This is a genomic window from Clostridium sp. LIBA-8841, assembly GCF_057782475.1.
On sequence record NZ_CM173488.1, the window covers coordinates 1,290,415 to 1,348,085 of the forward strand.

Genomic DNA, 57,671 nt, shown 5'->3' on the forward strand with positions numbered 1-57,671 from the left:
GTTACAGAAAGTAAGAAAAAATATTTAATTTGATATTTTTGATTAGCCTGCCGATTGAATTCAAAATTATTATATATTCAAGTATTATAAAGTATTAATGCTCATTTAACTTAATAGATTAGAAAATTTAGGAGGAGAATTAATATGAAATATGTAGCAATTAAAGATATTTTTGAAAAGGAAAACGAAAATAATTTTGAGGAATTTAAAAATTTTATAAAGGAATTTGGATTAGATGACGATTTTTTTGATATAACATCTAAACATACTGAAGAAAGATTAAAAGCTTTAATATCAGCAGAAATTGATGGGAAAAGAGAATTAGCAGGAAAGCTATTACTTATTTTAGAAGAAGCAAAAAATAAAAGAGAAGCTACTGGAGAAGTTTATTCAAATAAAACAATAGTTAGTGATGCGCAATTAGAAAAGTTATATGATAAATTAAGTAAGTTTGTTCAAAACTATGAAAGACACGATAAAGAATTTCAACATGAAAAACAAATAATAGAAAAATGGTTAAGAGAAATAGAAAATGAGATAAAATAGAAATATACATAGTTTATATATTTAATAATGGGACTATATCAAAACTTAATAATAAAACTTACAAAAATATTCTGAGAATTACTAGATTTTGCTAAGAATTTATAGTCATTATTCTGAAAATTATCTAGATATTTTCTTCGTAATATTTGTAAGTTTTATTAAAAAGTTACTTTGATATAGTCCCTTTTAAATTTTTACTAATGAATTTACTAAGTCTTTTCAGAGAATATTGATTTTTAGATTCACATTATTTAACGTGGGTCGGACTTTAATATTGCATATTGTGATACAGTACAAAAATCTCCTTTATGATTTATCATATTTATCACCTCTCATAACCCATAATTTAAATCTATTATATACCCGTAATGATAAATTGCAATAATTTCCATGGTGATTTAAAAGTTTTATAACTTTTAGATTTAATATATGGATTTTTAAGTAAATAGAATTTATTTATTGTTCTTAGTGAATGAATATACATATTTTAAACATAATTAAGGTTTAAGCTATAGTAGTAGAATATTGTACTTAAGATAAAAGTCATATATAATAATGTAAACGTAATTAATTTGGAAAAATAAAAGCAATATGAGAAAAAAGAGAAGGGATGATTTGAATGGATAATTTTACTTTTTATAATCCTACTAAAATCAACTTTGGTAGAGGTGTTGAATCTTCTGTTGGAGAAGAAATTAAGAATTTAGGTGCAAGCAAGGTACTTTTCCATTATGGTGGAGGAAGCATTATAAAAAATGGTCTATATGATAAAATTTTAGATTCTTTAAATAAAGCAGGACTACATGTAATAGAACTTGGAGGGGTTAAACCTAATCCTAGATTAAGCTTAGTTAAAAAAGGAATAGAACTTTGTAAAAATAGCAAGGTTGATTTTATACTTGCAGTTGGTGGAGGAAGTGTTATAGACTCAGCTAAAGCTATAGCTTTTGGAGTTTTTTATGAAGGAGATGTATGGGATTTCTTCACTAAGAATTTAAATATAGAAAAGGCATTACCAATAGGCACAGTACTTACAATTCCAGCGGCTGGAAGTGAATCAAGTTCAGGAACTGTTATAACTAATGAAGATGGATGGTATAAAAAATCAACAGGATCACCACTTTTATATCCTAAATTTTCAATGTTAAACCCAGAATTGTGTGTTACTTTACCAGAGTATCAAATAGCTGCAGGAAGTGCAGATATTCTAGCTCATTTAATGGAAAGATATTTTACAAACACAAAAAATGTAGAACTTACAGATAGACTAATTGAAGGAACAATGAAAACTGTTATAAATAATGTTCCTAAGGTATTAAAAAATAAAGAAGATTATGATAGCTTTGCAGAAGTTATGTGGTCTGGAACAATAGCTCATAATAATATTCTAAGTACAGGAAGAGAAACAGACTGGGCATCACATAAAATAGAACATGAGTTAAGTGGAATATATGATGTAACTCATGGTGCAGGTTTAGCAGTTATATTCCCAGCTTGGATGAAATTTGTTTATAAGCATGATTTAGATAGATTCAATCAATTTGCTACTAGGGTTTTTGATGTTCAAGTTGAAGGTAAAACTAAAGATGAAATTGCTTTAGAAGGAATTAAAAAACTTGAGGAATTCTTTAAATCAATAAATCTTCCAACAACTTTAAAAGAGTTAGAAATAGGAGAAGATAGATTAGAAGAAATGGCTAAAAAATGTACAGATAATGATGCGTATACTGTTGGTAATTTTGTCAAATTAAATACAGCTGATGTTTTTGAAATCTACAAATTAGCATTATAGTACATGAATTTAGATTCTTTATAATTTAGATAAAATGATAACTAGAAAAACTATAAAAATAAATAGATTCAATAAAGAAAATATTTATGCTTAGATTTTAAGGGATACAAGTTATTAATACTTTGTATCCTTTTATTTAGTTAAGTTATTGTAAATGTTTAAATTTTTTGCTAGTATCAGTTTGAGGAGAGGAGGAGTTAAGTATAATAAAAATTAAAATTGTACTTAGCGTAGTATGATGTTAAATAGGGAGTTAGCTCAAAATATAGTTAATAAAATGATGGAGGTTATTCCTTACAATGTAAACATAATGAACAATAAAGGGATAATAATAGGAAGTGGTGATTCAAGTAGAATTGGAACTTTACATAATGGAGCTCTAGAAGCATTAGAGGTAAAGAAAGTAATAGAAATATCTAAGGATGAAGATAAGGTCAAGTCTGGAGTAAATTCACCAATATTCTTTAGAGACAAGGCTATAGGGGTTATTGGTATAACTGGAAATCCTAAAAAGGTTAGGCAATTCACACAACTGGTAACGGTTACTGCTGAACTTTTAATAAATCAAGAGTATACCTTAAATAAACATATAATAAAGGAAAGACTAAAGGAAGAATTCCTTTATGAATGGTTATATTTAAAAGAATCTTATGATTTAGAATTTATACAAAGAGGTGCTAATGTAGGTATTAATATTTCCTTAGATAGAATAATTTTAGTTTTAGAGTTTGAAAAAGATGAATTCAAAGAAAATGTAAAAATGGTAAAGAGATTTATAAAAGAAGATGAGTACTATATAAATTTAACTTCAAACAGAATAGTTATGATTTTATTAGATAATAATTTATTATATAAGCGCTTAAAGGAATTAAAAGAAATGATTATGAATATGAACTCTAGAATAGGACTAAGTGCAAGACATAAAATTATTTCTAAATCAATGAATGAAGCTGTTGAAGCAGTTGATATAGGAAAAAAATTATATAAAGGTGAATTCTTTTATGAGTATTCAAAGGTAAAGGTTTTTAGTTTTTTAGAGAATTTTCTTAATGAAGAAGAATGGAAGATTATAAGAAACAGGATATTAAAAGAAAATATGGGAGAAGAACTATTAGAAACCTTTACAGCTTATATGAAGCATAGTGGAGAGAGAAAAAAGACGGCAGAGTCACTACATATACATAGAAATACATTGAATTATAGGCTGGAGAAAATTGAGGAAATAACAGGATTAAGCTTTGATAATTATTTGGATTTATTTCAATTTATGATTACATACATAGTAAATGAATTAAAGTAAAAGTATAGGTTTTCTTTGTGCATATGCATAAAGAAAACCTTTTTAATTAGGAAAATTTAATAATGATTTTAAAAATGAAAACTTATACAATGAAATTCGTCAACAAATTTAAGAATAAGTTAGGTCTTAGATTTATTAAGAAAAGGAGGATTTTATTGTGGACGTAACAGTTACAGCTTTAGGCGCAGTGATTGCATTAGTTGTTGCAATTACTCTTATTATAAAAAAGGTTCATCCAGCATACGGACTTATATTAGGAGCTTTAATAGGTGGACTTATTGGTGGAGCAGGACTAACAGGAACAGTTAATTTAATGATGGATGGCGCAAAAAATATGATGCCTGCTATCTTAAGAATACTTACAGCAGGGGTACTAGCAGGGGTTTTAATTGAATCCGGTGCCGCAGCAAAGATTGCAGAGACAATAGTTGAGAAAATAGGAGAATCAAGAGCTCTTATAGCTTTAGCCATAGCTACGATGGTATTAACAATGGTTGGAGTTTTTGTAGACGTTTCAGTAATAACAGTATCTCCAATAGCTTTAGCAATAGCTCACAAATCAGGTTTAAGTAAATCAGCTATATTATTAGCAATGGTTGGTGGAGGTAAGGCAGGAAATATTATGTCTCCAAACCCAAATACAATTGCAGCTGCTGATAACTTAGGAGTTTCATTAACAAATGTTATGATAGCAGGTATTATACCGGCTATATTTGGTGTTATAGTTACATGCATATTAGCAAGTAGAATAAAGAAAAAAGGTTCTTTTGTTAACTTAGAGGAACGTGTGAAAGAAGCGGCAGATATGCCAGGATTCTTACCAGCTATGGTTGGACCGTTAGTGGCAATAATATTATTAATGTTAAGGCCATTAGCAGGAATAGCTATAGACCCATTAATAGCCTTACCAGTAGGTGGTCTATGTGGAATAATAGCTATGGGAAAAGTTAAATATATTAACCAATACGCTACTTATGGACTAGCTAAGATGAGTGGTGTTGCAATCCTTTTAATAGGAACTGGAACTTTAGCAGGAATAATTGCTAACTCAGGATTAAAGGATGTTATCATAAACGGAATAAATACTTTAGGTTTACCAAGCTTTATGTTAGCTCCTGTTTCAGGAATACTTATGTCAGCGGCAACAGCTTCTACTACATCAGGAACAGCGGTGGCTACATCAGTATTTGGACCAACAATCGTTCAACTTGGAGTTGCACCACTTGCTACAGCCGCTATGATACATGCTGGGGCTACAGTTTTAGACCATTTACCACACGGTAGTTTCTTCCACTCAACTGGTGGTAGCGTAGCAATGGATATGAAAGAAAGACTTAAGCTTATACCATATGAGTCTTTAGTTGGATTAACAATGACAGTTGTATCTACTATAATATTTGGAATAATATTAAAATAGTTTTTTAGAAAAGTATAGTTTGGTGTTTATTAAAATGCCTAATTATACTTTTCACATATAAAATATAAAAATTCTATATTATATTTTAAAGTTTAGACTTTGATTTAGGTAAGTCAAACTTATTTAAAAAGGAGTAAGAATTTATTAAGGAATGTAATTAAAAATAGTAAAAGAATTAAATTAAAATATTTTTAGTAAGCATAATGAATTTTAAAATAAAAATTAAGAGAAAGTATCTTACAGGAGGAAACATAGATGAAATTTGTATTAGCGCCAGATTCATTTAAAGAAAGTATGACTTCAATGGAAGCTTGTAATGCCATGGAAAGAGGAATTAAAAAGGTTTTTAAAGATGCAGAATGTATAAAGGTTCCTATGGCTGACGGAGGAGAAGGAACAGTTGAGGCTTTAGTTCATGCAACAGGTGGAAAAATTGAGACTTTAAAGGTTACAGGTCCATTAGGAACAGAAGTAGAAGCTTTCTATGGAGTATTAGGTAATGGGAAGACTGCTGTCATAGAAATGGCAAGTGCTTCAGGAATTCAACTTGTTAAAAGAGAAGAGAGAAATCCTTTAATAACAACAACTTTTGGAACTGGAGAAGTGATAAAAGCAGCTTTAGATGAGGGAATAAAGCACTTAGTTATAGGAATAGGTGGAAGTGCCACTAATGATGGGGGAGTAGGAATGCTTCAAGCCTTAGGTGGAAAAATTTTAGATAAAGAAGGAAATCAAATAGCTTTTGGTGGAGGAGCACTAAAGGATATAGAAAGTATAGATTTAACTTCTTTAGATGAGAGGTTAAAGGGTGTATCTATAGAAGTTGCTTGTGATGTAACTAACCCATTAGTAGGAGAAAAAGGAGCATCAGCAGTATTCGGACCACAAAAAGGAGCGACTCCAGAGGTAGTTAAAGAGTTAGATAATAACTTAACTCATTATGCTTCTATAATAAGTAGAGATTTAGGAAAAGAGGTTTCAAATATAGAAGGATCAGGAGCCGCTGGTGGTCTTGGAGCAGCTTTATTATTACTAGGTGGAGAACTTAAAAGAGGTATAGAACTTGTGATAAAACATACAGAGCTAGCTGAGAAAGTAAAAGGAGCAGACTTTGTATTTACAGGTGAAGGAAGTATAGATGATCAAACTATATATGGAAAAACTCCAATGGGAGTAGCCACTGTAGCTAAGGAAGGTGGAGTTTCCACAATAGCTTTTGCAGGTAAAGTAGGAGATGGAATAGAAGGTCTTTATGAAATAGGAATAAAGAGCATATTTAGTATAATGACTGGAGTTTCAACTTTAGATGAAGCTTTACAAAATGGAACTAGGAATTTAGAGATAACAACTGAAAATGTAATTAGACTTTTAAAATAAAAAATAATATGAATTAATTTATAATGAGTGAAAATAAAAAGTATCTAATTTTTATTTTCACTCTTTTTTATGAATTATTTTTCAATAAAATTAATCTATTTCAGATTTTAATATTCGTTATTATTTTAATATGTAGGAAAAAGAAATGTATTAGAACAATAAACAAGTTAAACAATAGGAATGGAAAATTGTATAATAGTTATTTATTATAAATTAGGATAACGAATGAATATGTGGTATAACTATAGAAGATCATAAGTTTTAAAACAAAGGAGATAAACATAATATATGAAATTTAATGAATTTAATTTAAGTGATGATATTATTAAGGCCCTTAATAATTTAGGATATAAGAACCCTTCAGAGGTTCAGGAAGCTTCAATTCCAAAGCTTTTAGAGGGAAGAGATATAATAGTTAAATCTCAAACTGGTAGTGGTAAGACTGCAAGTTTTGGAATACCTATTTGTGAAAAAATAAATATTGAAGAAAAAAATGTTCAATGTTTGGTTTTAACACCAACTAGAGAACTTGCAATTCAGGTTAAAGATGAGTTAGCTAATATAGGAAGATTAAAAAAGGTAAGATGTGCGGCCATATTTGGTAAACAACCTTTTAATGAGCAAGTTAGAGAACTTAAACAAAGAGTACATATAGTAGTAGGAACACCAGGAAGAGTATTTGACCATATGGAAAGAGGAACTTTAGATTTAAGTGAAGTTAACTATGTGGTAATAGATGAAGCGGATAAGATGCTTTCTATGGGATTTATTGATCAGATAAAAGACATATTAGGAGGATTAAGATTAAATAAGACAACAGCCTTATTTTCAGCAACTTTTTCTAAGGAAATAGAAGAAGTGTGTGAGGAGTATATGAGAAATTCTGTTCTTTTAGAAGTTAAATCAAAGGTATTTAATAGAGATAGAATAGAAGAAAGTGTAATTGAAATAGAAGAGAAAAATAAAGAAAAAGCTTTATGGAAGACTCTTTATGCTAATCATCCAGAAAGTGCTATAGTTTTCTGTAACACAAGAAACAAGGTTAAAGCCGTTTACAAAATGCTTAAGGATGAAGGAATAACTTGTAATGAACTTCATGGAGACATGGATCAAAAGAAGCGTATTGAGGTTATGGAGAACTTTAGAGATAAGCACTTCAAGGTTTTAGTTTGTACAGACATAGCTGCTAGAGGAATTCATGTAGATAGTATAGAGCTTGTTATAAACTATGAAGTGCCAATGGAAATGGAAAGTTACGTTCATAGAATCGGAAGAACAGGTAGAGCAGGAAGAGAAGGAAAGGCTGTTACTTTTGTAAATAACTATGAAAAAAAATACTTAGAAAATATAGAAGAGTATATTGGGTATGAAATAAAAAAAGGAACTATGCCTACTGATGAAGAGGTTAAGGCTGGAAGAAATATATTTAAAGAAAGCCAAAGGATTCAATTAAAAGAGAGTAAAAAGCCTAAAAAAGAGATTCATAGTGATATAGTTAAAATACATGTTAATGGTGGAAAGAAAAAGAAAATAAGAGCTTTTGATATTGTTGGATGCTTTAGTAATCTTCCAGGATTAACTGGAGATGATATAGGAATAATAGATGTTCAAGATGGATTTTCCTATGTTGATATATTAAATGGAAAAGGAGAAAAAGTCCTAAAAAACTTTAAGGAAGTTACTATAAAAGGTAAAAAAGTTAAGATTCAAAAGGCTAGAAAATAAATTATTTATGTTAAATTATATTTAATAGAGTGATTAATTAGGTGTAATATGGTAAAATTAAGGTAAGATATACAAATAATATCTTACCTTTTTAATTTAAAAAAAGCTAAAGAATTTTATGGAGAGGTGGTCTATATGAAGAAAAAAGTTACTATCTCTATTACGTCTCTAGTTGTAGTTTTTTTAGTCTCTATAGCATATTTAGGATTATATGAAAATGATTTTATTGGAGAAAATAAATCATTAAATAAAGAAGTTATTACTCTTATAGAAAATGAAGAGGATAAAAAGTTAGATTTAACTTCTTTAAATAAAACAACAGCTTTTGAGTGGGATGAAGTTTACTTAATATCTCCATATGAAGATGTAAACGAATTTTTTACAAATGTAGATACTTATGCTCCAGAAAAAACATACAATTCAGAAATAACAGAAGTCTATATGTTAGCTTTTGTTAAGCATTCTGACAAGGGTGGTAAAAATAAGCTTATAGAATACACTTATATACCATCTAGTTATATTGATGTAGAAAAACTAAAAGATATGAAAGTTATAGAAGGAAATTACCATTATGTTAATGGGGATTTAGTTTAGATTTTAAGGAACTGTATCAAAACTTTAAATAATAAAACTTATAAATTCTTAGTGAAATTTAGCAATTCTCGGAATATGTTTATAAGTTTTATTAAGTTATTTTGATACAGTTCCTTAGTTTTATATTAACAATATTTTTCAAATATTCATATATTATTAAATTTAAAGGAGTATTATAAGTTAATGTAGAGTGCTATAATTTACATTGAAATTTTATAAGAAAGCATTTTTTAGTAAGGGGGGTTAATTATGCTTATAACAAGGGACAAAAAATTTTATAGGTTACTTTTTAGTATTGCCTTGCCAATAGCAGTACAAAACTTAATAACTTTTATGGTAAGCATGGTAGATACTTTAATGGTTGGAGCTTTGGGGGAAATTCAACTATCAGCAGTTTCTATAGCGAATAATTTATTTTTTGTACTTACGATTTTAATGTTTGGACTAGCTGGTGGATCTAATATTATGATTTCGCAGTATTGGGGAAAAGGAAACATTAAAACAATTCATAAAATTTTAGCTATAATGTATAGATTTTGTATAGCCTTAACGGGAATTTTTATATTTATAGCAGCATTTTTACCAAAACATTTTATGGGGATTTTTACAACAGATATGGCTGTTATAGATTTAGGAGCTAGCTACTTAAGAATAGTATGCATAGGATATTTATTCTATTCCATAACAAACTGTACAATAATGATGCTTCGTTCAGTAAAAACTGTAAGGATATCAATGATAGTTTACAGTGCTTCTTTAGTGGTAAATGCAATATTAAACTGGGTTCTTATATTTGGAAAATTAGGAGTACCAGAGCTTGGGATAAATGGAGCAGCAATTGCCACAGTATGTGCTAGAATAACTGAATTTTCAATAGTTCTAGTATTTATGTTTTTATATGAAAGAAAGATTGGGCTTAAGTTAGAGCATTTATTAAAGCTTGATAAAAATATTTTAAAAGACTATGTTGGATTATGTACTCCTGTGTTATGTAATGAGTTGCTTTGGGCAATTGGAGCTTCTATGATATCAGTTGTAGTTGGAAGAATGGGAACTGAGGTTGTTGCTGCCAATAGTATAAATGGAGTGGCTCACCAATTTGTAACAGTTTTTATTTTTGGTATGTCTAATGCTACAGCAGTAATAATAGGAAATACCATAGGTGAAGGTAAAAAGGAAAAAGCAAGAGAGTATGCCCATAGTGTTGGAATTTTCAGTGTTATTATGGGAATCATAGCAGGACTTATGATTTTATTTATAAAACCAGCTATTGTTAATTTCTATAATGTATCTGATAGCACAAAATTAATATCCATGGAAATAATGACTGTAACTTCTGGAATAATAGTATTTCAATCCCTTGCAAGCAACTTTATGATGGGTGTACTTCGAGGTGGTGGAGATGCGAAGTTTGTTTTAATAAATGATCTTATTTTTATGTGGCTTGTTGCTATTCCAGGAGGATTCTTTGCAGCCTTTGTTTTAGAACTTCCAGTTGCCTTGGTATTCTTAGTTATAAAATGTGATGAAATATTAAAGTCACTTGTCAGTGTATATAGAGTAATTAGTGGAAAATGGGTAAATGATGTAACAAAGGATTATGAATTTGAAGAAGCTCCATGTTAAGTTTAAAATCTTAAGTTTTATTTTATATTAATATTGATTTTCAGCTAAATCTTCAATCATAATTTAATTTTAAGTGAAAATAAAATTTTGAAGTTTGAATTTTGAAATTAAAAATTATCCATTTGAGAGGATGAAAAAAATTCTTTATAGAATAATATTAATTGTTTCAGAGTAATAGCTTAAAAGAGTTATAGAAATAGTTAGCAGTGTTGGAAAGTTGTTTTTAGGATAGATGAGCTGTTAAAGTTAAATACTAAATAAGAACTAAATTTGAAAGGAGTGTTTACTTTGGCTCATAAGAATAATAAAAATAGCAAAGCTAATAAGAAGTCTGGTCAAAAGACTAAAAAAGAAGTAGAAAAAATGAAACATGAAACTGCTGATGAAGTAGGATATTCAAAAGAATCAAGAAAATTAGGTAAAAATGATACTAGAGACAATCCTTATAAGGGATTTTAATAAATTAAAAAGTAAATATAATTAATTACATTTCAAATACACACCTTTTTAGGTGTGTATTTTTTGTAAAAAAACATAAATTTTTGGGGTAAAAAGAATTAATTTCAAAACATTTACATATATATATTATGTAGACAATAATTTTAATACTTTTTAGTTTAGGGGGAAGAGATTTTGTTTAGCAAAAAATTCAAAAAACAAATGGCATATGCTTTAACTAGTACTTTTTTATTAGGGTTAGTTAATCCTAGTTCAGTAAAAGTTTTTGCATCTACTGGAATTGAGATTACAGAAGGGGTTACGGTTACTGCTAAGGGGAATACAGAAGGGAACACAGCAGACTTAGTCATTGATGGAGATGTATCAACATATTGGGAGTCTTCAAATGACTATAGATGGATAGAAATTGATTTGGGAGAGATATATGAATTATCTAAAATAGAAATATTTAATAATGTAGGTGCTTCCTATAAATATAATATATATGCTTCAGAGGATGGAGAAACATTCAATAAAATAGCATATAAAAATGATGAGAAAGTAGCTGATAATAATGGAGATACACATAACATCGATAATATTAGAGCTGGAAAATTAAGAATCGATGTTGTTCAAAATAGTAATAATGACAAGGTTAATATAGCTGAAATTAAGGTTTTTGGAAAGAAAACAGGAGAAAGTTTATCAGAATTAGCTCCAATCACTACATCTAATTTTAGTGAAACAAAATGGGCTACAGAGTATGAAAAATTTGAAAGTGATAAAGGATATGCAGAGGAAAAAACAATAAATGAGATTAAGAGTTTAGTCAGTAGAGTAATTGGAGCTGAGTATGTTGATAACTTTACCTTTGAACTTAGAGAAGAGATTAATGGTAATGATGTTTTTGAAGTTTCAGATTCACAGGATGGAAAGATTTTAATAAAAGGAAATAATGGAGTTTCATTAGCATCAGGGTTTAATTATTACTTAAAAAATTATTGTAATGTTAGTTATAATCCAATAATGGAGTCTAATTTAAAAATGCCTGAAACAATGCCAAGTGTTGGAGAAAAGGTAGTTATAGATACTCCATATGAACATAGATATGCATTAAATTTCTGTACCTATTCTTATACAATGGCTTTCTGGGATTGGGAGCAATATGAAGAGTTCTTAGACTGGTGTGCAATGAATGGAGTAAATTTAGTCTTAGATATAATTGGACAAGAAGAGGTTTTAAGAAGAACTTTAAATGAGTTTGGATATAGTGATGAAGAGGTTAAAGAATTTATTTCAGGACCTGCATATTTTGCTTGGTTCTATATGCAAAATATGACTGGATTTGGAGGACCACTTCCTAATGATTGGTTTGAGCAAAGAGCAGAACTTGGAAGAAAGCTTCATGATAGAATGCAATCCTATGGAATAAGTCCAGTCTTACAAGGATATTCAGGTATGGTTCCAAGAGATTTTAGGGAGAAAAATCCAGAAGCACAAACTATTTCTCAAGGAGGATGGTGTGGTTTCGATAGACCAGACATGCTTAAAACATATGTGAATGAAGGAGAAAGAGATTATTTTCAAGAAGTTGCAGATGTTTTCTATAAAAAGCAAAAAGAAGTATTTGGAGATGTAACTGACTTCTATGGAGTAGATCCATTCCATGAAGGAGGAAATACTGGAGGATTAGATAACGGAAGAATATATCAAATAATTCAAGATAAGATGATAGAACATGATAATGAAGCAGTTTGGGTTATTCAAAACTGGCAAGGAAATCCTAGTAATAATAAATTAGAAGGATTAACTAAGAAGGACCAAGTTATAGTTTTAGATCTTTTCTCAGAGGTAAGTCCAGACTGGAAGAGATTAGAGGATAGAGACTTACCTTGGGTTTGGAATATGCTTCACAACTTTGGTGGAAGAATGGGAATGGATGCAGCGCCAGAAAAACTTGCTACAGAGATTCCTAATGCCTTAGCAAATTCAGAAAATATGATTGGTATAGGTATTACACCAGAGGCTATAAATACTAATCCTTTAGCATATGAACTTTTATTTGATATGGCTTGGACAAGAGACCAAATAAATTTCAGAACATGGACTCAGGACTACATTGAAAGAAGATATGGTAAGGTAAATGAAGAAATTATAGAGGCTTGGAATATTATATTAGATACAGCTTATAAGAAGAGAAATGATTATTATCAAGGTGCGGCTGAGTCTATTATAAATGCAAGACCAGGATTTGGAATACAAAGTGCTTCAACTTGGGGACATTCAAAAATAGTTTATGATAAGAGTGAGTTTGAAAAAGCTATTGAAATTTTTGCAAATAACTATGATGAATTTAAAGAAAGTGATGCTTTCCTTTATGATTTTGCAGATATTTTAAAACAATTATTAGCTAACTCTGCTCAAGAATATTATGCTGTTATGTGTGATGCTTACAATAATGGCGATTCAGATAAGTTTAGATTTGTTTCAGGAAAATTCTTAGAGCTTGTAGAGCTTCAAGAGAGAGTATTATCAAGTAGACCTGAATTTTTGATAGGAAATTGGATTGAAGATGCTAGAACAATGCTTAAGGATGCTGATGATTGGACTAAAGACTTATTTGAGTTTAATGCTAGAGCCTTGGTAACAACTTGGGGATCAAGAAATAATGCTAATAGTGGTGGACTTAAAGACTATTCTAATAGACAATGGTCAGGATTAACAGAGGATTATTACTATGCTAGATGGGAAAAATGGATAAATGGATTACAAACAGAATTAGATGGTGGAGCTAAGGCACCTAATATAGATTGGTTCAAGATGGAGTATGATTGGGTAAATAAGAAAAGTGATACAGATAAACTTTATCCAACAGAGGCTTCTAATGAAAATTTAGGTGAACTTGCTAAGATAGCTATGGAAGGCTATTCAGTAACTAATATGGATAAAATATTAGGTGAAGGTGAAGTTGAGAAAAGAGTTAATATTGCTTTAGGAAAGCCTGTAAGCAGTGAAACTCATGGATCTAATGAAGCTAGTCCTCTAAGTAATATTACAGATGGAAACACAGGAAGCATGTGGGTTGCTGATAGAGAGGGATACCCTGCAAGTGTAATTGTAGACTTAGAAGGAGTTAAAACTGTAGATGGAATAGAATTTGCTTTTAGAAATCAAGCTGGAGATAGAGCTGTTGCATACAAAGTAGAAATCATGGATGAAAATGGACAATGGGTAACAGTATCAGATAAATCAGAGGATTATTCTAATAAAGGTGTTATTGAGGAAGTTGATTTTAAAGGTAAAGCACAAAAAGTTAGAGTTACATTGACAGATGTAGATTTAAGTTTAAGTCCATCATATACAATACCAGAATTAGCAGAAATAATGGTATATGAAGGAAAAGAGTCAGTAGATGAATATACTAACGTTGCTTTAGGTAAGCCAGTTGCTGGATCAGAATCAGAGAGTGGAAAACCACTATCTAATATTACAGATGGCAATCTAAATTCTCTTTGGGTAAGTAATGGAGGACAAACTCCAGCAACTGCTTCTATAGATTTACAAGGAACAGAAAATGTTGATTTCTTAGAACTTTACTTTGAAAAAGCAGGACTTAGATTCCAGTTTAAAGTTGAAGTAGAGGATGCAAGTGGAAATAGAGAGAAAGTATTAGATATGACTTCAAATAAAGGAGACAATGAAAAGTCTTATAAAATACCTGTAGGAAAAGATATAAATAAAATACATGTTACTATGACTGGAAAAGCAGCAGGTGGTGAATACCCAGGGGCTTGGGCAGCTATAGCAGAAGTAAAAGCTATGTCTAAGGAAAAGCCTGTTCAATATGTAAATATAGCAGAAAATAAATCAGTAAGTGGTTCTCCTTCTCAAGGAGGAAATCCTCTATCAAATATTACAGATGGTAATTTAAGTTCACTTTGGATAAGTGCTAATGGAGCAGTTCCAGCAAATGCTACAATTGATTTAGAAGAAAATAATTTTGTTGATTTCTTAGAACTTCATTTTGAAAAAGCAGGCTTTAGATTCCAGTTTAAAGTTGAAGTAGAGGATGAAAGCGGAAATAGAGAGACTGTATTAGATATGACTTCAAATACAGAAGATAATGAAAAATCATATAAAATACCTGTAGGAAAAGAAATAAGGAAGATACATGCTACTATTACAGGAAAAGCACCAGGTGGATCATATCCAGCAGCATGGGCGGCCATTGCAGAGATTAAGGCTATGGCTAAGGAAGTCGTAAATAAAGGAGAACAAGCTTCAATAGCATTACCACAAGGAAATATGAAAGCAACAGCAACTTCAGAGCATCCTAATGTAGGAAATGAAGGGTTAGCAAGCTTTGCTATTGATGGAAAAGAAAATACTATGTGGCATACAAAATATTCTCCTGTAGAAGCATTACCACAAAGTATAACTTTAGAGCTTGGAGGAAGTTATGAAATTAATAAGTTTACTTATCTTCCGAGAAGTGGCAATAAAAATGGAAATATAACTAAGTATGAGTTTCATGTAAGTAATGATGGCAATGAATTTAGAAAAGTTTCAGAGGGAACTTGGGATGAGAGTGGAAGCTTAAAAACATTAAAATTTGATAGTACAAAGGCAACTCATGTTAAACTTGTAGCTTTAGAAGGCGTTGGTGGCTTCGCTTCAGCAGCTGAATTAAATGTATTTGCCATACCAGAAAATTTAGCTATGAAAGAAGAAACTAAGGTTGAGGCAACATCGAATAATTCTGAAATAAATAATTTAAGAGATGGAGATGAAAATACTCTTTGGATTCCAGAACAAGGAGAAGAAAAGGCTGTAACCTTTGATTTAAGTAAAGAAAAGGATATATCAGCAATAGAGATATTAAGTAAAGGAAGCTCTTCATTAAAGTATTCTATAGAATCTTCTAATGATGGAACAGAGTGGACAAACTTAGTAGATGAGAATGATAATGAAGAAAACAAAGCTGTATATTCTAATATACTAAAATCAGGTCAAATAGGAAGATTTGTAAGAGTTAATTTTAGTAATGAGGATGTTAAGATTGGAGAAATTAGAATTTACAAAGGGGATTCTACTTCAAGTCTTGCTTCTTATATAAGAGTTATTGAGGATATATATAATAGTGCAGTAGTTGGAGATATGGCAGGAAACTATACTGCTGAGGCTAAAGAAGCACTTGGAAATGCTATAGAGCAAGCTAAAGAAGCTTTAGGAAATGATATAAACTCAAAAGAAGCTAAGGAAGTTATAAATAATTTAAAGACAGCTTTAAATGAGTTCTATAAAGGATTTGTTCAAATAAATAGAACTAAACTTGCAACTTTAATAAGTGATGTTGATGTTTTACTAAATGAAATATTACCAGAGATTATGAATAGTATGAATTACAATGAAAAAGCTATAGTTAATATGGAAGTTCAAAAGCTTAGAAATGAAAATGATGAGGCTAAAGAAGTTTACAATAAGAAACAAGTTTCACAAAGTGAAATAGACATGGCTTATGAAGAATTAAAGAATGCTTTAGATTCATACTATGATGCTGTAAGTGCTGAAACTGCATATAAATCAATGTTACTTTTAGCTAAGGAAAAAGCAGAAAATGCAGTTGTTGGAAATGGAAATGGTCAGTATTATCAGGAAGATTTAGATGCTTTAAATGAAGCTATAAGAATAGCAGAAGAAGGATTTGAAAGTTCTACAACTTCAGAAGAGGTTAGAAATATAACGAATTCTTTAAAAGAGGCTTTAGATACTTTCATAGAATCAGTAAACGTAGTTGAAAAAGGTCAATTGGAGAAGATAATAACTTCAATAGAAAGTAAGTTAGAAAATGCAGAAGGAGTATATATTCCTAGTGCTATAGAAGAATTAAGAGGTGCTTTAGAAAAGGCTAAAGAAGTATTGAATGATGAAGAGGTAGGTCAAGAAGCTGTAAATAATGCTATTTCTGATTTAACTGAGGCAGAAGCTAAATTTGAAATTTCAAAGGTTCCTAATAAAGAGGAATTAATAGGAGAAATAGAAAAAGCTTATGGAGTTTTAGAGAAGCTTAAAGAATTCAATAATCTTGAAGATATAAAAATAAGGCTAGAAGATGCTATTTTAGAGGCTGAAAAGGTTAATAATGATGAAAACTCATTAACAGAAGATGTAAATAAAGTTTTAGATGAATTAAAAGCTGTAATAGAAGAGGCTTTAAAAGCTATGGATTCTACAGAGATTATAGTAAGTCCAGTTAGAGATTTTGAAGCAACTGATATTTCAAAGAAAAATATTACTGTTCAGTGGAGTGCACCTGAAAATTCATTTGGATTAGAAGGATATGTACTTTACAAAGATGGTAAAGAGGTAGCTGAAATAGGAAAAGATGAAACTTCTTACATCTTTACAGGATTGAATAGACACACTATATACAACTTTAAGATTGCAGCTAAATATAGTAATGGAGAACTTTCTTCAAAAGAATCTATTACCTTAAGAACTGAAAGATAAAAGTTTAATCATTTTAATAATAGGCTATGTTTTAGATGAATGTTGACTTTTAACTAGCTCTTCAGACGTAGCTAAAAGTCAATCCTAGTTAAAAAATAGCCTAATAATAAATAAAAATAAATATAATTAGAATTAATAAAATACACACCTTTTTGGTGTGTATTTTTTATGAAAAAAAGAATGAAAAATATTGAATTTAGTAATAATCTAGTAGAATTTTACATAAAATATATTATGTAAATATTTTTTCAATATTTAAATTTTCTTTTGAAATTAAAATATTAAAAAGGTATATTTAATAGTCAATAAGAGAAGCTGTTATGTTGTTATGAAAAATAATTCAATTATTATAGAGGCTTCTTTGGGAATGGTAGGAGAAGAGTATGAAAAAAATAATACTTATTTTAATAGGAATATTTTTAATTAGCTTTATTTTTTATGGAATTTGGAGAAATAAAGATAATGAATTTAATCTACCAAGTTTGAAAATAACTTATGATAATGAAAAAATTGAATTTGAAGCTAATGGATACAATTGGAATAAAAATGGGAAAGCAGTTATAGCTGATCCACAAAGCACTGAGAATATTGCAAAGAAAATGGAGGGTAGTGATGTGCCAGCAGGAGCCAGCTTAAACTTAAAATTTTCAAAGGAACCTAAGAGTATTAAGGTGGTAGAGGAAGATTCATTAAAGAATATAGGATATACCGTAACTAATAATACTATAATTACTCCAACTGAATTAGGAGAACATATCTTAGTTATTACAGGAGAATGGGAAGATGGGTATGTGACCTATGTAACAAAGATAGAGTCTGTAAAAAAGGAAGAATATAATAAAAAACACAAAATAAAATTTTAGGGGAATATCATAATAGACTTCATAATAAATAAAAGAACTGATAGGGTATTATGGAAAAAGTATCATAACTATTCATAAGAAATAAGGGGGAAACAAATATGAATTATCTAGGATACATTATAATTTTATTAAGTCCGATTTTAGGAGCATTTTTTTCAGAAATATATGTTTTTTTAACATCATGGATTATACCGGGGGATATAAATCCATTTGTCACTTCAACTAGTGTAGTATTTGCAATTTTAGGTTTGATAATAGTTTTAAATGATGATAAAGAGCATTCAGAAGGTTAAAGTATAGACTACATAAAAAAGTAACTTAAAATAAAACTTATAAATAGTATGAAGAGAATATCTAGTAATTATCGGAATATTTTTATAAGTTTTATTATTTGTCTGTGTTTTAAACTAATGTTGATTTTTAGATAGAACTGTAAGACCATCTTAATGAGCAGTTAGTATTGCATCATATATGTAAGAATAATAGCGTTAAGAAGCTTTTTCTGTTTGAGCGGAGCGAGTTTAAAAGCTTTAGCTATTATTCTGGAATAGGTGATAGCAATACTTTGCGAAATTAAGTTAGGTCTGAAGGACTAGCTAAAAATCAACTTTTAGCTAAAACATAGCCTATTATTTAAGCTTTATTATATTAAATATAGTTTCTAACTTTAACTATTTCATTATTCTTTTTATATATTCTAGGAACTCTGTGACTTATCATACAAAGTATTTCATAGTTTATTGTTCCCATGATTTCTGCCATATCATTAGCATCAAATTTCAAGCCATTTTCTTCTCCTAAAAGAATTACCTCATCACCAATTTTAACATCATCTATATGAGTTACATCAATCATGCATTGGTCCATACAAATTCTTCCTATAACATTGGCAAATTGGCCATTTATTATAACTTTTGCTTTTCCGCTAAGTAATCTTGAATATCCATCAGCATAGCCTATTGGAAGTGTAGCAATTTTACTTTTCTCTTTAGTTTTATATGTTCTTCCGTAACTTACATACATATTTTCATCTAACTCTTTAACAAAAGCAACAGCTGTTTTTAAAGTAAGAGCTGGCTTAAGTTTTAAGTTTTCTTTTTTTACTTCCTCAGATGGATAATATCCATAAGAAATAATTCCACATCTAACGCCATCTAAATAAGTTTCCGGTAAATCTATTATGGCACCACTATTAGAAGCATGCTTTAAAGGAATGTATATTCCTTTTTCTTCTAAAGCTTTATTGAAAGTATTTAATTTTGAAAATTGCTCATAAGTATAAGTTTTATCTTCCTCATCAGATGTTGAGAAGTGAGTAAATAATCCTACAACCTCAATTCCTGGTAAAGAACAAATTTCTAAAACATTATTTAATCCTTCTTCGTTTGGAAGAAAGCCTATTCTGCCCATTCCAGTATCTATTGCAATGTGTATTTTAGCTTTTTTTCCAAGTTTTAAAGCAAATTCTGATAGTTCTTTAGCGTATTCCACATCATAAACTGTTTGCTCAATTTCATTATTAATTAAGTTTTCAGCGAAACTTATAGGAGTATATCCTAAAATCATTATTGGAGCAGTTATACCAGAAGCTCTAAGCTCATCAGCCTCTGTTATTATTGCAACAGCTAGTTTAGAAGCTCCATTTTTTAAAAGAGTTGAAGCTATATCTAAAGCTCCATGACCATAAGCATTAGCCTTAACCACGGCTATTATTTCTTTGTTACCGACTAAATTTTTTATTTCTTTCATATTGCTTGCTATTGCATCTAAATCTATTTCAGCCCATACAGGTCTAACACATATATCCATTTTAAAACACCTCAAATAATCTACAACTTTTGTAATTTTATCTAAAAATTTAACAGTTTTATTTAAATGTAACACTAGTTTAAAACATAGCTAAATAATTAGATAATTTTTGAGTATAGTGGATTAGAACCACAACTCAATAAAATACAGTCCTATAATACTATTATAAGATATTGTAACATAAAATGAAGAACCACCCTAATTGTAATTTTTAGAGGTGGTGGTTTCACTTAGTATAAACTTTAGAAGATAGAATTATAGATTAATTATTAATCTATAAGTAAATTCGCATAATGAAAAACTCTAATTAGCTCATTAATAGGTTTCCCAATTCTAGCTCAATAATCAAACTACTTTGAAGCATAGTCTAAGAATATAAAGTGTATTTTAAACTAAAAAATCAAGTTAATATAGAATATTTTCACTATAAAGTAGATAACAATGCATATATAATTAAACGGAATTTAGAAATCATAAAGGGAGAAATAAGATGAAAAAGAAAAGAGATTTAAATGGAATAATATTAATAGCAACTGTGTTTATTGGTTTCTTAGTATTTGGATTATCAGAGAATATAAAAGGACCAGCCATTCCTAGAATTCAAGATAATTTTTCTTTAAATGAAGCACAATTGGGAATGCTTTTAGCCTTAAATTCTATAGGGTATTTGATTGCTTGTACTTATACTCCATTCTTATCAAAGAAGATAGGACTTAAGAATACTACTATATTATGTTTTTTAATAATGGCTTTTTCAGGAATTTTAATAGGTATGGCTCCAAATTATATATTTTTTTCAGGTTCATATTTCATTATGTATCTTGGAAATGGAATGCTTGAGATTGCTTTAGGGGTAATTGCGGCTATAGCTTTTACTAAGAATACAGGAACTATGATGAACTTATCACACTTTTTTTATGGATTAAGCTCTATGATAGCTCCATTAATTGCTACAAAACTTATGAGCTCAAATTTAGGTGGACAAGCTTTGGGATGGAGAGGAATGTATTTAATTGTATTATTACTTTCCTTAATTCCAATAATACCTACTTTAATGGGTAAATTTCCAAAGTCAAAAAATGAGGAATCTGTTGGTATAAAAGAATCTTTTAAAGAAATGATAAAGGATAAAAAGATATTACTAATAACATTTATATTATCCTTTGGTGTTACCTGTGAAATGACTGTAGGAGGATGGTTAGTTAATTACTTAGAAAAAGCTCAAGGTTTTTCAGGAGAAGATGCTTCTAAAGTTCTTATGGGATTTTTCTTCTTTTTTATGTTAGCTAGACTTGTTTTAGGACCTATTATAGACAAATTAGGGTTTGTTAAGTCACTTTTAATAGTTTCAACTTTTGCTGGAATTTCAATTATAATAGGGATACTTTTAGGAAAGGGAGCAACATTACTTTTAATGTTATCAGGAATTGGAATAGCACCTATATATCCAACAGTTATGGCTATAATAGCTAAAGAGTTTAGAGAAAAAATAGAGATAGCTATGTCTTTTGTTTTAACATTTATGGGAATTGCCATAGTAATAGGGAACTTATTAGTAGGTGTAGTTGTGGATCTATGCAAAATGATCTTTTCTAATATTTATGGAATTGAGTTAGGCATTAAACTGGCATATAGTGGAGGATTCATATTCATTGGAGGGTGTAGCTTAATTTGTGCACTGGGAAGTTTAAGACTTTTAAAAGTCTTAAGAAGTGAAGAGGAAGAATTTTTAGTGGAGATGGAATAGGCTTTGCGAAACTTAAACTATGAATAAGTTTAAAAAAATAAATATTAAAGCTCTTAATATTTATGATTAGTTTAGAAGTATAATTTAATTAAAGTGGGTTTCTCATATAATATTATAAAGAGATTTGAAATAAGATTACTTTAAAATGTGGTTAATTTAAATATTTAATATTTGTACAAGTAAGTAGGAGAGTGAATTTTATGCTAGATAAGAGTGTTGAGTTTTTCAGAATGGTGTTAAAAAGAGAAAAGGGAACAAAGCTAAAGAGTGCATCATTACCAGAAGGATTTAAGTTTGTTAAGTTTAAAAAAGGTGATGAAAAAGCATGGGCTGAAATAGAAACATCTGTTTTAGAATTTGAGAATGTTAATGTCGCTAAAGAGTATTTTGAAAACAAATATATACCATATTCAAGTGAAATAGAGAGAAGAATATTATTTATAGAAAATGAAAATGGAGAAAAGATTGCTACATTTACAGCTTGGTGGAGATATACAGGGGAAAGAAGACATCCATTTATGGAGTGGGTTGCTGTTAAACCTGATTATCAAGGAAAAGGGTTAGGAAAAGCTCTTATTTCTGAAGGTGTAAAACTAATGGTAGCTATTGAGGGAGATTGTGATATGTATATCCCAACTCAGACTTGGAGTCACAAGGCTATTAAATTATATAGATGGGCTGGATTTGCTTTCGAGACAGAAGAAAAATTCCCAGGAGGAATTGAAAACAGAACCTTAGAAGGTATTGAGGTAATAAAGGGTCTAATATAATAGTATAGATAGATTAAAAATAGAAACAGAATTTATTATTCTGTTTCTTTCATCAAAAAATTATTTTATTAATAGGTAAGTAAATTGTAAATTCAGTATGTTTACTATTACTATTTACAACAATCTTACCATCATATGATTCAACTAACTCTTTTACTATAGCTAGTCCAAAACCATTATTATTTTCTCTATTTTTTTTTGTAGTAAATCCATTATTAAATATTTTATCTAACATTTCACTTGGAATCTTAGGGCCGTTATTTTGTATTTTAAGCACAAAATAATTAAAGTTATAATAAGTATTGATTTTTATTAAACCATTACCATTTAATACTTCAACAGCATTTCTTAAGATATTAGAGACTATGCGTTGAAAATCTAATTCATTTACGTTAGTTTCTGAAATATTAGCATTTTCATCTATTAAAACAGTAATATCCTTTAAGTTAATCGTATTCACTATCATGGATATAATTGAAGTACTATCAGAAATAATAACATTATTAAGAATATTATCATTTCCATTAATTATGTTTTTTAATAATTCTCCTAGTTTCTCATGGTTCCCCATAAGGTGTAATCCATATAAATAAGAAATTTGAGAACCATAATCATGCTTTAATTTTTTTAATGAATTAATGTTTTCTTCTAAATTTGCATTTAATAGATCAATTTTTTTTGATTTTTTTTCTATACTAGAAAAATATATTATAATAAATATTATAAACAAGAATAATAAAATCAATAGTATTTCTTTGAATAATGGATTATCTTTTGCATTAATAATCGCATTAAATGAAACTATAAAGTCTAATACTATAGTACAAAGTATTAAATAGATGATTGAACTATTTCTAGATTTTATAGTTTTATAAATTAAGTATATAGATTTCTCTTTAGATAAAATTAAAAAAGAAAGAATATACTGTGGAAAATACATAATAAGTATGTAGAATATATTATTTTCTTTTACTACTAGAATGTTTTGGCAGAGAATATTATATATAAAAGATGAAATTATTAATGTTATTACAATAAAAGCATAAACTACACTGAACCCAATGCCAGCAGCTAATAAATCATTTTTATATATTAATCCTCCCATTATTAACATTACCAAATGCAAAATTAAAGTTGCAACACTAGAATTTCCTAAGGAAAAAGTTGTTATGGATATTATTATCCATAACAACAATATATAAAATAACATTTTAGACTTTGGTTTTTTACATTCTTTTTTACTGCATAAATTTATTGTGTTTATAAATATTACACATTGTAAAAAAGAGTTTATCATATCAGCTAAAGTTAAAGATATATGCATTTATCTAGACTTTTTCATTGACTCAGGCATTTCTTCTACTCCTATAGTCGCGAAAGAAGCAGTTCCTGCACTAATAGTGAATGTTGTTAATAATGCTAACATTGAAAATAATGTTTTTTTCATTTTAAAATTCCTCCCTTTTATATTTATTAAATAATAATATTGATTGTATTAATAAAGTCCAGGTTATTGTTTGAGAAATCCATGAAGTTTTAAAGAATATTAAGGCTACAAAAAAAAGTATAATTGAATTTGTAACACCTATTATTCTATTTCTTTTAATTAAATTTTCTTTAGTCAATGGAAATCTACTATCTATTACTGGAGCTTTATTATAAATACTAAAAATACTAAATAAGTTTAAGATGACAATACTAAAAAAATCTAATTTACTAAAAATAGTAAGTAGAATTATACTAGTTGTTATAATTAAAGTAGCTATAAAGCATTTAAGTTGAGTATCTTCATGATAACCACCAATAAATGGCTTTATAAAACACATACTTGTAATTACTATCAAACTTTCCTTAAAGTATCCTAGTATTCCAGCAATCAACAAAATTAAAACACATTTGATAAATTCAAAAGTTAATACAATGACAACATATTGAATTTGTTCTAATAGTTCTTTATCCAAATCAAGATCTTTGGATAAATATTCTACAGCAGATTTTAAAAATTTTCTCATAAAAAATCTCTCTTATATATTTTTTTGTTGTATAGAATTTAAGTAAATGTAATATGGTTACATTATAATAAAAAAACAAGGAATTTACATAGGTTAGTCCTTTTTTTAAAGATATATTTACATAATTTTCATTAATATTGTTATTTTAGGAAATATTTTGTGTGATTTTGACATTAAATATATATAATGGGAAATAAATGGTGTCAATATTAGATTAAAAATAATATTTTAAGGTGTTTTTTTGTTTTTATTAAAATATAAGAAATTTTATCTTAAATAATATACTCGTAAATGATAGTTAAGACAAAAGAAAAACATAAAATAAAGTATAATATATTAATTGAAAAATTGGTATTTTTAGGAGATTGTTTTTGTGTTATTATTATTGAAAGCCTAAAAATATTTTTTAGGAGTGATTTTTAAAGTTTTACTTATATTTTTATAAGATGCTTAAAAAGTATAAAATTTTTATAAATACGGGGGCTAGAAGTATGAAAGTGACTGAAAGATTAGAAGCTTTAAGAAAAGTTATGAAAGAAAAAGGAATTGATTATTATATAATTCCAAGTGGAGATGCTCACCAAAGTGAGTATGTGTGTGAGTACTATAGGGGCAGAGCATATATGTCAGGCTTTACTGGGTCAGCAGGAACATTATTAGTGGGGTTAGATAAAGCTGTTTTATGGACTGATGGTAGATATTTTATACAAGCTTTAGATGAGTTAAAAGGTTCTAGAATTGAAATGTTTAAAATGAGAATTCCAGGATGGCCAACTTTAGTAGAATGGCTTAAAGAAAACTCAAAAGAGGGAGAATGCATAGCCTTTGATGGTAAGGTATTCTCATTAGGAGATTATAAAGAGTTTAAAAAGTTAGAAGAAGAAAATAAGGTTAAAATAAAAATAGATGAAGATTTATTAAATGAAGTTTGGGAAGATAGACCAAGTCTTCCTAAAGAAAAGGCATTTTTACATGAGGTTAAGTATTGTGGAAAAAGTGCTAAAGAAAAATTAGTAGAAATTAGAGGGGAAATGAAGAAATTGGAAGCTAAAAATTACATTATAGCTTCTTTAGATGATATTGCTTGGCTTTATAATATTAGAGGAAATGATGTTAAGTGTAATCCAGTAGTCTTAAGTTATGCAATAGTTAAAGAAGATGAGGCTTATATTTATGTAGACAAGTCAAAGTTTACTTTTGAAATGGAAGCAGAACTCTTAACTGAAGGAATAACTTTAAAAGGGTATGATGAAATTGGAGATGATATTAGGGAGTTAAAAGGAAAGACTCTACTTGATCCAAATAAAATAAGTGCTTATTTATACGAATGTATTAAAGATAAAAATGACATAGTTGAAGTTAGTAATATAACAACTAGATTTAAGGCTGTAAAGAATGAAACTGAATTGGATAACTTAAAGACATGTCAAGTTAGAGATGGAGTAGCCATGGTTAGATTTATGAAATGGCTTAAAGATAATATTGGTAAAATAGAGATAAGTGAAATATCAGCTTCAGATAAATTAGAAGAGTTTAGAAGTTTAGGAGAATTGTTTAAAGGAATTAGCTTTGGAACTATAGCAGGTCATAAGGAACATGGTGCTATGATGCATTATTCAGCAACACCAGAAAGTGATTATACTTTAGAACCAAGAGGATTCTTTTTAATAGATTCAGGTGGACAATACTTAGATGGAACTACAGATATAACAAGAACTTTTGTCTTAGGGCCGTTAACAGAGGAAGAAAAGAAAGATTATACTCTAGTTTTAAAAGGACATATAGGACTTATGAGAGCTAAATTCCTAAAAGGGACTACTGGGTCAGCACTTGATATAAAAGCTAGAGAACCTTTATGGAATGAAGGAATTGATTATAAGTGTGGAACAGGACATGGCGTAGGATTCTTTCTAAATGTTCATGAAGGACCACAAAGTATAAGCCCAGTACCTAATAAAGTAGCTTTAGAGCCTGGAATGATTTTAACTAATGAACCAGGAGTTTATAGAGAAGGAAAGTATGGAATAAGAACAGAAAATACAATGGTAGTTGTTAAGGATACTTATTCAGAAGAGTTTGGAGAGTTTTATAAATTCGATACTATTTCACTTTGTCCAATAGATTTAGAAGGAATAAATGTTGATCTATTAAACAATGAAGAAAAGGTTTGGTTAAATGATTACCATAAGAGGGTTTATGAATCATTAGCATCTTACTTAAATAGTGAAGAAAAAGAATTCTTAAAGAAGGAAACTAGAGAAATACTATAGGAAATTATAATAGGACAAAATTAACGTTCCAGTGTATTTAATGATTATGGGAGTAGGAAGTTAATTTGTAATAGAGTTTAAAAAGAGAAAGTGAAAATATATTCACTTTCTTTTTTTTATATTTAATATGGAAAAGATTTGATAAATAATATGGTTTTCCAAAATTTACAGGTGTATAATTAATACAAAAGTGAATGAAGTACGGCAGCTTAATTAGTGCATATTTTTTATTAATATAATTGATTTAGAAAAAAGATGAATTTTTATTGTTAATAAATTAAGAAAGTGTAATCATTCCGTAAGAGCTAATATTTGACTTATGACTATAACAATATTTATATCACTTTTTGCAGTCTCACAAATAGGAGTTAAAGCATTTTTATATTTTATAATTCCTATGTGTATTATGTGTGGGAATATTATTAAGGCAAATGAAAAGTTAAAAGGGTTAAAATATAATTAGATAAAATAAAGAAGAAAATATTTATTAAAAATCTTATAAGTGAATATTGAAAAACATAGTAAAAATAAGGACAACTTATAATATATAAATTAATATATCGGGAAAGGATGAGAGTTATGGCAGATCAAAGATTAAATAAGCTAGCTAAATTGCTTGTAAATTATTCAACAGGGGTTAAGGAAGGAGACTTTGTTTTTGTATCTTGTAATGAGGTTGCAAATCCTTGGCTTACTGAAGTAGTGAAGGAAGCTACTAAGGCAGGAGCTCATGTTGAGTACATTTTAGAATCAGAAGAGGCTAAGGAAGCTAGGCTTAAATTTGCTTCAAAGGAGCAATTAATAGAAGGAAATTTAATTATGGAAACTATGCTTGAGAGAGCTGACGTTTGGCTAAGTGCTTGGGGAGCTAGAAATACTAGAGCTTTTAGCAATATAGATTCAGAAAAAATAAAGGATAGTAGAGTTGGAGAAAAAGGATGGAGAAAATTCTATTCAGGAAGAATGGGAGATGGTTCTTTAAGATGGTGTGGAACTCAATTTCCTACATATGCGGATGCACAAGAAGCTTCTATGAGTTTTAGTGAATATGAAGACTTTGTTTATGGAGCGGGGCTTTTAGATTATGAAGATCCTGTAGCAGAATGGAATAGAGTAAGTGCTGAGCAAGAAAGATGGGTTAAGTATCTAGATACTAAAAAAGAACTTCATATATTGGCAGAGGGAACTGATATTAAGGTTTCAGTAGGGGGAAGAAAATGGATAAACTGTGATGGGAAAGAAAACTTCCCAGATGGAGAAATATTCACATCACCAGTTGAAAATAAAATAAATGGACATATAACTTTCTCATTCCCTGGCATTTACGCGGGAAAAGAAATTGAGGGAATAGAACTTGAAGTTAAAGATGGTAAGGTTGTTTCATATAAAGCTAAAAAAGGAGAAGATTTGTTAAAGGCTTTATTAGAAACTGATGAAGGTGCAAGTCACTTTGGAGAAGTTGCCATAGGAACAAACTATGGAATTAAGAAATTTACTAGAAACATGTTATTTGATGAAAAAATAGGTGGAACAGTTCATATGGCTATAGGAGATTCTATGCCAGAGGCTGGTGGAAAAAATAGATCATCACTTCATTGGGATATGCTTTGTAACATGAGAAATGGCGGAAGAATATATGCAGATGGAGAACTTTTCTATGAAAATGGAGAGTTTAAAAAAGAGATATTAGAAAAATATAATCTTTAATATAAAGAGGAAAGTAACTTAAAATAAAGCTGAATTAGAGGATGAGTAAAATCATCCTCTTTTAATTTTTAGGGTATAAAGATAAGTTTGAATTTTTATGGTTTTCCAATATTTCCAGGTGTATAATTAGTTTAAAGAAAAGTACTGATGAGAAGAAATATATTAATATTAGAGAAAAAAGCAATTTAATAGAAGGTTTTTATATATTATAGTAAGAGATGTAGTTTGGAAGTGAGATTATATGGCTAAATGGAGATGCAGTGGAAAATATAAAAATATTAATAAGGCATTAGATATTATAGGTGTTCTATTAACAATATCTTTATGTATAATTACTTTTATAGAATGGAGAAATGCACCGAATATTATACCAACTCATTATAATTTCCAAGGAGAAATAGATGCATATGGCTCTAAAAATATGTTGTTTTTTTTATTGCCAATAGTAGTCATACTTTATATAGGGTTATATGTTTTAGCAGGATATCCTGAAGTATATAATTATGCAATAAGGATAACAGAGGAAAATAAGGAAAGGCAATATAATATGGCATCAACCTTAATTAGGGTGCTTAATATTGAACTTGTGTTAACTTTTACTTATATTCAGTTAAAACAAGCTACTTCAATTTTTAGTGAAACAGATAATTTATCACTTTGGTTTTTACCAATAGTTTTAGTTATTATATTTGGAACACTTGCTTTTTATATTTATAAGTCAGTAAAGAATAAATAATTTTTGGATAATTTTAATTTTTTAATTAAGTATAATATTATAATTTGCATCAAAATTGATAGGAGTTTAAGAGATATGAGCAATATATATGAATTTAAAGAAGAAGATTTAAATGAGTGCGCTGAGCTTTTTGTTAAAACTTTTAGTGAAGAACCTTGGAATGAACCTTGGAATTTTGAAAGTGCTAAGAAGCGATTAAAAGACGTAACTTTAACACCAGGATTTAGAGGAGCTATTTTGAAAAATGATGAAAAAATAGAGGGTGTTATTTTAGGGGTTTTAGAGCAATGGTATGATGGAGAACATTTTTGTGTGAAGGAGTTCTTTGTTGATTCTAGTTCGCAGGGTAAAGGAACTGGAAAGAAACTTTTAAATGCTTTAGAGAATAGATTGATTGATACGGAAGTAGGATTAATTCATTTTTGGACTATGAAAGGAAGTACTGCAGAGACCTTTTACAATAAAAGAGGGTATGAAGTTCCAAAGGAATTAATAATGATGAGAAAAGAACTTAAATAGCATGAATTAAATATTTTTATAAATAAAAGAGCTTTAAAGGATAATCCTCTAAAGCTCTTTTATCTATAATTATTTATCTAAAATCTATTAAATTATTAAGTCGTAAGAGAAGCACCGTTCTCCAAAGCTTCCTCTTCCTTAGTTTCATCTTTAGTATCAATACCATCGTTTTTGTATTCATATATAACACTTATTAATTTACCACTAATGCATACTGCTATTATTGAGAAAAATACTTGTTTAAAGTCTAGGTAAACTAATGATAAGATTAAAACAATGGCATCTGTTAACATGTAAACATGTTGTACCTTAAGAGGTGTAAATTTGTTACCCAATAAGGCTATTACGTCGTCTCCACCAGAGGCACCACCGCCACGAAGGACGATTCCTGCACCAACACCAACACCAATACCTGCTAAAATACTAGCAATTAGCATGTTATTAGTAAAATCAGGTGTTAAAAATCCAATGCTTTCCCAAAACTTATATGATACTGAGAAGCAAAATGTTGCGAATATTGAGCAGGCTAAGAACTTTTTACCAAAGAATTTAGCACCCAATGTAAATAATGAAAGGTCTATAATTAAATTTGTTACAGAAGGAGATACGTCAAAGACATTCTTTACTAAAAGTAATAGACCTAAAACTCCACCTTCCGTTACATTGTTTTGATAGTTAAAGTTATAACTACCAAAGGCTAAGATACTTGAACCAAGTGCAATAAGTAGGGCACTTTTCAAGATCTTCTTTTTCGATTCCAAAATATCACTCTCCTAAATTTCTTCATAAGTTAATTTACAAAGAAAATAGCAGACATAAATCAAGTCTACTATTAAGCAAAAAAATTATAGAATTTTAAATTATATTTTATAGTAAATTATCTTATAGTTTAATTATAATCTTAGTAATAATTAAGGGCAACTTAGGTAAATTGGGAGTAGTAAGGATTAAAGGGTTAATTCTGTAATGGCACTAAATAGACTCTGTGGTCATCTGTTTTCCTCTGAGGTCTTCATTTTTGCAAGCTTTTGCAAAATGAATAGAAAATTTTTATTAATAAGAATGAAATAAGAAGTTAATAAGTAGTTAACAAGCAATTAATATATATAATTTTAGCAATATTTGAGATAATATAATATGAATAGTAAATAGTATTTTTTTAGAAAACAAATTTATTATATTTAAGAAGGGAAGTTAGATTTATGCAAGTAATCATAAGAAAAGAATTAGAACAAGATCATAAGACAGTAGAGCTTTTAGTTGAGGAAGCTTTTAAGAATGCAGAATATAGTGATCACATGGAACATGTTTTAGTTAGTAAGCTTAGAAATGGAGAAAACTTCATTGAAGGGTTATCTTTAGTTGCCGAAAAAGAGGGAGAAATAGTTGGTCACATATTATTAACTAAGGCTAATATAGAAAATGAAAGTAATAAATATGAGACTTTAGCTTTAGCTCCAGTTTCAGTTTTACCTAAGTATCAAGGTGTAGGAATTGGAAGTGAGCTTATAAGAGAAGGAATGAAAATGGCAAAGGAACTTGGATATAATTCTATAATAGTTTTAGGTCATGATAAGTATTATCCTAGGTTTGGATTTAAAAAGGCTGGAACATGGGGAATAAATTCACCTTTTGAAGTTCCAGAAGAGAATTTTATGGCAATAGAATTAAATGAAGAAGCATTAAAAAATGTAAGTGGTGTTGTTAGATATGCAAATGAATTTTTAGGAGATAATAATCAATAAAAGTTAGTCATATTGATTTTTGCACAAGACATAGATAAACTTTCGTTTAATTAAAAAACTTCCTATATAGCAATAGTAAAAGCAATATAGGAAGTTTTATTTGTTTTATCATAAAAATAGCTAATTTAAAAGAAAAGATAACACATTAAATCTATTTGGTTGGATATTCATTTAAGTAGGTAATTCCAAAGTAAACATAAATTATGGAAACTAGAAAACTTAATGGAAGACTAAAAAGCATATTTATATTAACTAAATTTAAAAGTGCTAGAATTAGTAAGCAAGGCGTTATTCCATACATGCTCATTTTCATTGCTCCACCAAATTTTAAGGAGTCATTTTTAATACTAGAAATTATTTTAGCTATTATGGCTAAGATAAAGGCTGCTATAAATGAGAAAATAACAAAAAGTATTACCATTGAAGTTAAATAAGTATTTCCTAATGTTCTATCTATGCTGTTTAAGTAATCCTTTAATTGCTGGTCAGTTAAAGAAAGATTCATATTAGAATAATTAGCTTCAGTAATCTTATTATTGTCATATTTAACTAATAAAGAATCACTACCAAAGGCAATTCCAGACTTATAATCATTTAGTAGGTTAGCTGCGGGTTCTTTATCATTTAGTACGAAGGTCCAGCTTTCATCTGGAAAAACCACGAAACTAGAGCCTTTTAAATCTAAAATTCCATCTTTAATTTCAAAAGGTGGTATTTTTTGCTCTAAGGAAGTTTTTCTAGAAATAAAATAGGTATTTAAACTTGTATAATTTCTGCTGAAAGCTAATAGACCTAATAAAATAGATAATACTAATAAGTAAAAGAATGTGCTGATTCCTGAGGTTTTAAGAAATTCTTTGTATTCCTTAGGATTAAATAAACTTACATAAAACCTTTTAAATACGTTCATAAAATCACCCTTTCTATTTTTTATTAGTTTGTTCATTAAAGAGAAATTTATTAATTATTGTTTATATTAACATTTGTTTAATTAATTTAAAAACGGTTTCAAAAGAGTGTGTCGCATGTTATCATAAAAATGTATTAAATGTAAAATAAAGTATTAAAAGAATAAAAAAGGTTTTGACTTCGTTTAATACAGTTAGATTAAATATTAAGGGAATATTGGGGGATTTTATGATAAAAAAGGATTTTAGAAGAAAATTAACAATGTGTTTGGCATCTGTTATGGCCTTAAACTTGGGTATAAGTGTATCAGTAAGGGCTGATGAAGGGCTAGAAAATGAAATGAAAAAGAATGATATTACTAGAGATATAAGTATATATCCGACTCCTAAGGAGATGTCTTTAGGAGATAGTGAATTTGTTTTGGAAAATTCAGTTAATATAATAGGAGGAGATTTAGCAGACACATATGCCTTTGAACTTTTAAAAAATATATTGACTGAATTTGGAATAAAAATTAATGAGTCAGAAGTTGAAGGTGCTACAACTATCTATATAGGAGAAGTTGATGATAATATTGAGGAAATGGAAAATACATTAGAAGAAATGAATGTAGATACATCTTCAATAAGTAAAGATGATGGATATGTACTAGTAGCTGATGAAAATACAGAGGGAAATAGAATAGTTATAAGAGGAAATGATGAAACAGGAACTTTTTATGGAGTAAAAAGTTTGAAACAGTTAATTGAAAAGGAAGATAATAAGATTACTTTAAATGAAGTTATTATAAAAGATGAGCCAACTTTTAAAATGAGAGCTGTTGTTGAAGGTTTCTATGGAACACCGTGGACTCAGGAAGAAAGATTGGATCAAATTAAAATGTATGGCGAATATAAAATGAATGCTTATATATATGCTCCAAAGTCAGATCCATATCATAGGGAAAAGTGGAGAGAACCTTATCCATCTTCTGAATTAGATAGAATGAAAGAGCTTATAGAAACAGCTAATGAAAATAAGGTTGATTTTGTTTTTGCAATATCACCAGGTTTAGATATAAAGTTTGAGGGAGAAGAGGGAGAAGCTGATTTTAAGGCTTTAATAAATAAAGCAGAAACTTTATATAATATGGGAGTTAGAAGTTTTGCAATTCTTTGGGATGATATAGAGGATCATAATGGAGTTCAACAAGCAGAAGTTTTAAATAGATTTAATGAGGAGTTTATAAGGATTAAAGAGGGAGTTAAACCTTTAATAACTGTTCCGGTAGAATATTGGGGAAGTTCAATGTTTAACGGAGAAGAGGTTAAAACATATACTAAAGAATTTGCTGAAACTTTGGATAAAGATATTGAAGTAATGTGGACAGGAAATGATGTTATTCCTCCAAATGGGGTTAGTCTAGAGGATGCTAAGAAGGTTTCAAATGTCTATGATAGAAAAATGATGTTATGGTGGAACTATCCTGTTAATGATTATAAAGAAGATAAGATGGCTTTAGGACCAATATATGCTTTAGATAAGGAATTGGATGAGGAGGTTTCAGGATTCATAGTTAACCCTATGAGATTTTCTGAAGCATCAAAGATTTCAACGCTAACAGGAGCTGATTATGGATGGAACACAGTGGCATATGAGGCAGAAGAATCTTGGGACAAGGCTATTGAAATTATTGCAGGTGAAATGAAAGAAGAATTTAAGATTTTTGCTAACCATTCAACTAGATTAGATACAGGAAGACCAGATTCACCAGAACTTCAAAATACCATAGATAATTTATGGGAAAAGTGGGAAGTTGGTTCTGATATTAGTAAGGAATTAAATAGTTTAGAAGATGAATTTTCTAAAATGGTTCAGGTACCAAGTAAATTAAGAGCTAATTTTGAAAATAAAACTTTATTAAATCAATTAGATTCACATTTATCAAAGTTTGAGATTTATGGAAAATCTGGGCTTAAATCTATAGAGATTTTAGAAGATATATTAAATGCGGATATGTCAGAGTTTTGGAATGATAAGTATGATGGAATAAAACTCCTTAGAAACTTAGATGGAATAAAAGCTACAATTGCTAATAATGTAGTTGATCCATTTGTAAGAAAGGTTCATGAAGTTGGAAATGAATATTTTAATAATGAGACTACTGTATTAGAGAATAAGGAATATTCTTATACATCAATTGGAAATATAGCTGATCATAAATATTCAGAGTGGTTTATATCAGAAGAAACACATGTTCCAAATTACATGTTTGACAATAAAGACAATACGGGCTTTTGGTCTGCAGCTCCAGTAAAAAAGGATGAGTTTATAGGATTTGATTTAGGGCAAGTTGAAGAAATTAAAGATATATATCTTCTTATGGGAAGAAATAATGATGATATAGATGTTATAACTGATGGAGTAATAGAGTATTCAGTAGATGGAGAAAGCTGGACAGAGTTAGAAGTTAATAAGGGAGATAAAGAATTATTGGTTGAAACTGGAATAAAGGCTAGATTCATAAGATATAGAGTTCCTTCAGATTCTGAAAATAGATTATATGTTAGAGATTTCAAAGTTAACACTGGAAAGAGTAAGGAAAAATTAATTGGAAATGTGGAAGTTAAAGATTTAAAGATAAATAAGACTTCAGAGGGAGAAAATCAAAGTATATCTATGAGCAATATAAATAAGGTCTCTTTTGAAGAGGGGGATTCAATAGGAATTGCTATAAATGATGTTAAGAGTGTAATTGGCTTTGAAGTTTTAGGAGATATAGAAAGTGATAAATTTGTATTAGAAAGTTCCTTTGATAATATAGAGTGGGAAGAAGTTAGTCAAGGTATTAGCTTTAAAAATGAAGTTCCTGTAGTAGGTAAGTTCTTTAGAATAAAAGCCAAGGAGAAAACTGAAGCTAATATTGATAAGATTAAGGTTTTATTAGAAGGATATTCTAAGGGGGTAGTAACAACAAATAGAAGAATAAGCTCAAATTTAAATATACATCCTGATTTTGTTGTGGATAATGATTATGGAACATCTTTTGTATGTTCAGATACCATTAAAAAAGATGATTTTGTACAATTAGACCTTGGAACAGAAAAGAGAATTAGGGATATAAGCCTAGTTCAAGGACCAGGTGGAGACTATATAGATGGAGATATTGAATATTCTTTAGATGGAGAAAATTGGATTAAGGTAGGAATTGTAGAAGGAACGGATACTTTAATAAAGGATTTAGATGTAAAAGCTAAATATGTTAGAGTTCTTTCAAGTGGATACAAAGATCGTTGGTCAAGAGTCAGAGAATTTACAGTAAATACAACTGTAGAAGAGTTTGAGACTAAGGCTACTTCAGAAGGCACATATACAGACAGAAGTGAAAATATAAGAGATAATAATTTAAATACTGCTTATATACCGGAAGGGGAAATTAAGAGTGGAGACTATCTTCTTCGTAGAATCTTTGATGAGAGATTGATTTCAAAGATTACAGTGGCTCAAAGTACAGATAATTTATCAGGTGCTAAGGTTATTGGAAAGACTGTAAATGGAGAAACTTTAGAGCTTGGAGTATTAGATAAGGGCTTAAATGAGCTTGTTCTTAAGAATCCAAGACAGTTAGTATCTGTAAAGTTATTATGGGAGAAAGAGGCTGGAAAGGTAGAAATATTTGAGGTTAAACCTACATTTGTGTCTTTAGAGTCTATAATTGAAGATATTAAAAAAGAAATTCAACGTGGGAAAAATGTTTTAATTGAGAATAAAGATAAAGAAAATGAAGAAAGAACTCAATTAGAAGAAGCCTTAAAAAATATTGAAGAGTTATTAAATAATAATGTTTCAGATGATGAAATTGTAAGGGCATATGAAGATTTAACAAATAAAATAAATAAGTTTATTGATTCAGAGTCAGATAAAGAAGAGGATAATGATGATTCAAATAAACCAGGTGATGAAGAAAATGATTCTGAGGATAATGAAGATAAAGAAGACTCAGATGATGAAAGCGATGATGAAGACAAAGGAGATAATGAAGGTGGAGAGGATTCAGGTGGAGATGAAAATCTTCCAAACACTGGATTGCCTATTGGAGCAGGTGAGTTAATGTTAGCAGGAGCAGCTTTAGCTACACTTGGGGGATTAACCGTTAAAAAGAAAAAGTAATCAATAAAAAGTAAAACTTGATACAGAGAATATTTTCTGATCTCTAAGTTGAATTTTAGTAAAGTTAATAGATAAAATAAAGGCAGTAAGTTAATTAACTTACTGCCTTTATTAAATAGGAAAAGAATTTAAATAAATAGAAAAATTGTTATTACTTTTATATATTAAATTAAAAATTAATACTTTTTATATTTTTCGTGATCAACTTTTTCACGTTTTTTTTCTTTAATCCTGCTACTTATTGCCCAAATAACTAAAATTATAGAGCCGAGAATCATAGTTCCATAAAACAAGGCAACTAATCCTACTATAATCATAAAAACACTTCCTACCTATTTCTATTCATAAACAACAGCTGTACCATAAGCAACCATTTCAGCAGCTCCAGCAGCAAGAGAGGAAGAAACAAGTCTCATTCCGATAATTGCATTTGCACCTAAAGCTTCAGCTTCATCTACCATTCTTCCAATAGCGATTTGTCTAGCTTCTGTAAGCATTTCAGTATATGAAGTCATTTCTCCACCAACTAAATTTTTAAAGCTTGAAGTTATATCTCTACCAATGTTCTTACATCTCACAGTACTTCCTTTAACAAGTCCTTTAACTTCTTTTATTCCTTTACCTGGAATTGTTTCAGTTGTTAATATTAGCATAATAGATACCTCCTGAAAGTATTTTATATATTTTATGTTTTAAATTTAATTTTATCCTGAATAGAAACTTAGCTAGTAAGATAATAGATAGGTTGAAAAAATCAAACTAACTAAGTTGTTAAATAAATGATATCATGAGTTAAAAAATAATTCAATATATAGTATTAAAAAACTTATTAAAAGATATGATAAAATATTTAGTCGGGATTAAGGTTTGAAAGGTTGAATATAAATTTTGGCTATGTTTTAGTTGAATATTGATTTTTGGCTAGATTTTCAGACCAGGCTAAAAAAATTGATACTACTTTAAAATAGATTATAAATTTTTGAATTTAATTAAGTAGTAAATCTTCTAAGTGATTAGCTAAAATTAAGAGAAGTTTAGAGGAATTTAATTTATTGAAAATAAAAGAATATATAATTTAGTAAGTTGATATAATGTTAATATTGTATGAACAGAGTTGCTGGTGTAAAATAATGCTATAATGTAAAAAAATTCTTTAGAAAAATAATAGGATTTCATAGGAATTAACATTTTTAAGAACAGATTAAATTAATTTTTTTAGAGAAAATTGAATCTTTTGACATAGAAATTATTCATATGTAATTAATAATTAAGTTGAGGATTTTTACATTAAATAAACTAAGAAAGAGGATAGAAATATGAAAAATATTGATGCTTACACAAGCAATAAAGAGGCTAGAAATGAAATGATTAGGGAAGGATCTAAAGGTTTTGCTGATGAAATGAGAAAGTTACAAGAACAAGAAAATGAGAATAAAAGGGAAGAAAGCTTAAAAGAAACTTCTGAAAAACTAGCTAGATATATGAAAGAGCTAGAAGAAAAATAATTTAATAAAACGGGGGATAAAACTTTGGTAGGTATTGAGAAAAATAATGAGCTTATTATAAAAATAAGAGATTTAAAAATGAACTTTGGTTCAAAAGAGGTTTTAAAAGGAATAAATTTAGATATACATAAAGGTGAAATAATAGGTTACATTGGAACTAATGGGGCAGGAAAAAGTACTACGGTTAAAATAATGTTAGGTCTTTTAAGTGGGTATACAGGTACTGTTGAGATTTTTGGAGAGAATATTCTAAAAAATGATGGAAGCTATAAAAAGAGAATTGGATATGTCCCAGAAATGGCAGATATATATGATACTTTGACAGCTAAGGAGTATCTAACTTTTATGGGACAATTATATGGCATGGAATATAAAGATGTTTTATATAAGAGTAAACAACTTATGAAAATATTAGGCATAGGTGGAGTTTATAATTCTAGAATTTCAAGTTTTTCTAAGGGAATGAGACAAAAAGTTCTTTTAATATCAAGTCTTATACATAATCCAGATATTTTATTTTTAGATGAACCTTTAAATGGCTTAGATGCAAATAGCGTTATGGTTATAAAAGAGATTTTATCTGAACTAGTTAAGGAGGGTAAAACCATATTCTATTCATCTCATATAATTGATGTGGTTGAAAAAATAAGTCATAGAATAATTCTTCTAAATAATGGAGTAGTTGCTGCTGATGGAAGCTTTGAAGAGCTTAAGAAAAACTGCAATGAAGAGTCTTTAGAAGAAATATTTAATGATTTAACTGGCTTTAATAATCATAAAAAATTAGCAGAAGAATTTACTGCACTTATAAAGGGGTGTAGTTTATGAAGAAGGATAGAGCTTTAAAAATAGTAGATAGATTTAGAGGCCTTTATGAAAAACTTGGTGTTGACTATGAAATGATGAAATTAATTTTAGAAACTAAACTTATTATGGATAAAAGAAGAGCACCTACAATTACTATGAATAATAAATATAATGAAGAAAAAGAGAATAAGTTTGGTATGGCATTAGGATTGTATGCATTAATGGGAGCCTTTATGGCCTTAGTTATAGTTTTTAAATATAATATAATGCTTCAAATGACTCTTTATTTTGGATTTTTCATGTTTGTAATAGGAAGTAGTTTCATAACAGATTTTGCCTATGTTCTTTTAGATATTAAAGATAAGAATTTGTTAGGAATTACAGGGGTGAGCTCTAAAACAATAAATGCAGCTAAGATTACTAACATTTTGATTTATATGACAAAAATAAGTTTAGCCTATGGTGGAGCAGGAATAATCGTCTCCTTAAGATATGGAATAGTATTTACAGTGGTTTTTATTTTAGAGATTATACTTATTAATTTATTTATGGTACTAATAACAGCTTTTATTTATTATTTAGTTCTTAAATTTTTTAATGGAGAAAAACTTAAAGATATAATAAATGGAGTTCAAATATTTCTTACTGTAGGAATAATGGTTATGTATCAAATTATAGGAAGACTTTTTAATGTTTTAGAAGTGGAGAGTACTTTTACTGTCACTAAATGGTGGCAAGGATTAATTCCTTCTTTATGGTTTGCAGCTCCACTTGAAATAGTAGAAAGTGGGAAAATAAATAATACATTGATAATGCTTACCATATTAGCAGTTTTAGCACCATTAGTATCAATACTTATTTATTTTAAAATAGCTAAGAAATTTGAAGATTATATCCAAAAGTTAAATAACAATACATATAAGGGAAAAGATAAGATTCCATTCTCTTTTAGGATTGGAAATTTAATTTGTAGAAGCAATACTGAGAAGAGTTTCTTTAACTTTACTGTAAATATAATAAAAAGTGAGAGGAATTTTAAGTTAAGAACATATCCTAATTTAGCTATGGCTTTAATATTCCCTTTTATATTTCTAGCAAATACATTTGATAAGTATGGAAATTTTACGGAGTGGAAAACTGGAATGGCTCATTCAAATAGTTTTTTTACGTTGTATCTTGGTATATTCATCTTAGCTCCTGTTATACTTATGATTAAGTATTCAGATCAATTTAAGGCAGCATGGATATATAAGGCTGTTCCTATAGATGATATGGCTTCAATATTTAAGGGAGCATATAAGGGAGTTTTTTATAAGATGGTTTTACCAGTTTATATTTTATTATCTTTGATATTTTTATGGATATTCACTTTAAGAATCTTACCTCAAATTATAGCTATATTTTTAGTAATAGTGATTTTAAGCTTAATAGCTCTTAAAGCAATGGACAAGCACCTTCCTTTTTCCATAAGTTTTAAGGATGGTGGAAAAATGGATGATTTAGGAGTAACAATATTAATTTTTATATTAAGTGGAATATTAGGTGGAATGCATTATTTCATTAATAAGATTTCATATGGAGTATATATTTTTATAGCCTTAGAACTTATAATAATATGGATTCTATGGACAATAGTAAGTAGAGGGAAATATTATAAAGTATAATAAAATTTTGAATTATATTTAATTTTAGATTAGTTTTAAGTGGATATTGATTTCCAGATAAATCTTCATAATTACTTGGTTTTATGTAGGAGTAAATTGGCATTAAGAAATAAACTATACTAAGAAACAAATAGAACTAAGGTGAAGTATAGAGCTTTGTTTTAAAAGCAAGTTATATAAATACAGATTTATAAGAATTAAATAAATGAGTCGAAATTGAAGTCACAATTACGACTCATTTTTTTGTTTAAATTATCTAGAATTTAAATAAACAACTATATGTTACAAAATTCTAAAACTAAATTTTTTGTAGTTAATTTTGCTAAAATTATAATTATCATTTATATAATCTTTTCTATTTAATCTATATAAATGAAGGATATGTAATATTTAAAATTTATAATGAGGTTTATTTGCTTTTCAATGTGAAATTATGAGTTTTTGAGAAATATAATGATAATATTATAAAGTGAGTTTTTAGTATGCGAAAGTATTTATTAGTAGATTAGAAAAAGGATAAATTAAAAATTATAATGAGACAGTATAAAATTTATTAAATAAGTTTTAAGGATGAGAATTAAAATTTCTAATAGAATATTTTAAGTGATAAATACTTTAGGAGGAATCATGAAAAAAATATTAGTAGTTGAAGATGATAAGAAAATAAATGAACTTGTGGTGGAGTTTTTAAAAAGTGAAGGATATTATGTTGAGTATGCTTTTAATGGAATAGAAGGATTCTATAAGTTTAAGGATAATAATTTCGATTTAATTATCTTAGATGCCATGATGCCTAAACTAGATGGATACTCTCTATGTGGTTTAATAAGAGAAAAAAATAAGGTGCCAATATATTTTTAACTGCTTTAAGTGAAGCCAGTGATGAGATTAAGGCTTTTGATGCTATGGCTGATGACTATATAACTAAGCCATTTTCTTTTCATGTGCTTATAAAAAGAGTAGAAGCGGTTTTAAGAAGAAGTGGAATTGAAGAAGAGGAAGAAAATAATAGCATAATAAAGTTTAAAGGGTTAAAGCTAGATTTAAGTACCTACAAGGCTTATGTTGATAATGAAGAAATTGAATTGACTTTAAAGGAATTTAATATATTGAAGTTTTTAATGAATTCATATCCAAGAGTGCTTTCTAGAGAAGTTCTTATGAATGAAGTCTGGGGATATGACTATTATGGAGATATGAGGGTTATTGATGCACATATAAAAAACATAAGAAAGAAAATCGTATATGACTATATCGGAACAGTTAAAGGAATTGGTTATGTTCTTAAAGAATAAGTGGTGCGGCATAGGGGTAAAGAAAAAACTATTTATTATATCTACAGCTGTTATTTTAATAACCTCTATAATAACATATACGGTTTTGTTTTTTACGGCTCCTAAAATATATTCAGCTTCCAAGAAAAATAGCATTGAAAAATCAACAATCGAGATTATAAATATTTTAGAAAGTGGAAAAGAAAGTGACTATACAAGTGCTTTAAACCAATATGCTTATAAAAATGAAAGTTTTGTGTTTATAACCAACTCCTATGGTGAAGTAGTTTATGCATCTAATAACAATATGGTTACGAAGTATAGAATGAATCACTTAAAAAGATCAGTTGATAGCTTAAGACCAAGGCAAGAAGATGTTGAAATTATTAAAAACTTCTATTTTAAATCAATAGATCAGTATTGTACTTTAAAGATAATATCACCTAATAGGATGAAAGATGAAATTCAGAAGATAATGCTAATTATGCTTCCAATAATAGCTTTAATAACCTTAGGAATAGGAATATTAGCTCAATACATATATTCAAAGGTAATAAGTAAGCCTTTAGGCAATATAAATGAGGTATCAAAGAAAATTGCCAATTTAGATTTTAGCACAATTCTTAATTATTCTGGAAATGATGAAATTGCGCAGCTTTCAAGAAGTATTAATTCAATAAGTTATAATTTACAGAAAACAATAAAGGATTTAAAAAAAGCTAATAAAAGCTTAGTAAATGATATAGAAAAAGAAAAGCTACAAGATAAGAGAAGAAGAGATTTCTTAAAGGCTATATCTCATGAACTTAAAACTCCTATAACTGTTATAAATGGACAAATAGAAGGTATGATTTATAATATAGGTCCATATAAGGATAGAGATAAATATTTAAGAGAAAGCTTAGAAAGCCTGGAAGAACTTAGAGGTCTTGTTCAGGAAATAATAAACCTTGCTAAATATGAAGAGGGCCTAACTTTAACCTATAAAAAGTTTAATTTAAATGAGTTAGTGTATGAAGTTATCTATGGTCATGATTACTTTAAGAATGAAAAAGGGTTGAAGATAAACATATTAGAAGAAGGAAAACTACATATAGTTGGAGATGAAAATATAATAAAGATGGTTTTTTCAAATTTAATAAACAACAGTTTAAAATATTCAAAGGGTAATAGAGATATAAGAATAAAGATATTTGAAAATGGATCTGTATATATAATTAACTTTGTAGAAAATGCTGAAGATATAGATAAGGATTTATTATTTAAGGCATTTTATAGAGGAGATGAATCTAGAAATAAAGAAATAGTCGGAAGTGGCTTAGGGCTTTATATAGTTAAAACTTTAATAGAGACCCATGGTAATATTGACTATGACATTGAAATTAAAAATGATGAGTTTATATTTAAACTTGATTTTCTTAAGATATAAGATGGTCTTACAGTTCTATTTAAAAATCAACACTAGTTTAAAATATAGTCTAAAAATAAAAAGGACTTATGAAAATACTTATATTAATAAGGCTTATAAACATTTTAGAAAATAGACATTTATCAGTCTTTTAAAAATGGTTATAGGTTTCGTTAATTAGGTATTTATCTAAAGTCCTTTTTCATTTTATTCAAAATTTTATTTAATAAAGAGGTTTACTTTAAAAAAGTTTTTTAAGATGCTAAGTGTAATATTTACCTAAATTATTTATATGTTAGGTAAGAATACTTCCTCTCCTAATGGAAGTATATCGTTGTGGAATGGATTAACATTCATAAGAAAATCTATAACAACCTCATGATTATAAGTAGGATAGTATTTTCTTGCTATGTTATACCAAGTATCCCCTTCTTTTACTGTGTATTTTTTTCCATCCTCAAAAGCATTTACAGGAACTAGTAAGGTATCCCCTGATTCTAGTGAAGAAACATTACTTACTTGATTGAGAGATTTTATAATATTTAAACTAGAATTAACAGTACAAGTTTCCTTAAACTTTTTAGCAACGTCACTTAAGCTTTCATTTTCTTTAAGAGTATATTTTTCAGTTTCTAAATCATTTAAGTAAGAAGAGTAGCTTAGTGTTTTCTTGCTTTCAGATTTAGAGTCATCAGTTTTAGTTCCCTTGTTATTATTATCTACAGGTTTCTTTGAGTTTGAGTTTTCATTGGAAGTTTTCTCACTGTTTTCATTAGTCTTGCTCTTATTTGATTTCTCTTCAGTAGATTTTTCCTCTGAATTATTAGAAGTTTTCTCAGATTGCTTTTCATTTGTATATGAGTCATTTTCTTTTTGCTTTGGATCAGTTTCTTTCAATCTCTCACTTAAGTCATTTTGTGAATCTTGATTTTTATCTTTATTCTCAGAAGAAGTATCTACATCATCAGCCTCATCATAATCAGTAGGATTATTGCTTGAAACCTTCTGAGAAGTTGCTTTGTCTTTCATTAATATAGAAAAAGTTGAATATGTAAAGTAGCCTAATAAAGCTACACATACTAGTGATCCTACAAGGATCAAGGTATTTTTTTTGTTCATTTTTAATAGCCCTCCTATTTAAATTTATACTAGGATTGTTGACCAATTTTTGTAAAATATACAATAAAAAGAATCTTAAGCAAAATAATTTTCATTTGGCTTAAGATTCCTTAACAAATAATAAATTTAAGGGGAATATATTATTATATTCAAAAACAAAATATTTGATATGGATAAAAATTACTATTTTTCTTAAAAAAGCTTGATTTAGTATAAAATTAGAATTATAATGTAAACGTATTAAGATATTGGTTTATATATGTATAGATTTAATTATTAACTTATTTTTTTAGCCTTCCTGGTCGGTTTAGGGAGGGCTATTTTTCTCTGAAAATCAGCAATAGTCTAAATCATAGCCTAAAATAAATATTAAGAACTTCTTTAAGGAATCCTTCTTTCTAATCAGCAACAAAAATTCTTTCACCTTCACTTAAACTCTATAAGCATCTTAAATCTATTAAGCTTAACCTTTCTGGATTATTAAGTTTTTCTAAATCCTCTGTATTAAATTTTTTACTCATAATAAAGTCCTTTCATATATAAATTTCAAAGTTTACTTTAGTATCATAAATTTAAATTTATAAACGTCTTTTTGTAGGCTTTAAACTTTTAATGGATTATTATTGATGATTGAAGAGTTTATTATGAGTATTTAATAAAATAAGCTTAGTAATTCATTAGTCTGTGATGTAAAAATGATAAAAAGTTTAATATGATTAAGGAAAAAGGTACTAGTGAAAGTATTGTTATAAATCTACTTTTGGTAAATTTTCCTATGATGAGAAGTAGTAAAGTGATAATTAATAGTACAATAGTTTTAGTGAAATCCATGGAATAGGCCTCCTTAATTATTGGAATATTTATTTTGTAAAAATAGTTAGATTTAAAAAGAAAGCTTTAATTAAATTTAAAGTGAGTAATTTATAATAAAAAAAGAATAGTATTTTATAATTTCTTTAGAATTTTAGAGTTTTTAAAAGTTTCTTTAGAATATATAGAGAATAGTTTGAATTTAAATCTTTGTTCACAGAGAACTTTCATGTTATATATTAATTAAGGTTAACATATAAGTATATATCATGTTATTAAATTATATGAGTTAATTAGCAATACTATGAAACATAAGGTTATAAAAATAAAGTTAATTTTTATGAAATTTTATTTTATAAGATATTATGATTTAAATTTGAGAAAAAGCTTTACTTATATGAAATTATTATGGTTTAAAAAGAGATTATAAGTATTTTGAAATAGTAGATTTAGTATCAAGAGGTGAGAGAAATATTATGAGTAATATTGAGGAATTAAAAGAAGTATTTAAGGGATATGAAGTTGGAGTAAATGGATCGGAAGACATGAAAAGATGTGCCGTTTTAATACCTCTTATAAATATAGATGGGAAATATAATATTATTTTTGAGATAAGAAATAACAAGTTAAATAGTAATCCAGGAGAAATATGTTTTCCAGGAGGAGCTATGGAAGATGGAGAAAGCCCTAAGGAAGCTGCTTTAAGAGAATGTTTTGAGGAAATTGGATTAGGAAAAGAGAACTTAGAAATTATAAGTGAGCTAGATTTTTACGTTTCACCTAATAATATATTAATTTATCCATTTTTAGGTTTTGCAAAAGATACTAAAGAAGATATAATAAATAGTATTTTGATAAATAAGGAGGAGGTAGAGGATGTATTAATAGTTCCTTTAGAATATTTTATAAACTATGAGCCAGAGGTAACTTATAGTAAGATTCTGAATGTTCCAAAGGAGGATTTTCCTTTTCATAATATAATCGGGGGAAAGGATTATAAATTTAGGGAAGGAAAGTACAAAGTTATATTTTACAAGTATGATAAATATGTTATTTGGGGAATGACAGCTAGAATACTTGAAAATTTTTTAAATTTATATAGAAATTTTCATAATAATCAAAAAGCTACGAATTAAATTTTATTGAGTAATGGTAAAATGTTTTAAAATTTGATTATTAAAAACGTAAGGAGAGATTAAGTGGAGAAAATAGATTTAAATAAGAGATGTAAGGTAAATAAAGTTATTATTGCTTTTACATTTTTTATAGTCATTGGTACTTTGGGAGCAATTTGGTTTTCTACCTTTAATTATTATTATAAGGGTCTTAAAAATAATAAGATATCAATGGATAGATTACCAGTAGGTAGTTTTCAAGAGAGTCATGATTCTCCAGACAAGAGATACACCATAAATTCATATATATGTAGCTCAGGAACTTTAAATGATTGGGCTGCAAGATGTGAGTTAGTAGATAATTTAAGTGGTAATATTAAAAATATTTACTGGGATTATAAAATAGAAACAGTGGATATTAAATGGATTAATGGTAATGCTGTTTCAATAAATGGCCATCATATAAACGTTGAAAAAGAAGTATATGATTGGAGAAAAGAATAAAAAATACAAAAAAGACAAATACTCAAAGTATTTGTCTTTTTTAAATCACATTCAATAATACGTAAATAACACAAAAGTGCATTAAAAATGAAAAAATAATTAGTTTACTGATGACAAATTAAGAAAAGAGGGTGTCACCAATAAAACCTTTACATTGATTATAATATATTATTTTAAAAAAATCAAGAAAATGTTTTCAAAAAATAATAAAGATTTTAGTAATAAATTCAAAAGAATAATTTGGTATTATAATATTTATAAATGGTTTTGAGAGAAAGGAGGTTAATCCAATATGGATTATGACGTAATAGTTATTGGAAGTGGATTAGGAGGATTAACTCTAGGAAGTAGATTAGCCGTATGCGGATATAAGGTTGGAGTATTTGAAAAGCATTTTTTAGCAGGAGGATATGCTACTAACTTTAAGAGAAAATCATATAATTTTGATGTTTCTCTTCATGGACTTGGAGGATTAGATCAAGGCGGAAACTTAAAAAGAATTTTTGAGGCATGTAAAATAAATGATAAAGTAAAGCCTTTAAGAAATGAAGAGGCTTATTATATAAAGTATAATGGAGAGAACCTATGTATTCCTAATAATAAGGAAAAATACTTAAAGCTTTTAATAAGTAAATTTCCTCTTGAGGAAAATGGAATAAGAAAACTTTTTAATGCTATTGAGAGCTTTGAAAAAGGATTTAATAAGTTTATCCTAGATAAGGATGCTAAGTTCTTATCAAAAATAAATAAAGAGGTTTTCTTATTTATTAATTGGTCAGAAAAGACAACTTATGAAGTTATTAAGAAATATGTTTCAAATGAGGAGTTTATAAAGGTATTTACTGCACTTTGGATGTATTATGGACTTCCACCTAAAGAATTAAGTGCATTATACTTCTTTATTCCTTGGATTTCCTACCACAAGTATGGAAAATACTATGTTCATGGAGGAGCTCAAGTTCTTTCAGATAGCTTTGTTGAAGTTATAAAGGAGTATGGGGGAGATGTGAAGCTAAGAAGTGAAGTTGAAAGAATAATATATAAGAATGGAGAAGTAAAGGGCATATCTCTTAAAAATGGAGAAATATTTACAGCTAAAAGAATAGTATCAAATGTTAATCCTATAAGTACATATAAACTTTTACCAGAGGGTGCCTTAGAGGAAAAAGAGGTTAAGAAGATTTTTGATGAGAAGATAGGATGTACTTTATCTCAACTTTATTTAGGATTAGATTGTAATCCTAGAGAATTAAATATACCAGATGATGAAGTGTTTATTTTAGGTGATGGTTCTCATGAAGAAAATTACTTACTATCTTTAGAAGGAAGTTATGAGAAGGCCAGCTTTTTACTTACTAATTACAATGGAATGGACAAGAACTTGAATGAGGATAATAAGGGAGTTCTTACTGTAACATATATAGATAATTATGATAATTGGTCTAAGGATAGAATAGAATATAAGAAGCAAAAGGAAGAAGTAATAGAGAAAATAATAGAGAGGGTTGAAAAATATTATAAAGGGATTAAAGAGCATATTGTGGTTAAGGAGCTTGGAACACCTAGAACTATGGAAAGATATACAGGAAATCCTAAAGGAGCTGTTTATGGATATGCTCAAAGTGTAAAGCAAGCAGGAAGACATAGACTTAAAAGTACAACCTCTATAAAAAACTTAAGCTTAGTAGGTGCTTGGGTAAACCCAGGTGGTGGATATGAAGGAGCTATTTCAGGTGGAATTACTGAAGCTCAAAGAATATTAAAAGAGGATAATAATTAGAATAAGCTTTTGAGGGTTAAGGTTTTTTTTATCCATGAAAGAATAATCACTCTTAATAGGTTTAGATTTCTTATTATCATTTAATTATTTCTATAAGTAAAGAGTAAATTTATAGAAAAACAGAAAGGAAAATAGTTTATGAATTTTTTTGCTAGTTTTATTAGCTTTATAGTTTATTTGGCAAGTACTTGTGGGTATGTTGGAATATTTATATTAAATATACTTGAGTATGCCTGTTTACCATTTCCAAGTGAAGTCGTGCTTCCTGCAGTTGGGGCTAATGTGGCAAGTGGCAAATATAACATTATGTATGCTTTACCAATATCTATAGTTGGAGGAGTTATTGGTGCCTTAATAAGTTATTCAGTAGGAAAATATGCAGGGCAAAGAGTTATTGCTTTTGTTGAAAGAAAGCATAAAAAGAGTAAATTTATATTTAAAAAGATAAATAGACTATTTTCTAGATATGGAAGAATAACTGTTTTTTTAGCTAGGGTTTTACCTTTTACAAGAACATACATATCTCTTTTTGCTGGGGCAGAAAAGGTTAATAAGGGGATGTTTATTGTACTTTCAGCCATAGGAATAACAATTATGAATGTTTTTTATCTTTCATTAGGATATTTTGCTTATGATAACAAAGATTTTATAGAAAAAGCTTTAAAACATTATTCAATAGCCTTAATTAGTATTGTAGTCTTAGCTATTGGAGGATATTATATTTATAGAGCTTTAAAGGATAAGAAGCTAAAGAAAGAAAATTAAGTTTTATTGACAAGCTTTTTTTAAAAGAGTATATTAAAAATAACACAATGTGGTGTTTAGAGAGCAAAGAAGCTCCATAGGGAATCCCTATGGAGCTTCTTATTTTTTTATAAGTATATATTTTAAGAATTTGTTGATTTTTAGCTAGTACTTCAGAACTAGCTTAATTTCTTGAAAATCAAACTTATTCTAACTATATTACTTTATAAAAATCTCTTGCCCATAATTAATAAGAAGAGGGGAGCTAATAATGAATAGGTTTAAGATTAAGACAGAAATACTTTTTGGAGAAGGAGCCTTAGATTATTTAAAAGAACTTAAAAACAAAAAAGTTTTTATAGTTACAGATCCTTTTATGGTGAAGTCAGGGACTATAGAAAAATTAACTAATAACTTAACATCATCAGAGGTTGGTGTATTTAGTGAAATAGTGCCAGATCCACCAATTGAACTAGTTGTAAGTGGAATTGAAATGATTAAGGCTTTTAATCCAGATGTGGTTATTGCCTTAGGGGGAGGTTCTGCCATAGACGCAACTAAAGCAATAATAGATTTCTCAAAGAAAATAGTTGAATTAAATGAAATTAAGTTTATAGCTATACCAACAACTAGTGGTACAGGCTCAGAGGTTACTTCATTCTCCGTAATAACAGACAAGGAAAAAGGAATTAAATATCCTTTAGTTTCAGATGAATTATTACCAGACATAGCAATTTTAGATCCAGAACTTGTTAAAACAGTTCCAAATTTCATAACTGCTGACACAGGGATAGATGTACTTACTCATGCTTTAGAAGCCTATGTTTCTAAGAATGCAACAGACTTTTCAGATGCCTTGGCAGAGAAGGCTGCTACTTTAGTATTTAACTATTTACTAAAAGCTTATGAAGATGGAAACGATATAGAAGCTAGAGAGAAGATGCACAATGCTTCTTGTTTAGCTGGCTTAGCATTTAATGAGGCTTCTTTAGGAGTGAATCATGGTATTGCCCATGTTTTAGGAGGAAAATTCCATGTGCCTCATGGAAGAACTAACTCAATATTATTACCTCATGTAATAGAATATAATGCAGACATAACAGGATATAACACAAAGGATTTTAATGAGGCTGCTAAAAAATATGCTAGAATAGCTAAAATAGTTGGCTTACAAGGATCAAATACTAGAAGTTTAGTTAAAAATCTTATAAATGAAATTAAAAAGATGCAAAAACTTATGAATATGCCTACAACTTTAAGAGAGTGTAAAGTTGATATTGAAGAGGTTAATAAATTAGAGCGAGAAGTTGCTCAGTTAGCATTAAAGGATGCTTGTACAGAGGCTAATCCAAGAGTGCCAGATGAAGAGGATATAATATTAATTTTAAACAAAATTAAATAAATAGTTGTTTTTAAAGCTCCTTAAAAGATTATGGTATTTAGTTTTTTAGGGAGCTTTTATTTAAATGGTTTTCATAAGTCACTATTTTAGAAAAGGCCCAAGAAAAAGACAGTAAATTTGTTAATATGACAAAATAATATGAAAAATATATGAATATATTGACAATGAATTGATTAAAATTTATAATAAGATTATCACAAAGGTGTGATTAAGTTTTAGAGCGATGTAGCTTCTTAAGGGATTTCATTTACTCAAAAATAGGAATGAAACTTTAAGGGGCTTTTTTATTAAAGAGTTATGAAAAGGATTTAACTAGTCAATAATTTAACGTGTGAAAGTAAGGTGAGAAACATATGGGAGAAGAGTCAAAACAGAGAATTATACAAGAATATGTACCAGGGAAACAAGTTACACTTGCTCATATAATAGCAAACCCTAATGAGGATATATATAAAAAGTTAGGGCTTATAGTAGCAAAGAAAGATGCTATAGGAATATTAACTATAACGCCAAGTGAAGCATCTATAATAGCAGCAGATGTTGCTACAAAGGCTTCAGGAGTTTCATTAGGTTTTATTGATAGATTTAGTGGATCCCTAATAGTAACTGGTGATATAAGTTCTGTTGAGTCAGCCTTAAATGAAGTTTTAGATGTTTTAAGTAACATTCTAAATTTCTCATCAACTAAGATTACGAGGACTTAAGATATGAGTAGAGTAATATTTATGGGTAAGACAGGAAGTGGAAAAACAACTTTGTGCCAAGCCTTAAACAATTTAGAGATAAAATATAAGAAAACTCAATCCATAGAACTTTACGATAATGCCATAGATACTCCTGGAGAGTACATGGAGAACAGAGGGTACTACAATGCTTTAATAGTTACAGCAACAGATGCTGATATTATAGCCTTAGTTTATGATTGTACTTCAGAAGAAAATTACATTGCTCCAGGTTTTGCAAGTATATTTTGCAAAGATGTAATAGGTATTATCACAAAGATAAATCTAGCTAAGAATAAAGAAGAAATAGACATAGCAGAAGAAAGATTAAAATTAGCTGGAGTAAGTAAAATATTTAAAGTTGATACAGTAGATGGTGTGGGAATAGAAGAGTTATTTAATTACTTAAACAAATTTTAATTTGAGGTGAACTGTTAATGAAAAGAACTATAGTAATAGTCGATGATGAGCCTATTACAAGAATGGATACGAGGGAAATTTTAGAGGCTAATGGATACGATGTTGTAGGAGAGGCTTCTGATGGTTTTGAAGCAATTGAAGTTTGTAAAAAATGTAATCCTAGCTTAGTTTTAATGGATATAGATATGCCTTTATTAGATGGAATAAAAGCTAGTAAGGTATTAACTAGAGAAAAATTAGTTGGGGGCATAATATTATTAACAGCATTTGAAGATAAAAAGTATATTGAAATGGCTAAGGAAGTAGGAGCCTTTGGATATATAATTAAGCCTGTAAATGAAAAAGTATTTATTCCTACTATAGAAATGTGCTTATCAAAGGCAGAAGAATTTGATGAACTAAAAAGAGATTTTAATAAAATAAATAACAAATTAAATGATAGAAAATTAATTGAGAAGGCAAAAGGAATACTTGTTAAGCAATTAAATTCAACTGAGGATGAAGCTTATAATAGAATAAGAAAGTTAAGTATGGATAGAAGAACTACCATGGCTGAAATAGCAAAAATTATCATTGTTGGATATGAGGAATAATCAAATGATTGGAACACTGTGTAGAGAGTACACACTTTTAAGCCAGGAAGAAATAAATAAGATAAGAGAAGTTTCTAAGTCTTTACAACTTATGGCTGATTTTTATGAAAGTGATGTATTTATAGATGTTTTAGATAAAGATAAAAACTTTGCTATTGTAGTAGAACATGCTATTCCGGAGGACAAACCTTCCTTATATAGAGAAAAAGTAGTTGGAAAAAAAGCTTTAAAGGAAAATGAGCCTGGTGTTTTAGAAACTTTAGAAACTGGAACAGTTAATAAGGATATAAAGGCACTAAATCAAGAAAATAAGTTTGTAAAACAGAGAATACATCCAATTCTTCATAAAGAAAAGGTTGTAGGAGTTGTAATAGTAGAAAAAGACATTAGTAATGAGCTTGAAATTACTTTCAAGATAGACATAAGTTCTGCAAATGAAAAATCAGAATCAAAAGGGTTCTTAAAACTTTTAAAAGAAGGTACTTTAATAACAAATAACCTTCATGATGGGATTCTTGTTTTTGATAAAAAAGGAAAGCTTGTTATAAAAAATATTAGGGCTGATAACATCTATAATTGTTTAGGCTATGAGAGCATAGACTATGGAGATGATTTTGATAAATTATCCCTAGATGGAGCTAAATTTGAAGACATTTCTAGAATTTTTAATAAAAAAGAGGGTTTTAAACAGGTTAGAGAAATCCAAGTTGAAAATTCTTATTTTGAATTAAGTAGAACATTTACAAATAAAGAAAACTTAAGAGTGATAGATATAATAAAGGACATAAGTGAGGTTAAAAATAAAGAGGCTGAATTAGTTTTAAAGTCAGTAGCTTTAAAAGAAGCTCATCACAGAGTTAAAAATAGTTTACAAACAGCAGCTGCATTACTCAGAAGTCAAAGTAGACGCTGTAAAAGTGAGGAAGCTAAAGAGTATTTAGAAGAGAGTGTAAACAGAATACTTGCTATTGCCACAACTCATGATTTATTATCTAAGTCACAAGGAAGTAATATTAAGGTTAGAGATGCCTTTGAGGTACTAATAGAAAATATAAAGAAAAGTTGGTATGGAACCAATATAAACATCTATATAACAGGAAACAATTTTTATATAGGTGGAGAAAAATTAACTGGCTTGCTTCTAATAATGAATGAGCTTATACAAAATTGTTATGATCATGCATTTGGTAATAAGGAAGAGGGAATAATTCAAATTCTTATTCAAAGTCATGGAGAAGATAAGACTATAGCTGTTGTAGATGATGGATGTGGTTTTGATTTAGGGTTAGTTAATAATAATAACTTAGGATTATTCATAGTTAATAGTTATATGAAAGATCAACTAAAAGGAACTATGGATATAACTTCTAGTAAACAAGGAACTAGGGTAATATTAAATTTTAAAATTGAAGAGAATAAAGAATGTAAATAACTATGAACTGCGAGGTAGTGGTTTGAATTGAGCAAAGAGGCTTAAGGTTATAGAAAAGGAAACTTAGATTTTTAATCTAGTTTATTTCTGTAACTTTAAGCCTTTTTAGTTCTTTAAAATAAAATTTTAGCTTAAGAGAGGGTTTATTTTTTAGCTAGAACTTTAAGGACTAACTAAAAAATAAACACTTATCTAAGCTAAAGAGTTTAGTTAGAGTGTTATGAGTTGGCATAAAAAACAACAACTTATAAAATTTTTGAAAAGCATTAAGGAGGTGAAAGGGTGAGAGAAGAACTTTTAAGTGTTGGAATAGACATAGGCACAAGTACAACTCAGCTTATATTTTCTAAGTTAATAGTTGAAAATGAAGCATCAGCTTTTACCGTTCCAAGAATAAGCATTGTAGATAAGGAGATTATCTATAGAAGCGAAGTTTATTTTACGCCACTTATTTCAAATACTGAAATAGATGGACAGAGAATAAAGGAAATCATTGAAGAAGAATATAAAAAGGCTGGAATAAATAAAGATGATATTCAAACAGGTGCAGTAATCATAACTGGAGAGACAGCAAGAAAGGAAAATGCAAACGATGTATTACATACATTAAGTGGATTCGCTGGAGACTTCGTTGTGGCAACAGCTGGACCAGACCTAGAAAGTATTATAGCTGGAAAGGGTGCTGGAGCACATATTTATTCTAAGGAACATTCAACCAGTGTTGTAAATATGGACATTGGAGGAGGAACAAGTAACCTTGCACTTTTCTTAAGAGGTGAGGTGAAGGAAACAGGATGTCTTGATGTAGGAGGAAGACTTATAAAGATTAATCCAAGTACAAGAGAGATAACTTATATTTCACCTAAGATAGAAAAGATTATAAAAGAAAAAAATCTAGGACTAGAAATAGGAACTAGAGCCACATTAGAAAACCTTAAACCAATAATTGATATGATGGTTGCTTGGCTAGAAGAAAGTGTTGGTTTAAGACCTAAGGATGAATACTTTGATTACATAGTAACAAACAAGAGTATAGCCTTGGAAACAGAGATAAAATGCATATCCTTCTCAGGAGGAGTTGCAGATTATATATATTATGATGGAGAAATCCAAGACTACTTTAAATATGGCGATATTGGAATAATATTAGGACAAGCTATTAAAAACTCAGATTTATGTAAGAAGCTTAAAGTAATAAAATCCATTGAAACCATAAGAGCAACTGTTGTAGGAGCAGGTTCTCATACAACAGAAATAAGTGGAAGTACAATTACTTACACAGATGATAGCTTCCCAATAAAAAACTTACCTATATTAAAGCTTAGTCTAGAAGATGAAAGTCAAGGAGCAGAAGAATTAGAAAAAGCTCTTAAAAAGAAAATAGAGTGGTTCAGATTAGAAAATGACTTTCAAAAGATAGCTATAGCTATTAATGGTAAAAAGAACCCATCCTTTAAAGAAATACAAGAGTATGCAAAAGGTCTTGTAAATGGAATGAAGGATTTAATTAAGAAAGATGGAGAACTCATAGTAGTTGTAGAAAATGACATGGCTAAGGTTTTAGGACAAGCAATATATTCCTTACTTAATTTCGAAAAAGAAATTATCTGTATTGATGGTATTAAGGTTGAAAATGGTGATTACATAGATCTTGGAGCACCAATTGCAGAGGGAAGAGTATTACCTGTTGTTATAAAAACACTAGTTTTTAACTAATTGGAAGGAGGATAAGAAATGATTTTAAAAACAAAATTATTTGGAAAAGTCTATGCTTTCAAATCTTTAAATGAGGTTATGGCTAAGGCAAATGAAGAGAAATCAGGAGACAGATTAGCTGGATTAGCGGCTGAATCTTCAGAGGAGAGAGTAGCAGCAAAGGTTGTATTATCAAATATAACTTTAGAGGATTTAAGAAATAATCCAGCAGTTCCTTATGAAATAGATGAGGTAACAAGAATAATTCAAGATGATGTAAACGAAAAAATTTACGATGAGATAAAACACTGGACAGTATCTGACTTCAGAGAATGGATACTTGATGAAAATACAACAGGTTCTGATATAAGAAGAGTTTCAAGAGGTTTAACTTCTGAAATGGTAGCAGCTGTAGCAAAATTAATGTCTAACATGGACTTAATATATGGGGCAAAAAAGATAACTGTAACAGCTCACTGTAATACAACAATCGGTGAAAAAGGAACTTTATCAGCAAGACTTCAACCAAACCATCCAACAGATGATCCAGATGGAATCATGGCTTCATTATTAGAAGGATTAACTTATGGAGTTGGAGATGCAGTTTTAGGATTAAACCCAGTTGATGACTCAGTTGAGAGTGTTACTAAGGTATTAAAGAGATTTGAGGAAATTAAGCAAAAGTTTAAAATTCCAACTCAAACTTGTGTACTAGCTCACGTAACAACTCAAATGGAAGCTATAAGACAAGGAGCTCCAACAGACTTAATATTCCAGTCAATAGCAGGTTCTGAAAAAGGGAACGAAGCTTTTGGATTTAATGCAGCAACTATAGAAGAAGCTAGACAATTAGCTTTAAAACAAGGAACAGCTACAGGTCCAAATGTAATGTACTTTGAAACTGGACAAGGTTCAGAGCTTTCATCAGATGCTCATCATGGAGTTGACCAAGTAACTATGGAGGCTAGATGTTATGGATTCGCTAAGAGATTCCAACCATTCTTAGTTAACACAGTTGTTGGATTTATAGGACCAGAGTACTTATATGATTCAAAACAAGTTATAAGAGCAGGTTTAGAAGACCACTTCATGGGTAAATTAACAGGAATACCAATGGGATGTGATGCATGCTATACAAACCACATGAAAGCAGACCAAAATGATATAGAAAACTTAGCTGTATTATTAACAGCAGCAGGATGTACTTACTTCATGGGAATTCCACATGGAGATGATGTAATGCTTAACTACCAAACTACAGGATACCATGAAACAGCTGCCTTAAGAGAAATGTTTGGATTAACAGCTATTAAGGAATTCCAAGAATGGTTAGTAGAAATGGGATTTGTAGATAAAGATGGAAAGCTTACTAAAAAAGCTGGAGATGCATCTGTACTTTTAAGATAGGAGGGAGAAGAGAGTTATGAACGAAAAAGATTTAAAACTAATGGTTGAGCAATTAGTTAGCCAAATGGTTGGACAAGTTGATACGCAATCAATAGAAAAAGTGGTTAAGGAAGTTACTCAAAATCAATCTCAAATAGAAAGTGATGATGAGTTTATACCAGATATTACAGAAATAGATATAAAGAAACAGCTTTTAGTTGATGATCCAGCTGATAGAGAAGCTTACTTAGCTATGAAAGCTAAAACTCCAGCTAGATTAGGAACAGGAAGAGCTGGTGCTAGATATAAGACTATAACAGCTTTAAGAGTTAGAGCAGACCATGCTGCAGCTCAAGATTCAGTATTCTCAGATGTTTCAGAGGATTTTATTAAGAAAAATAAATTAATAGCTGTAAAAACTTTATGTACTGATAAGGATGAATATGTAACTCGTCCAGACCTTGGAAGAAGGTTTTCACCAGAAACAATAGATTTTATAAAAGCAGAGTGTGATAAAAATCCTAAAGTTCAAATCATGGTTGGAGATGGATTAAGCTCAGCTGCTATAGAAGCTAACTTAGAAGATATTCTTCCTGCAATAGAACAAGGATTAAAAATGTATGGCTTAGAAGTTGGACCTATATTATTCGTTAAATATTGTAGAGTTCCAGCTATGGATGCTGTAGGCGAGGCAACTGGAGCAGATGTTGTTTGCTTACTAGTTGGAGAA

At 28.8% G+C, this 57,671-nt stretch carries 47 protein-coding genes (1 of these 47 running past the window's edge); 38 read left to right on the top strand and 9 right to left on the bottom strand.

All coding sequences use genetic code 11. From position 1 onward, the window contains the following. The first annotated feature begins 144 nt into the window (after positions 1 to 144). The 12 genes from AC2A4K_RS05510 (at position 145) to AC2A4K_RS05565 (ending at position 18,481) form a co-directional block, all read left to right on the top strand. Positions 145 to 546, top strand: coding sequence for a hypothetical protein (locus AC2A4K_RS05510; RefSeq protein WP_322503967.1), 402 nt, complete (start codon positions 145 to 147; stop codon positions 544 to 546). Between the two features lie 619 nt (positions 547 to 1,165). Further along, entirely contained in the window at positions 1,166 to 2,338 is a 1,173-nt protein-coding gene (locus tag AC2A4K_RS05515) for an iron-containing alcohol dehydrogenase (RefSeq protein WP_322503966.1), read from the top strand. Between the two features lie 238 nt (positions 2,339 to 2,576). After that, positions 2,577 to 3,638 (top strand): CdaR family transcriptional regulator, encoded by a 1,062-nt coding sequence (locus AC2A4K_RS05520; protein WP_322503965.1) that lies wholly within the window; start codon positions 2,577 to 2,579, stop codon positions 3,636 to 3,638. 157 nt (positions 3,639 to 3,795) lie between these two features. Beyond that, positions 3,796 to 5,055, top strand: a complete 1,260-nt coding sequence (locus AC2A4K_RS05525; RefSeq protein WP_322503964.1) for a GntP family permease — start codon at positions 3,796 to 3,798, stop codon at positions 5,053 to 5,055. Positions 5,056 to 5,310: 255 nt separating this feature from the next. Then, a complete protein-coding gene (locus AC2A4K_RS05530) occupies positions 5,311 to 6,432 on the top strand; it encodes a glycerate kinase (protein WP_322503963.1) in 1,122 nt (373 codons plus the stop codon). Between the two features lie 288 nt (positions 6,433 to 6,720). After that, positions 6,721 to 8,157, top strand: a complete 1,437-nt coding sequence (locus AC2A4K_RS05535) for a DEAD/DEAH box helicase (protein WP_322503962.1) — start codon at positions 6,721 to 6,723, stop codon at positions 8,155 to 8,157. A 135-nt stretch (positions 8,158 to 8,292) separates the two neighbouring features. Further along, entirely contained in the window at positions 8,293 to 8,751 is a 459-nt protein-coding gene (locus tag AC2A4K_RS05540) for a hypothetical protein (RefSeq protein WP_322503961.1), read from the top strand. Between the two features lie 249 nt (positions 8,752 to 9,000). Beyond that, entirely contained in the window at positions 9,001 to 10,377 is a 1,377-nt protein-coding gene (locus AC2A4K_RS05545) for an MATE family efflux transporter (RefSeq protein ID WP_322503960.1), read from the top strand. A 288-nt stretch (positions 10,378 to 10,665) separates the two neighbouring features. Beyond that, complete coding sequence (locus AC2A4K_RS05550; protein ID WP_322503959.1) at positions 10,666 to 10,836, top strand: small, acid-soluble spore protein, alpha/beta type; 171 nt, start codon at positions 10,666 to 10,668, stop codon at positions 10,834 to 10,836. A gap of 174 nt (positions 10,837 to 11,010) precedes the next feature. Next, on the top strand, positions 11,011 to 17,325 hold the full coding sequence (locus AC2A4K_RS05555) for an alpha-N-acetylglucosaminidase TIM-barrel domain-containing protein (protein ID WP_322503958.1): 6,315 nt from the start codon (positions 11,011 to 11,013) through the stop codon (positions 17,323 to 17,325). Positions 17,326 to 17,708: 383 nt separating this feature from the next. Continuing rightward, entirely contained in the window at positions 17,709 to 18,188 is a 480-nt protein-coding gene (locus AC2A4K_RS05560; protein ID WP_322503957.1) for a hypothetical protein, read from the top strand. A 98-nt stretch (positions 18,189 to 18,286) separates the two neighbouring features. Then, positions 18,287 to 18,481: a hypothetical protein gene (locus AC2A4K_RS05565; RefSeq protein ID WP_322503956.1), complete on the top strand. Its 195-nt coding sequence runs from the start codon at positions 18,287 to 18,289 to the stop codon at positions 18,479 to 18,481. 355 nt (positions 18,482 to 18,836) lie between these two features. Here the strand turns inward: AC2A4K_RS05565 and alr are convergent, their stop codons facing one another. Next, on the bottom strand, positions 18,837 to 19,997 hold the full coding sequence (alr, locus tag AC2A4K_RS05570; RefSeq protein ID WP_322503955.1) for an alanine racemase: 1,161 nt from the start codon (positions 19,995 to 19,997) through the stop codon (positions 18,837 to 18,839). 490 nt (positions 19,998 to 20,487) lie between these two features. Between alr and AC2A4K_RS05575 the strand changes: the two genes are divergently transcribed. Both AC2A4K_RS05575 and AC2A4K_RS05580 read left to right on the top strand, forming a co-directional pair. Beyond that, positions 20,488 to 21,744 carry an MFS transporter gene (locus tag AC2A4K_RS05575; RefSeq protein ID WP_322503954.1) on the top strand — a complete coding sequence of 419 codons (1,257 nt, stop codon included), beginning with the start codon at positions 20,488 to 20,490 and terminating at the stop codon, positions 21,742 to 21,744. 200 nt (positions 21,745 to 21,944) lie between these two features. Further along, positions 21,945 to 22,514, top strand: coding sequence for a GNAT family N-acetyltransferase (locus AC2A4K_RS05580; protein WP_322503953.1), 570 nt, complete (start codon positions 21,945 to 21,947; stop codon positions 22,512 to 22,514). 52 nt (positions 22,515 to 22,566) lie between these two features. On the opposite strand, the gene AC2A4K_RS05585 is transcribed toward AC2A4K_RS05580, so the two are convergent. From AC2A4K_RS05585 to AC2A4K_RS05595, 3 genes are read right to left on the bottom strand one after another with little or no spacing between them, the layout of a single operon-like run. Next, entirely contained in the window at positions 22,567 to 23,838 is a 1,272-nt protein-coding gene (locus AC2A4K_RS05585) for a sensor histidine kinase (protein WP_488458842.1), read from the bottom strand. Then, on the bottom strand, positions 23,839 to 23,961 hold the full coding sequence (locus tag AC2A4K_RS05590) for a hypothetical protein (protein ID WP_322503951.1): 123 nt from the start codon (positions 23,959 to 23,961) through the stop codon (positions 23,839 to 23,841). A 1-nt stretch (position 23,962) separates the two neighbouring features. Continuing rightward, a complete protein-coding gene (locus AC2A4K_RS05595) occupies positions 23,963 to 24,526 on the bottom strand; it encodes an accessory gene regulator AgrB (RefSeq protein WP_322503950.1) in 564 nt (187 codons plus the stop codon). 491 nt (positions 24,527 to 25,017) lie between these two features. On the opposite strand from AC2A4K_RS05595, the gene AC2A4K_RS05600 reads away from it, so the two are divergent. From AC2A4K_RS05600 to AC2A4K_RS05615, 4 genes are all read left to right on the top strand, one after another. Beyond that, a complete protein-coding gene (locus AC2A4K_RS05600) occupies positions 25,018 to 26,796 on the top strand; it encodes an aminopeptidase P family protein (protein ID WP_322503949.1) in 1,779 nt (592 codons plus the stop codon). Positions 26,797 to 27,375: 579 nt separating this feature from the next. Beyond that, a complete protein-coding gene (locus tag AC2A4K_RS05605) occupies positions 27,376 to 28,503 on the top strand; it encodes an aminopeptidase (protein ID WP_322503948.1) in 1,128 nt (375 codons plus the stop codon). 241 nt (positions 28,504 to 28,744) lie between these two features. Further along, positions 28,745 to 29,239, top strand: a complete 495-nt coding sequence (locus AC2A4K_RS05610; RefSeq protein ID WP_322503947.1) for a DUF1648 domain-containing protein — start codon at positions 28,745 to 28,747, stop codon at positions 29,237 to 29,239. Positions 29,240 to 29,314: 75 nt separating this feature from the next. After that, positions 29,315 to 29,758: a GNAT family N-acetyltransferase gene (locus AC2A4K_RS05615; protein WP_322503946.1), complete on the top strand. Its 444-nt coding sequence runs from the start codon at positions 29,315 to 29,317 to the stop codon at positions 29,756 to 29,758. Between the two features lie 95 nt (positions 29,759 to 29,853). Here the strand turns inward: AC2A4K_RS05615 and AC2A4K_RS05620 are convergent, their stop codons facing one another. Next, complete coding sequence (locus AC2A4K_RS05620) at positions 29,854 to 30,519, bottom strand: YitT family protein (protein WP_322503945.1); 666 nt, start codon at positions 30,517 to 30,519, stop codon at positions 29,854 to 29,856. Positions 30,520 to 30,960: 441 nt separating this feature from the next. Here AC2A4K_RS05620 and AC2A4K_RS05625 point away from each other — a divergent pair, with 441 nt between their 5' ends. Further along, on the top strand, positions 30,961 to 31,503 hold the full coding sequence (locus AC2A4K_RS05625) for a GNAT family N-acetyltransferase (RefSeq protein WP_322503944.1): 543 nt from the start codon (positions 30,961 to 30,963) through the stop codon (positions 31,501 to 31,503). Positions 31,504 to 31,654: 151 nt separating this feature from the next. Here the strand turns inward: AC2A4K_RS05625 and AC2A4K_RS05630 are convergent, their stop codons facing one another. Beyond that, entirely contained in the window at positions 31,655 to 32,413 is a 759-nt protein-coding gene (locus tag AC2A4K_RS05630) for a DUF1189 family protein (protein ID WP_322503943.1), read from the bottom strand. A gap of 227 nt (positions 32,414 to 32,640) precedes the next feature. Between AC2A4K_RS05630 and AC2A4K_RS05635 the strand changes: the two genes are divergently transcribed. Next, positions 32,641 to 36,561, top strand: a complete 3,921-nt coding sequence (locus tag AC2A4K_RS05635) for a glycoside hydrolase family 84 protein (RefSeq protein ID WP_322503942.1) — start codon at positions 32,641 to 32,643, stop codon at positions 36,559 to 36,561. A gap of 176 nt (positions 36,562 to 36,737) precedes the next feature. Here AC2A4K_RS05635 and AC2A4K_RS05640 read toward each other — a convergent pair whose 3' ends face one another. Further along, complete coding sequence (locus tag AC2A4K_RS05640; protein ID WP_322503941.1) at positions 36,738 to 36,878, bottom strand: hypothetical protein; 141 nt, start codon at positions 36,876 to 36,878, stop codon at positions 36,738 to 36,740. 21 nt (positions 36,879 to 36,899) lie between these two features. Continuing rightward, a complete protein-coding gene (locus AC2A4K_RS05645; RefSeq protein ID WP_322503940.1) occupies positions 36,900 to 37,214 on the bottom strand; it encodes a heavy metal-binding domain-containing protein in 315 nt (104 codons plus the stop codon). 663 nt (positions 37,215 to 37,877) lie between these two features. Between AC2A4K_RS05645 and AC2A4K_RS05650 the strand changes: the two genes are divergently transcribed. From AC2A4K_RS05650 to AC2A4K_RS05675, 6 genes are all read left to right on the top strand, one after another. After that, complete coding sequence (locus AC2A4K_RS05650; RefSeq protein WP_322503939.1) at positions 37,878 to 38,066, top strand: hypothetical protein; 189 nt, start codon at positions 37,878 to 37,880, stop codon at positions 38,064 to 38,066. 78 nt (positions 38,067 to 38,144) lie between these two features. Next, entirely contained in the window at positions 38,145 to 38,894 is a 750-nt protein-coding gene (locus AC2A4K_RS05655; protein WP_322504315.1) for an ABC transporter ATP-binding protein, read from the top strand. Then, on the top strand, positions 38,891 to 40,537 hold the full coding sequence (locus tag AC2A4K_RS05660) for an ABC transporter permease (RefSeq protein WP_322503938.1): 1,647 nt from the start codon (positions 38,891 to 38,893) through the stop codon (positions 40,535 to 40,537). The genes AC2A4K_RS05655 and AC2A4K_RS05660 overlap by 4 nt, the downstream gene beginning before the upstream one ends. A 627-nt stretch (positions 40,538 to 41,164) precedes the next feature. After that, the gene (locus AC2A4K_RS05665) at positions 41,165 to 41,398 is read left to right on the top strand and encodes a response regulator (protein ID WP_488458843.1); all 234 of its coding nucleotides are present in this window, start codon (positions 41,165 to 41,167) and stop codon (positions 41,396 to 41,398) included. Between the two features lie 44 nt (positions 41,399 to 41,442). After that, positions 41,443 to 41,832 (top strand): response regulator transcription factor, encoded by a 390-nt coding sequence (locus AC2A4K_RS05670; protein WP_488458844.1) that lies wholly within the window; start codon positions 41,443 to 41,445, stop codon positions 41,830 to 41,832. Then, positions 41,816 to 43,240, top strand: a complete 1,425-nt coding sequence (locus AC2A4K_RS05675) for a sensor histidine kinase (RefSeq protein WP_322503937.1) — start codon at positions 41,816 to 41,818, stop codon at positions 43,238 to 43,240. The genes AC2A4K_RS05670 and AC2A4K_RS05675 overlap by 17 nt, the downstream gene beginning before the upstream one ends. Positions 43,241 to 43,507: 267 nt before the next feature. Here AC2A4K_RS05675 and AC2A4K_RS05680 read toward each other — a convergent pair whose 3' ends face one another. Continuing rightward, the gene (locus tag AC2A4K_RS05680) at positions 43,508 to 44,338 is read right to left on the bottom strand and encodes a LysM peptidoglycan-binding domain-containing protein (protein ID WP_322503936.1); all 831 of its coding nucleotides are present in this window, start codon (positions 44,336 to 44,338) and stop codon (positions 43,508 to 43,510) included. A gap of 1,286 nt (positions 44,339 to 45,624) precedes the next feature. On the opposite strand from AC2A4K_RS05680, the gene AC2A4K_RS05685 reads away from it, so the two are divergent. The 12 genes from AC2A4K_RS05685 to eutC form a co-directional block, all read left to right on the top strand. Continuing rightward, complete coding sequence (locus tag AC2A4K_RS05685; protein WP_322503935.1) at positions 45,625 to 46,284, top strand: NUDIX hydrolase; 660 nt, start codon at positions 45,625 to 45,627, stop codon at positions 46,282 to 46,284. A 63-nt stretch (positions 46,285 to 46,347) separates the two neighbouring features. Further along, positions 46,348 to 46,767 (top strand): DUF5412 family protein, encoded by a 420-nt coding sequence (locus tag AC2A4K_RS05690; protein WP_322503934.1) that lies wholly within the window; start codon positions 46,348 to 46,350, stop codon positions 46,765 to 46,767. A 292-nt stretch (positions 46,768 to 47,059) separates the two neighbouring features. After that, a complete protein-coding gene (locus AC2A4K_RS05695; RefSeq protein ID WP_322503933.1) occupies positions 47,060 to 48,547 on the top strand; it encodes a phytoene desaturase family protein in 1,488 nt (495 codons plus the stop codon). A 138-nt stretch (positions 48,548 to 48,685) separates the two neighbouring features. Next, positions 48,686 to 49,312: a DedA family protein gene (locus AC2A4K_RS05700; protein WP_322503932.1), complete on the top strand. Its 627-nt coding sequence runs from the start codon at positions 48,686 to 48,688 to the stop codon at positions 49,310 to 49,312. Positions 49,313 to 49,562: 250 nt separating this feature from the next. After that, entirely contained in the window at positions 49,563 to 50,693 is a 1,131-nt protein-coding gene (locus AC2A4K_RS05705) for a 1-propanol dehydrogenase PduQ (RefSeq protein WP_322503931.1), read from the top strand. 353 nt (positions 50,694 to 51,046) lie between these two features. Continuing rightward, positions 51,047 to 51,397 carry a BMC domain-containing protein gene (locus tag AC2A4K_RS05710; RefSeq protein WP_322503930.1) on the top strand — a complete coding sequence of 117 codons (351 nt, stop codon included), beginning with the start codon at positions 51,047 to 51,049 and terminating at the stop codon, positions 51,395 to 51,397. A 3-nt stretch (positions 51,398 to 51,400) separates the two neighbouring features. Continuing rightward, complete coding sequence (locus AC2A4K_RS05715; protein WP_322503929.1) at positions 51,401 to 51,835, top strand: EutP/PduV family microcompartment system protein; 435 nt, start codon at positions 51,401 to 51,403, stop codon at positions 51,833 to 51,835. Between the two features lie 17 nt (positions 51,836 to 51,852). Further along, entirely contained in the window at positions 51,853 to 52,428 is a 576-nt protein-coding gene (locus AC2A4K_RS05720) for an ANTAR domain-containing response regulator (protein WP_322503928.1), read from the top strand. A gap of 4 nt (positions 52,429 to 52,432) precedes the next feature. Continuing rightward, positions 52,433 to 53,860 (top strand): sensor histidine kinase, encoded by a 1,428-nt coding sequence (locus AC2A4K_RS05725; RefSeq protein WP_322503927.1) that lies wholly within the window; start codon positions 52,433 to 52,435, stop codon positions 53,858 to 53,860. Between the two features lie 282 nt (positions 53,861 to 54,142). Further along, a complete protein-coding gene (gene eutA, locus AC2A4K_RS05730; protein ID WP_322503926.1) occupies positions 54,143 to 55,576 on the top strand; it encodes an ethanolamine ammonia-lyase reactivating factor EutA in 1,434 nt (477 codons plus the stop codon). A gap of 18 nt (positions 55,577 to 55,594) precedes the next feature. Further along, positions 55,595 to 56,962, top strand: a complete 1,368-nt coding sequence (locus AC2A4K_RS05735; RefSeq protein WP_322503925.1) for an ethanolamine ammonia-lyase subunit EutB — start codon at positions 55,595 to 55,597, stop codon at positions 56,960 to 56,962. A gap of 16 nt (positions 56,963 to 56,978) precedes the next feature. Beyond that, positions 56,979 to 57,671, top strand: partial view of an ethanolamine ammonia-lyase subunit EutC gene (gene eutC, locus AC2A4K_RS05740; protein WP_322503924.1) — the 5' portion only. The gene runs 201 nt beyond the window's last position; 693 of the gene's 894 nt are visible here — the first part of the coding sequence; the start codon lies at positions 56,979 to 56,981; its stop codon lies off the right edge, out of view.

Bases quoted from the DNA above. Each gene is read 5' to 3' on its own strand.
- AC2A4K_RS05655 (WP_322504315.1), top strand. From the start codon at position 38,145: ATGAACTTTGGTTCAAAAGAGGTTTTAAAAGGAATAAATTTAGATATA.
- AC2A4K_RS05600 (WP_322503949.1), top strand. From the start codon at position 25,018: ATGAAAGTGACTGAAAGATTAGAAGCTTTAAGAAAAGTTATGAAAGAA.
- AC2A4K_RS05560 (WP_322503957.1), top strand. From the start codon at position 17,709: ATGAAAAAAATAATACTTATTTTAATAGGAATATTTTTAATTAGCTTT.
- AC2A4K_RS05675 (WP_322503937.1), top strand. From the start codon at position 41,816: ATGTTCTTAAAGAATAAGTGGTGCGGCATAGGGGTAAAGAAAAAACTA.
- AC2A4K_RS05565 (WP_322503956.1), top strand. From the start codon at position 18,287: ATGAATTATCTAGGATACATTATAATTTTATTAAGTCCGATTTTAGGA.
- AC2A4K_RS05520 (WP_322503965.1), top strand. From the start codon at position 2,577: ATGTTAAATAGGGAGTTAGCTCAAAATATAGTTAATAAAATGATGGAG.
- AC2A4K_RS05545 (WP_322503960.1), top strand. From the start codon at position 9,001: ATGCTTATAACAAGGGACAAAAAATTTTATAGGTTACTTTTTAGTATT.
- AC2A4K_RS05595 (WP_322503950.1), bottom strand. From the start codon at position 24,526: ATGAGAAAATTTTTAAAATCTGCTGTAGAATATTTATCCAAAGATCTT.
- AC2A4K_RS05585 (WP_488458842.1), bottom strand. From the start codon at position 23,838: ATGCATATATCTTTAACTTTAGCTGATATGATAAACTCTTTTTTACAA.
- AC2A4K_RS05725 (WP_322503927.1), top strand. From the start codon at position 52,433: ATGATTGGAACACTGTGTAGAGAGTACACACTTTTAAGCCAGGAAGAA.
- alr (WP_322503955.1), bottom strand. From the start codon at position 19,997: ATGGATATATGTGTTAGACCTGTATGGGCTGAAATAGATTTAGATGCA.
- AC2A4K_RS05710 (WP_322503930.1), top strand. From the start codon at position 51,047: ATGGGAGAAGAGTCAAAACAGAGAATTATACAAGAATATGTACCAGGG.
- AC2A4K_RS05640 (WP_322503941.1), bottom strand. From the start codon at position 36,878: ATGATTATAGTAGGATTAGTTGCCTTGTTTTATGGAACTATGATTCTC.
- AC2A4K_RS05680 (WP_322503936.1), bottom strand. From the start codon at position 44,338: ATGAACAAAAAAAATACCTTGATCCTTGTAGGATCACTAGTATGTGTA.
- AC2A4K_RS05535 (WP_322503962.1), top strand. From the start codon at position 6,721: ATGAAATTTAATGAATTTAATTTAAGTGATGATATTATTAAGGCCCTT.
- AC2A4K_RS05630 (WP_322503943.1), bottom strand. From the start codon at position 32,413: ATGAACGTATTTAAAAGGTTTTATGTAAGTTTATTTAATCCTAAGGAA.
- AC2A4K_RS05720 (WP_322503928.1), top strand. From the start codon at position 51,853: ATGAAAAGAACTATAGTAATAGTCGATGATGAGCCTATTACAAGAATG.
- AC2A4K_RS05645 (WP_322503940.1), bottom strand. From the start codon at position 37,214: ATGCTAATATTAACAACTGAAACAATTCCAGGTAAAGGAATAAAAGAA.
- AC2A4K_RS05580 (WP_322503953.1), top strand. From the start codon at position 21,945: ATGCTAGATAAGAGTGTTGAGTTTTTCAGAATGGTGTTAAAAAGAGAA.
- AC2A4K_RS05700 (WP_322503932.1), top strand. From the start codon at position 48,686: ATGAATTTTTTTGCTAGTTTTATTAGCTTTATAGTTTATTTGGCAAGT.
- AC2A4K_RS05625 (WP_322503944.1), top strand. From the start codon at position 30,961: ATGCAAGTAATCATAAGAAAAGAATTAGAACAAGATCATAAGACAGTA.
- AC2A4K_RS05610 (WP_322503947.1), top strand. From the start codon at position 28,745: ATGGCTAAATGGAGATGCAGTGGAAAATATAAAAATATTAATAAGGCA.
- AC2A4K_RS05605 (WP_322503948.1), top strand. From the start codon at position 27,376: ATGGCAGATCAAAGATTAAATAAGCTAGCTAAATTGCTTGTAAATTAT.
- AC2A4K_RS05530 (WP_322503963.1), top strand. From the start codon at position 5,311: ATGAAATTTGTATTAGCGCCAGATTCATTTAAAGAAAGTATGACTTCA.
- AC2A4K_RS05695 (WP_322503933.1), top strand. From the start codon at position 47,060: ATGGATTATGACGTAATAGTTATTGGAAGTGGATTAGGAGGATTAACT.
- AC2A4K_RS05540 (WP_322503961.1), top strand. From the start codon at position 8,293: ATGAAGAAAAAAGTTACTATCTCTATTACGTCTCTAGTTGTAGTTTTT.
- AC2A4K_RS05515 (WP_322503966.1), top strand. From the start codon at position 1,166: ATGGATAATTTTACTTTTTATAATCCTACTAAAATCAACTTTGGTAGA.
- AC2A4K_RS05685 (WP_322503935.1), top strand. From the start codon at position 45,625: ATGAGTAATATTGAGGAATTAAAAGAAGTATTTAAGGGATATGAAGTT.
- AC2A4K_RS05615 (WP_322503946.1), top strand. From the start codon at position 29,315: ATGAGCAATATATATGAATTTAAAGAAGAAGATTTAAATGAGTGCGCT.
- AC2A4K_RS05660 (WP_322503938.1), top strand. From the start codon at position 38,891: ATGAAGAAGGATAGAGCTTTAAAAATAGTAGATAGATTTAGAGGCCTT.
- AC2A4K_RS05670 (WP_488458844.1), top strand. From the start codon at position 41,443: ATGGCTGATGACTATATAACTAAGCCATTTTCTTTTCATGTGCTTATA.
- AC2A4K_RS05635 (WP_322503942.1), top strand. From the start codon at position 32,641: ATGATAAAAAAGGATTTTAGAAGAAAATTAACAATGTGTTTGGCATCT.
- AC2A4K_RS05715 (WP_322503929.1), top strand. From the start codon at position 51,401: ATGAGTAGAGTAATATTTATGGGTAAGACAGGAAGTGGAAAAACAACT.
- AC2A4K_RS05705 (WP_322503931.1), top strand. From the start codon at position 49,563: ATGAATAGGTTTAAGATTAAGACAGAAATACTTTTTGGAGAAGGAGCC.
- AC2A4K_RS05665 (WP_488458843.1), top strand. From the start codon at position 41,165: ATGAAAAAAATATTAGTAGTTGAAGATGATAAGAAAATAAATGAACTT.
- AC2A4K_RS05650 (WP_322503939.1), top strand. From the start codon at position 37,878: ATGAAAAATATTGATGCTTACACAAGCAATAAAGAGGCTAGAAATGAA.
- AC2A4K_RS05510 (WP_322503967.1), top strand. From the start codon at position 145: ATGAAATATGTAGCAATTAAAGATATTTTTGAAAAGGAAAACGAAAAT.
- AC2A4K_RS05590 (WP_322503951.1), bottom strand. From the start codon at position 23,961: ATGAAAAAAACATTATTTTCAATGTTAGCATTATTAACAACATTCACT.
- AC2A4K_RS05735 (WP_322503925.1), top strand. From the start codon at position 55,595: ATGATTTTAAAAACAAAATTATTTGGAAAAGTCTATGCTTTCAAATCT.
- AC2A4K_RS05575 (WP_322503954.1), top strand. From the start codon at position 20,488: ATGAAAAAGAAAAGAGATTTAAATGGAATAATATTAATAGCAACTGTG.